Here is a 56,695-nt window from a genome sequence, read left to right as displayed (position 1 = left end):
AATCCCTTCGACCCGTGGGGACGAAGGGGACGCTCTCCCCTTTTCGGGCCCGATTACTCCTATCTTTCGAGGTATCAGTGGGTGCCGTAGTGCATCGGATCCCGATGGGGTGGGCTCGCATCACCTCCACTCCAAAGGCCTACGATGTGATGGAGACTGTCGGAGGCGTCTCCCGGGTCATCACCTCTGTGGTGCCCATCGTCTGGCAGGGCCTAGAGATTGATCTTCGCCGCCGAGGTTTCCATTTCCCCGAGCCTGCCGGGCGGCGCTGCTGGGATGAACTGCTGCGCATCAGCGGATTCCCGGTGGCAAAGAATGTGGCGGACAAACCGATTCCCGCAGCCACCGTGTGGGACGCAGTCGCAGGCGGACGCCTTGCGGCTGTACAGAAGCTCGGCGATCTACTGGGCGGACGGGTGGTAGTAACTCCCGCGGGGGAGCTCACAGTGGCTCCCAGTGCGATAAGTGAGCCAGTCGCCGCCCTCCACACTGGCCCGAATGGCACGATCACGGACCTCGAAGATGATATCGATACCGAGAGCGTGTACACCTCGGTGGTGGGACTCTACGAGACCGAGGACCGCCAGCCGATCATCTCGATCGCGCAGCACACCGTCGGAGATCTCGCAGTGGGCGGGCTTTTCCCCGAATACGTGAAATATCACACCTCGGACATGGTGAAGGATCAGGGGTCCGCGGACAAGGCCACTCAGGCGGTGCTTGAGCAAACGATCGGCGCGCTTACCTATAAGGTGTCGGTGCAGTGCATCGTCAACCCGCTTGTAGAGATCAATGATTTCGTGAGGGTCACCGGCCCCGATCGCGCAATCGTGGGGCGGATCACCGATATTTCGCTCTCCGATTCGCCCCTCATGAACCTTGTGCTCGAGGTGGGGAGGGGTGTCTCGTGAGGCTCGACCGCAAGCTCGCGCAGATCACAGCGGCGATCCCTGAGGTTGATAGCTTCGTAGCCGAGTATGTGCGGATGCAGGGCAGCTATGCGCTTGTGAACATCGGCGCATCCACCGTGCCGGTACGAAGCGTGGGTTTCTACCCGCCGGTCGTAGGGATGATCGTGCAGATCCAGCGGGTGAAGGGCAAGCTGATCCTTGCCGGGCCGGCCGTGCAACTCAACCCCATCGGCAAAATCAAATCTGTAGGATCCCCTAAAGCGTGGGTCACGGTAGACGGGAAGGACTATTTTCTCGGTCTCCGATCGGGGTACACCGCGGTGACCGGGCATGTAGTGGAGATCAATTGGACCTCCGGGATAATCCAGGGCCAGATCACAGCAGAGCAGGTGGTGGACCCTCCCCCAGTAGCTCCGCCGCCGGTTACCGGGTTTAGCGGGCTCCTGGTCCAATCCGAAGCCTCGGGAAACTGGTGGCTCTCCGGGGCCGCATGGAATTCCAATGATCCGTGGGCATCCACCAGCAACATCGGGGCGTGGTTTTATGGCGACCGGCTCATAAACGCATTGGCCGGCGCCCGGCTCACTTCCGCCGAGGTGTATCTCCCGAACAACAGCCCACAAGGGGCCATCTCTCTCGGGCTGCATCCTCACCCGAGCCGACCAGGTGGCGCACCAGCCGTCTCGGCGCTCACCGCCCTCCCTGCTCTTACCGGGTGGGTGCCGTTGCCGCCAGGCTTTGCCGAGGCACTGCAATCGGGCGCCAGCCGCGGCATCGTCGTGCGATCCAGCACTGGCTTCAACAAATTTCGTGGAGTGCCGTCCGACGCACTCTCCGGGGCCATGCGTTTTTCTGGCTCCCGCTAACCTCGCTAACGCGAGAGATTGGACAACAACTATGGCCGTAGATCGCTATAATCCCGTCACCGGGGCTCCGGAATTCCTGGCAGGGGGCCCGCCCGACATGGGCGCCGATGAAACACTTGTGGCCGCTTTCGCGGCGGAGGTCGGTACGCGCCGTATCGGTACTACTGCGGAGCGGCAAGCAGTGAAATTCCGCCGGCCGGGGATGCTGTTTTTTGATACCTCTGAGTGGCAGGAATACATTTTTCGGGATGGTGCGTGGAAGGCTGTGAGACCGAGCGAGACCAAGCGGTATTCAAGCGCGACAAATGCTCAGGGCGTCGTGGTGACCACGCACAGTCTGGGCAAGCTTCCCTCGGGCGCTCAGGTCACCATCGCTCATGGGTCGAGCGAGACCGTCACACTGCTTGCCAGCGCAGTCATTTGGGAGCTCACTGACTCTGCCGCTCAGGTACGATTTCGCCGAGCAGACCAGCCCAATACCTGGTTTGCGGGCCAGCCGGTGAGCTTTTACATCACTTTTTTTGCATAGCCCAGGAGCCGCCCACCGCCCCGTTTATGGGGCGTTTTCTATTTAAGGAGGAGCCGTGATCCTTTCCGGCAAAACCGCGGCCGAGCGCCTACTCGGATATAAACGCTGGCAGACTGCAATGTGCCTCAACGCGGTCTGGAACGCTTTTGGGGCACCAAAATCGGACGGGCGATCGCCGTACACTCTCGCGCGCCACGGGTGGGAAAACACCCCGATCGAGCGCCGGCACAGCGACCGTCGCCCTCCGCTGGGTGCGGTGGTCTATTTCATCAACATCAAAAACCCGCAGGCGCCGGGGCATATCGCAATCGCGCTCGGCGATGGAGAGCTCATAGCCTCCACCGATAAGCCCGGGCTTGGCCAAACCGGGCGCTCAAGCATCGGCGAGATCGAGCGCTCCTGGGGCGGCCGCCGATACCTCGGCTGGTCGGACTACTTCCTCGGCCACGACATTCTCACCGGCACCGGCGATCCCGCGCCCGCGCCTATCCCTCTCACCCCCGAAAATATTGGAGACACAGACATGATCCGCATTCAGTCGCCCGGTCGTGGCATCGCCCTCATCGGCCCTGGCTATTACCGCCACCTCACCACGGACGAAGAAGTGGTGCAGTCCGAGCCGATCATCACCAAGCATCTGAGTGGCAATGATCGCCAATTTGACCTCTGGGTGTCGATGGCTCTTGCCGGGCGTGGCGCCGCGACCGGGGAAAAAGCCCCGGTTGACACCGGCGCGATCGTGGAGCAGGTCCTCACAGGCATTCGCGCGACCGGCGTAACCGTGGAGGTCGATGTTGATGCCGTGGCGCGCGCGGTGAATGATGACCTCGCGGCGCGGATCGCGGGCTAGTGCCCGGCGATAGCGTCCTCGTGGAAGCAATAAGCACCGTCGGACTCCTGGCCTCGATCACCCTCACCGCCCTCGTTAACCGGCGGGTGGGGCGCGTGGCGAAAGACGCGCGATCCTCGCGGGCGCAGCTCGAAAATGATCACCAGGCGGATCCGTCGCTCACCTCGAATCTGCGCGAGGACATGGACGAAAAGCACGCCGAGTCGATGGGGCTTATGAAAACCATCACGAAGGATATCGGCGGGCTCCGCGGAGATATCCGCATCCTCCACCAGGCCGACCAGGCCACAGACGAGCGCGCGCAGACACTGACTCAGCGGCTCGATGACCACCTCCGAAAGGGGCACTAATGGCAAAGCATCAGGCACCGGTGACCAACGAGATTTGGTTTAAGGGCCAGCGGGCATGGCGAACCGGCCTCGCGTCCGGCATCGTCGCGGCGATCGGACTAATCGGGCTCCTGCCAGAGGTGATCCGGATAGTCCTGGAAGAAGCGGGGGAAAGCATGCCCCCGGGCTTGAGGTTGTGGCTGGCGGCCGCCGCGGTCCTGATCACCGCGGGTTCTTCGGCGGTCTCGCGGGTGATGGCTATCCCCGCGGTGGATGCCTGGCTTCGGCGCTGGACACCGTTTGGGTCAGCGCCGCGAGGCGTGGAGTAACAGGAATGGGGCGGTTCCTTCGGGAACCGCCCCATTTTTTGCGTTAACCGGAGACAGCCGCGTCCGATGGAGACCAACCGCACCCAACAATGGGGCACGAGAATCGCTTACTTTGGCCAACCCGTGGGTCATGCGTTAGGGGCACGTCGTGGAGATAGCACTTGGTCTCTGCCATTTTTCCTCTTTCAGCTAGGTTCTCCCCAGGCTACCGCGCGTCCAGTGACAGCAGCTAGATTCCAGCGATTGCCCCGCGTCCAGCAGCAAGTATCCACTCGGTGAGCGCGTGGGTGGCATTACGGTCCAGATTGCCACGTAGCCGATCGTAGTGAGCCGTCTGGGCGCTGTTCGAGTGCCCTGCCGAGATCATGACGTCGCGCTCTGGGATACCAGCATCAAGCGCTAACGTGATGAACCCAACGCGCAGCCCGTAAGGCGTGATTCGGGGTACGCCGGCGGATGCGACAGCCTCAGCGAACCTGGCGCGCAAGATGGTCTTTGTGAGCCGGTATCCGTTGGTTTCCGTGACTAGCAGGGGGCCTCGGCTCCGGCCGTCTGCGGCGCGGCGCACGGCTCTGGCGGTAGGTGCAGAGAGCGATATTTTGTCGGATGCGCCGGCTTTACGATGCCGCAGGCGGAGGGTGGTTAGGTCTCCATATCGGCCTATGTCTGAGATGTCCAGGGCCATAGTTTCCCCGGGGCGTGTGCCGCTGAGCGCGAATAGGTGAATAGCGGCGCTGATCCCGATGCCGCTGTGGACGGTGACGTGACGGAGGAGTTTTGCGAGGTCGGGGGCACTCAGCCAGTCACGGTTGCTCGACCTGGGCGCCGGCGGGCGTCGGACAAATCTTGCCGGGTCGCGGGTCACAAGTTCCTGCTCACTGGCCCAGCGGTAGAAGCCTGTCACCGGCGTTAGCGCCGAGCGAACCGCATTATTGCTGAGGCCTCGGTTTCGGAGGTGGCTAACCCAGGCCTCGATATCGGCTCTTTGTGCGGTGAGAATATCGCAGCTGCGCGAGGCGCACCAGGATTCCCACCGCGCCAGGTAGCCGAAATAGTTTTCCTGTGTGCGAGGGGCATAGGGCGTGAGGTAGTCGAGTATTTCGGGCGCGGGCATAGGGTTCCTTCGGTCAGGAACCCGCTTCGCAGGTAAGGAAAGGTCCTACTTAGCGTATGTGATTTCGAGGCCAGGGATTTCTTTTGCGACGAGTGCGACGACTGCGCGATGCCAACTCGCGGGATAGGGGAAGGACTCGGGCACATCGGCGTCTACCCGGTAGGTGCTCAACGCGGGATCGCGGGCGTCTTGGCAGGCGCGCACGTATTGCTCCACCTGTGAGGCCTGCTCGGATTCGAGATTTTCGAGGAAGTCGGCGGCGTCTGCCGGTGGGGTGATGTGATCTTCCCAGTTTTTGACGGTGCGTTCTGAATTGCCGATCTGCTGGGCCACCCATTTGTGGGTGAGTCCGAGGGATTCGCGGACGACTTTAAATTCTGCGGGGGTCATGATGCTCCTAATAGGAGTGGCCCCGATTTCTCGGGGCCACGAGGGTGTTAGAGAGCGTGGTTTTCGACCGACTGCCAGAAGGCGTCCTCGTCCACGGTGAAGCCCTGGGCGTTGAGGTTGATGGTGTCGCCCTCGGCTCCATCGTGGAAGGTGATGAGGTCTTCGGCGATTGCGTCGAGGTTGTATTCGGCGGCGGTTGCTTCGCCGGTGGCCTCGATGGCGGTGATGATGGACTGTACGGCTTCGTCGCGAGTGCTGAACATGGTGTCTCCCCTGTGGGCGAAGGTGTGGCCTGGTGCCTGCCTTGCTGATATTTAAAGACTATCACACGTTTCACTAATAGTGCAACATTAATTAATCTCGCTGCGCGATCATGCTCTGCGCTTCCCACCCCTCGGGGACCGCGGCCAACGCGATATCCCGGCCGGTCGCATAATCCTCCACCTCAACCTCGATGGTTTTCGTCTCGGTCGAACGCATAGCAACGACGATCTTCATAGAATCAGCCCTGTGCCCGATCCAACTCGATCGCAATATCGCGAAGCGATGAATTGACGACACTGATTTCCGCATCATCGCCGTCTTTAAGTGGCACCACTTCCGTCTTTACTTGCAGCAGTCGAACTCGGTAGCGCTCCAATTCCGCGGAGGTGAGCTTCGCGCCGAGCTCAGCACGAGCCGTCCGAGACAGCGCCGATGCGGTATTAAGGATGCGATTGGAAGCACCCTCCGAGGCCGGATCAATAGAGGTTGCCAGCGAAATTGCTTCCTCTAAAGTTTCGACATCGGCAGGGTCAATAACCGCGGCCGCCGAGGCAGATGCGCTGGCCGGCTCGGTCCCGACGGGAGCCGTGGAGCAGGCGGAGAGGCCGAGTATCAATACTGGGATAAGAAACGCGAGGCGTGAAGTCTTGAGCATAAATCGAGCCTACCGAACCGATCAGACAAACGACAGGCAACATAGATCCTAAGCAAATAGCAACGACCGCCGCGATCGCGATGTATTCCAGCAGGAGATCCCAGCCGATAAACCAGCCCACGATCTCCCCGAGCGCCACATAGCCGTAGGTATAGGCCGAGCCGGAGCGCGGGATCATGCCGGCAAACTCGGCGTAGGACAGCGCCGCGGCCGCCGAGGCCAGGCCCGCGATCAGGAACGAAAAAAATACCGCCGGGCCGGCCGCGGGATGCCCCGCGCTGCCGTGCGCGACCAGGCCGGCAAGCGAGAAGATACCCACGCCGATAATGCCGCCCACGCCCAGGGCCGTGAGCTGCCACATCCCGAGGTGTCGGGCCAGCCCGCTGCCCCGGGCGTCGGCCTCGGTATCCTCGAGGGGCTTGCGCCGAAGAATGGACTGAAAAAAGGGAGAGCGAGCCACAAAAACCTCCGCTGCGTTGGGGAGCTCGGCGGCGGGAGGCGGGCACTGTGCCACGCGTTCCACACCGGTTCCCCCATGCTGGGGCATCACCTCGGGAAGAAAACGAGTGTTCGGAATCGTCAACCAGGGATGCTCCCGGAACGCCCCGCCGCGGCCGGGCTGCGCCGTGCGGCGCGCCACGCAAAACGGGCCGCTCCCCCGCCGAGGCGAGGGAGCGGCCCGTGGGGCATCGCGATTACTGCGCGGCGCGCTCCAGCAGGAGCTCGCGCACGCGGGCGGCATCGGCCTGACCCTTCATGGCCTTCATCACGGCACCGATCACGGCACCGGCGGCCTGCACCTTACCCTCGCGCAGCTTCTCCAGCACGTCGGGCTGGGCGGCCAGCGCCTCGTCGATCGCGGCGATCAGGGGGCCGTCATCGCTGACCACGGCCAGGCCGCGCGCGTCCACCACCTCCTGCGGGGTTCCCTCGCCGTTAATGACGCCCTCCAGAACCTGGCGGGCCAGCTTATCGTTGAGCGTTCCGGCCTCGACCAGCGCGGCCAGCTGGGCCACAAGATCGGGGGTGATCAGCGAGGAGGCATCCACCTCACGCTGATTGGCCAGGCGCGAAATCTCGCCGGTCCACCACTTGCGGGCGGCCTGCGGGCTCGCCCCGGCGCTCACCGTGGCGCTGATCTCCACCAGGAGACCACCATTGGCGACATCCTGGAACTCCAGATCGGTGAAGCCCCACTCGGACTTCAGGCGGCGCTTACGCGTCAGCGGGTCCTCGGGGAGGGCCGCGCGCAGCTCCTCGATCAGGGCCGCACCCGGAACCACGGGAAGCAGATCGGGCTCGGGGAAATAGCGGTAGTCATCGGCATCGGACTTGGGGCGACCGGCGCTTGTGGTGCCGGTGTCCTCGTGCCAGTGCCGGGTCTCCTGCGTGATCGTTCCGCCCTCGGCGAGGATCGCCGCCTGACGCTGGATCTCATAGCGCACAGCGCGCTCAACGCTGCGCAGCGAGTTGACGTTTTTGGTCTCGGTGCGGGTGCCCAGCTTCTCCTGGCCGCGGGGACGCAGCGATACATTGGCGTCGCAGCGCAGGTTTCCGCGCTCCATCCGCGCCTCGGAGATGCCCAGGCCGATCGCGATCTCGCGAATCAGCCCCACATAGGCCTTGGCCAGCTCGGGAGCGCGGTGCTCGGCACCCTTAATCGGGTGGGTCACGATCTCAACCAGGGGAACACCCGCGCGGTTATAGTCCACCAGCGAATAGCTCGCGCCCTGGATGCGACCCGAACCACCCATATGGGTGAGCTTGCCGGCGTCCTCCTCCATGTGCGCGCGCTCGATCGGCACCACAAACTCGGTGCCGTCCTCCAGCTCAACCGTGACCGAACCCTCATAGGCGATGGGCTCATCCGACTGCGAGATCTGATAGTTCTTCGGCATATCCGGGTAGAAATAGTTCTTCCGGGCGAAGCGGCTGGTCTCGGCAATCGAGCAGCCCAGGGCCAGGCCCAGGGAGATCGCATAGCGCACGGCCTGCTCGTTGACCACGGGCAGCGAGCCGGGCAGGCCCAGGCACAGCGGGGTCACCGCGGTATTGGGCTCGGCGCCAAAGACGTTGGGGGCATCCGAGAACATTTTGGTCTTGGTGCCGAGCTCGATGTGCACCTCAAAACCGAGTACCGGTTCGTAGAGCTCAAGGGCCTTTTCGAAGGTAAGGAGCTTGTCCTTGGCCATGATTATTTTCCTCCCAGTGCGGGGGCCTGCGAGATGAGGCTGTGGCCCCAGCTCGACTCGAGTACTGCCTCGACGGCGGCTCCCACGCGATACAGCACGTCATCGGCGCGGGCCGGTGCCATGAACTGGATTCCGGTGGGCAGACCGTCTTCGGGTGCCAGACCCATCGGAACCGAAATACCGGGGACGCCGGCCAGGTTCGCGGGGATCGTGGTGATGTCGTTGAGGTACATCGCGAGCGGGTCGTTTACCCGCTCACCGAGCTTAAACGCAGTGGTCGGTGCCGAGGGGCTCGCGATCACGTCTACCTTTTCAAACGCGGCGTTAAAATCGCGCTGAATCAGGGTGCGTACCTTCTGGGCGCTGCCGTAATAGGCATCGTAATAGCCGGAGCTCAGCGCATAGGTTCCGAGGATGATGCGGCGCTTCACCTCGGGGCCAAAACCGGCCTCGCGGCTCGCGGACATGACGTCCTCAACCGTGCCGCCACCCTCGGGCGTGACCCGCAGGCCGAAGCGCACGGAATCGTATTTTGCCAGGTTGCTGGAGGCCTCGGCGGGCAGGATGAGGTAGTACGCCGCCACGGCATACTCGAAGTGCGGGGCGTCGATCTCCACGATCTCGGCACCCGCGGCCACCATCTGGGCCAGGGTCTCGCCGAAGCGCTGCTCCACGCCGGCCTGGAAACCCTCGCCGCTGAACTGCTTCACAACACCCACGCGCAGGCCCTTAAGGACCTGACCGCTGGCACCCTCGCGGGCGGCCGCGGCCATCGAGACCCAGGACTCGGGGATCGAGGTGGAATCGCGGCGGTCGTGACCGCCGATGACATCCTGCAGGAGCCCGGCGTCGAGGACGGTCCGGGTGACCGGGCCAACCTGGTCCAGGGAGGAGGCCAGCGCGATCGAACCATAGCGGCTCACGGCACCATAGGTGGGCTTAACGCCCACGGTTCCGGTGACGTGTGCGGGCTGACGGATGGATCCACCGGTATCCGAACCGAGGGCCAGGGGCGCCTCAAACGCGGCCACGGCGGCGGCGGAGCCTCCGCCGGAACCTCCGGGGATGCGGCTCAGGTCCCACGGGTTATGCGTGGGGCCATAGGCCGAGTGCTCGGTGGAGGAGCCCATTGCGAACTCGTCCATATTGGTCTTACCGATCGCGATGAGGCCGGCGGCGCGGGCGCGCTCCACCACGGTGGCATCAAACGGCGACATATAGCCCTCGAGGATCTTGGATCCCGAGGTGGAGGGCATATCGGTGGTCACCAGCACGTCCTTCACGGCCAGCGGGACACCCGCGAGCTCGTGCAGGGACTCGCCCGCGGCGCGGCGGCGGTCGATCTCGGCGGCGGCATCCAGTGCGCTATCCGAGACGTGCAGGAACGCCCGCACGTCGCCATCCACGGCGGCGATGCGGTCGAGGTGGGCCTGGGTGGCCTCCACGGAGGACACCTCGCCGGAGGTCAGCTTCGCGGCCAGATCGGCGGCGGACAGACGAATCAGATCGGACATTACTGTTCCTCCCCCAGAATCGCGGTGACCACAAATTTGCCTTCGGCCTGTTCGGGCGCATTCTGCAGGGCCTGGGCCTGCGTGAGCGTCGGGCCCACCACGTCGGCACGGGTCCCATTGGTCAGCGGGATCGGGTGGCTGGTTGCGGGAACATCCGCGGTGGCCACCTCCGATACCTTGGCGATGCTCTCGACGATCTGGCCGAGCTCGGTGGTGAGACTCGCGATTTCGTCCGAGCTGAGGTCGATCCGGGAGAGGGACGCGAGGTGCGTCACCAGCTCCGGCGTGATTTCCGACATGAAGCTCCATCTAAGAAAGGGGGATGAATATCCTCAATTCTACGGTGAACCCGCGCGAAGAATGTAGTTCCCCGCCGCCACGGTCGCAAATGTACTGGCTTTTTGGGTAAACCGGGGGTAGCGTGTGGTCCATCTGCGAGCACGAGGAGGCCCCATGAGCACCGCCCTCGATGTGGCACGCTATCTCCTCGCCGAGCATCCTGTCTCCGGCCGCACGCAGGTACAGGGTCTGCTCTATTATGCGCAGGGCCTCGCGCTGGCCCGCACGGGAGAGCCGCTATTTTCCGAGCCCATCGAGGCCCGCGCCCAGGGTCCGGTGGTGGCCTCCGTCTGGTCCGCCGGCTTTATCGACCTGCTGCCCGATGGCGGCGAGGGGCTCACACCCGCGCAGCGCGCGCTCGTGGACGAGGCCGTGTCCCGCTATGGCGGGCTGGACGAGGCGAGCCTCGCGGCCGCGATCCGCGCCGAGAATCCCTGGCGCGGCGCGCATGTGGATCCGAGCCGCGCGGGCATCATCACCCTGGCCAGCCTCGCGGCGCAGTTCACCAATGTGACCGACACCCGCCAATAATCTCGCCGGGATTGCGCCAATTCCCTCCGGGAATCTCCAAACTTTCGGCCCCCCGCACGTGCCCCCGTAATATGGGGGCGTGAATAATCCGCTCTATGCCTCAGAAACCCGGCCCTGGCTCAATAGCTACGCCGAGAACGTCCCCGAGGATATCCCCGTACCCACGGGCAACCTCGGAAGCCTCGTTCGCGATTCCGCCGCCAATTTTCCGGACAGAGTAGCCCTGGAATTTTTTGGCGCCACCACCACCTATGCCGATCTGGTGGAGCAGATCGATCGCGCCGCCGAGGGCCTGCGCCGCCTCGGGGTGCAGCGCGGGGATACCGTGGCCCTGGTGCTGCCCAATTGCCCGCAGCATATCGTCGCGTTTTATGCGGTGCTGCGCCTGGGCGCCATCGTGGTGGAACATAATCCGCTCTATACGCCGCGCGAGCTGCGGCACCAGTTTGAGGACCACCGTGCCCAGACCGCAATCGTGTGGGATAAGGTCGTCTCCACCGTGCAGGACTTCCCGGTGGATCTGGCCGTGCGCTCGCTGGTCTCGGTCAACGTCACCCGCGCGATGCCGCGCACGATGCGTGCCGCCCTGCACCTGCCCATCGCGAGTGCCCGCGCCTCCCGCAAGCAGCTCACGACCCAGGTGGAAAATACCATCGAGTGGGAAAAGCTGCTGAAAAACCCGCGCATCGCCGATGCGGTGCCGCGCCCGGAGACCGCCGATACCGCCGTCATCCAATACACCTCGGGCACCACCGGGCATCCCAAGGGTGCGGTGCTGAGCCACTCCAATCTGCTGGCCAATGCCGCGCAGGCGCGCGCCTGGACGCCCACCATCAGCCAGGGTGACTGCGTGGTATATGCGGTACTGCCGATGTTCCACGCCTATGGCCTCACGCTGTGTCTCACGTTTGCGATGAGCATGGGTGCCCGGCTGGTGCTATTTCCCAAATTTGATCCCGATCTGGTGCTGAAGGCCGCGCGCAAGCATCCGCCCACGTTCCTGCCCGCGGTCCCGCCGATTGCGGAGCGCCTCCTCGCCCGGGCCCAGGAGAAGGGAATCTCCCTGGCCGGAATCGAGATCGCGATCTCCGGGGCGATGCCGCTGACCACCGCCCTGGTGGAGCCGTTTGAAAAATCCAGCGGCGGCTATCTGGTGGAGGGCTTTGGGCTGAGCGAGTGCTCCCCCGTGTTGATGGCCAATCCGGTGGCGGAAAACCGTCGCGCCGGGACGGTGGGCCTGCCGATGCCCGGCACCCTGCTGAAGGTGGTAAACCCGGAGAATCCCGCCGAGGAGATGCCGCTCGGCGAGGCGGGTGAGCTGCTGGTCAAGGGCCCGCAGGTCTTTTCCGGCTATTACGGCAAGCCCGAGGAGACCGCCGAGGTCTTTTATGACGGCTGGTTCCGCACGGGCGACGTCGTGCGGATCGATACCGAGGGTTTCACCACCATCGTGGATCGGATTAAGGAACTCATCATCACGGGCGGCTTTAACGTCTCGCCCACCGAGGTGGAGGCCACTCTGGTGACCCACCCGGATATCGCGGATGTCGCGGTGATCGGCATGCCCTCCCCACACTCGGGTGAGGACGTCGTGGCGGCCGTAGTGCCCACCCCGGGAACCACCGTGGATGTGGAGGCGCTGCGGGCCTGGGCGCGCGATCGCCTCACCCCGTATAAGGTGCCCTCGCGCGTGGTGATCGTGGAGGAGCTGCCGCGCTCCATGATTGGTAAGGTCCTGCGCAAGCAGGTGCGGGCGCTCGTGGAGGAGATGGACGCCGCCTCATAACAGTGCCCGGGGCCGCCCCGGGGAAACCCGGGGCGGCCCCGGGCATTAGGACCCAAACTGGGCGGCACCAAACCAGCGCGGGAGCGGATCGGGCAGTTTGGTCCAGAGCCCCACCCCCGCGGCAAACTCGGCATCGGAGAGCGCGCAGTCATCGAGGGCGCGACGCAGCCCCTCGGTATCCAGCTCCTCGCCGATAAAGGCGATCTCCTGGCCAAAAACCCCGAGCGGTTCGGATTCCTCGGGCTCTAGGGGTTCAAAGGAGATCATGTGCCCCACATGGTTCCAGCGCGCCAGCACGCCGGGCCGGGTGGCGAAGCGGCAAAAACCCGCCGAGCGCAGCAGCACACCAAACTCCCGCCGTTCCACCCGGGTATTTAAGAGCCGCAGCAGGCGGCCCGGATGCAGGGGACGCAGCTGCTCATAACGCAGATAGCCGATGCGGGGGCTGCGCGGGAGCGGATCAAATTCGCGGTTGAGGATGCGCACCCAGCCCGGGGTATCGCGCGCCGGGGAATCCACGCGGTCGCTCCGCCCGGACGGGACGGCCCCCGCCCCGGCCACGCCGATCCGGGCGCTGGGGCTCAGGTGCGCAAGGAGGGACAGGAACGGGGTGAGCTCGCCGGGGCCAAGCGCCCGCGTATTGGTCACGATGATGTGCCGGGCAAATTCGACCTGTTCCGCCGCCACCACGGCGTGGGCCAGGAAGCGCCGCCCCTCGGCCGGTTCGGCCGCCGCGGGATCAAGAGGGCCGAGCCGGGCCTCGAGGTTATCCAGCGCCTCAACATATCCGTCGTCCAGGAGATCGGACATAAAATGCGGGGCGTCCACCACCGCGATGGGGCCCGCGATGGCCAGGTCGAGGCCCGGCAGGTTTTCCTCGGCGAGGAGCAGGCCCAGCATCTCGGTGGGCTGGGCGTCGCCTCGGCAATCGAGGACCACTCGCGCGCCGTCCTCCAGCAGCGCGAGGTATTGCAGGCACTCCTCGAGCGCCTCGGATGCGGGCCCCGCGGGGCTCACGGCGATCAGGAGTGCGGCGTCGCGCCGGGCCAGCTCCCCGGCGATCCGGGAGCGTTCGGGTCCGCAGACTCCAAAAATAAGACTCACATCGATGCGGGGCTTCATGCCTCCCCTGCCCTTCGTGCCGGTGCGCAGCGGGACGGTTTCCCGTGCGTCGTTTCCTAGGCTACATTAATGAGAACCGTTATCGTTAACAACCGAAGGGAATTGTCCATGAAGGTCCGCAACTCGCTCAAGAGCCTCAAGAACCAGCCCGGATCGCAGGTGGTGCGCCGCCGCGGCCGGGTTTTTGTGATTAACAAAAAGAATCCCCGGCTCAAGGCGCGCCAGGGATAATACGGGGCCGGGGTGGCCGGGGTGCGGGTGCCGGCACCCACGGAGGCCATACCGGGCACGCGCCCCGCGCCGGGTCACCCCTCGGGCGACCCGGCGCGGGAAAACGCTATTCGGCCGCGGAGGGTTCGGCCTCGGCCTCGGCCAAAAACCCGGGACCCTCCGCAACGAGCCGCGCAAACTGGGCGGCATCCAATACCCGCAGGCCCAGCGCCTCGGCCTTGGCCAGCTTGGAACCCGCCCCCGGCCCGGCCGCCACAAAATCGGTTTTTTTGGACACGCTCGACGCCGATTTTCCGCCCGCGGAAATGATCGCCTCCTGCGCGCCCTCGCGCGTAAAGCCCTCGAGGCTGCCCGTGGCCACAATCGTGAGCCCGCTGAGCACTCCCCCGGCGGCGGCCGCGGCACCCGGGCCCGGGTGGCCGGGGGTACTCCAGAGCACCCCGGCCTCGCTCCAGGCCCGGATGATGTCCTCGTGCCAGTCCACCGGGAACCACTCAATTAGGGAATCGGCAATGGTGGGGCCCACCCCCTCCACCTCGGCCAGTTCCTCGCGGGTGGCCGCGCGCACGTTATCGAGCGAACCAAAATAATCGGCCAGGGCACGCGCTGCCACGGGGCCCACGTGTCGAATATTCAGCGAGACCAGGAGCCGCCACAGCGGCTTGGTCTTGGCGATCTCGAGGTTGCGCAGCAGTTCGGTGGCGGGCTTGGAGGGCACAAAATCCTCGTCACCAAAAAACTCGCCGGCCGGATCAAACTCGGGATCGCGGCGCGCGCCCGTGCGAATCCGTTTGCGCTTAAACGGGCTCAGGCGCTTGGGGAGGCCCGTTTTTTCGTCGATCCGGGGCTCGCCGGTCTCGCCATCGCGCACCTCCACGACCACGGGGAAAAGATCCTCCAGCGTGAGCGAAAACAGCCCCGCCTCGGTTTCGAGGGGCGGCCGGGCCGGCTCGATCGGCTGGGTCAGGGCGGCCGCGGCCACCTCGCCGAGGGCCTCCACATCGAGGGCCCCGCGCGAACCAATATGCTCCACCCGACCGCGCACCTGCGCGGGGCAGGAGCGGGCATTGGGGCAGCGCAGATCGATATCGCCCTCCTTCATGGCCCGCAGGGGCGTGCCACATTCGGGGCAGTTTGTGGGCATGATGAACTCGCGTTCGGAGCCATCCCGCAGCTCCACCACCGGGCCCAGCACCTCGGGGATGACGTCTCCGGCCTTACGCAGCACCACCATATCGCCGATCAGCACCCCCTTGGCCTTCACAACATCCTGGTTGTGCAGGGTGGCCTGGGAGACCTCGCTGCCGGCCACCCGCACCTTTTCCATAACCGCATAGGGCGTGGCCCGGCCGGTGCGCCCCACGCTGACCACGATGTCCAGCAGCCGGGTATTCACCTGCTCGGGCGGATATTTAAAGGCCGTGGCCCAGCGCGGGGCGCGGCTCGTGGCCCCCAGCTCGGCGTGCAGCTCCAGGTCGTCAACCTTAATGACGATGCCGTCGATCTCATGGGAGACCGAGCCGCGGTGCTCGCCGTAATAGCGGATAAACGCCACCACGTCGTCGATCGAGCTAAAAACTTTAAAATACGGGGAGGTGGGCAGGCCCCAGCCGCTCAGCACGTCATAAACCTCGGACTGGGTTTCCACGGGCGGATTGGGCCAGGCCCCGATGCCGTGCACCAGCATCTCCAGCTTGCCCAGCCTGGCCGTCATGGCGGCCAACTGCGCGGGCGTTTTATTATCGGGCTTTTGCCGCAGCGAACCGCTCGCGGCATTACGCGCATTTGCGAAGACCTTCTCGCCCACGGCCTGCTGCGTGGCGTTGATCTGATCGAAGCTCGCCACGGGGAAGAAGATCTCGCCGCGAACCTCCACCAGCGCGGGCAGATCGGTGCCGCGAAGGCGCTGCGGGATCGCGGGGATCAGGTGCACATTGGAGGTGACGTCCTCGCCCACCACGCCATCGCCGCGGGTGGCGGCGGTGATAAGCCGGCCGTGCTCATAGCGCAGGTTAATCGCGAGGCCGTCGATCTTCAGCTCGGTGAGGAAGCGTACAGGGCGGCCGGCGAGCCGGGTGGTCTTCTCGGCCCATTCGCGCAGCTCCTCCTCGCTAAATACGTTATCGAGGCTGAGCATGCGCTCGGCATGGGTGACGGGGTCAAAGAGGGTGGAGCGGGCGGCGGCCCCCACGGTGAGCGTGGGGCTGTCCTGGCTTTGCAGCTCGGGGAAGCGGTGCTCGATGAGTTCCAGGCGGCGCTGCAGCGCATCGTATTCGGCATCGGAGGCGAGCGCGGCCTGGCCGCCATAATAGGCCTCGCGCAGGTCGAGAATGGCGATGGTCAGCGCCTCCACCTCGGCGGAGGCCTGGGCCTGCGTGAGCTCCTCCTCCGGCAGCTGGGCGGTGGGTCGCGAGGCATCGATATTCTTAGTCACACCGACAGTCTATAAAGGGACCCCCGACATCCGCCGCGGCACGCCCCTCGCCTAATTCCCGCCGCGCGCGCCGCCATCCGCAAGTGGCGTGATCACGGCGGCAAACGCGGCGCGCAGCTCGGCCCGCCGGTCCGCCCCGGGGCCCGCGGGAGTCTTGGCCAGGGCCGAGGCGAAATTAAGCCCGGCCCCAAAAAAGGAAATGGCCGCATTGGCGGGATCATCGGCGTGCAGCGCGGCAATACCATCGCGGATAAACCCCATGGCCTCATCGCGATGGCACTCCCCGATCGGGACCTCCCCCGCCGCAAACGCCTTCAGGTTGGCCAGCACCTGGCCGGTCATCTCGGGGGTCACCGCGGCACCCAGCGCGTCCAGGTCCTCGTTAACCGGCGCCACCAGCCGGGCATAATCGCTCGGGAACTCGGCGCAGGCATCCGCGATAATCCGGCGTTCGGGTGAGGTGAAGGTCATGCTGGGCTCCTTGCTTCGGGGATCGCTGCTCCCCCGAGCGTATCCCCACACGGTGCCCACGGAAATGATCCCGGCGGCAATCGCCCTCAGCCTCCGCTCGCGAGCCGCGGAGAATGTGATACCGCTTCACCCCGCGGGCTACTAGGCTTAGTTGAGGAAATTGAACACTGCAGCATCGCGCGTGGCACAGCCACCGCGGAAACGACCGCTCTCTCGGCCGGAACATCGTGCGCACCCTCCACACGGTGTACAACATCCATTCTTAGAGAAGAGATCCCGTGTCAGAACATGTGACCGCCGCCGATCGTGCGGCCCAGAAAAAACTCCAGCGCCGCGTGATCGGCGTGGCCGCCTCCGCCGCCGTGGGAGGCTTCCTCTTTGGCTTTGACTCCTCCGTGGTCAACGGCGCCGTGGACGCAATGCAGCAGCATTTTGCGCTCTCGGATGGCCTGATCGGCTTTGCGGTGGCCTCGGCCCTGCTGGGTTGCGCCGCGGGCGCGTATATCGCCGGCGGCCTCGCCGATCGCCGCGGGCGCATTTTCACGATGCTGCTGGGCGCCGCGCTCTTCCTGGCCTCCTCCTTTGGCGCCGCGTTTGCGTTTGCCCCGTGGGATCTCATCCTCTGGCGCGTGATCGGCGGACTCGGCATCGGTATCGCCTCGGTCGTGGCCCCGGCCTATATTGCCGAGATCGCGCCCAAATACGAGCGGGGCCGGCTCGCCTCGCTGCAACAGCTCGCGATCACCCTCGGTATTTTTGCCGCTCTGCTCTCGGACGCCTCGCTGGCCACGGGTGCGGGAGGGGCCTCCGAACCGTTCTGGTTTGGCCTCGACGCCTGGCGCTGGATGTTCCTGGTCTGCGCGATTCCCGCCCTGATCTACGGGGTCCTCGCCCTGCGCCTGCCGGAGTCCCCGCGCTATCTGCTGATGCACGGCCGCGAGCCCGAGGCCCGCGCGATCTTCGAGACGCTCTGGCCCGCGAAGGATATCGAGAGCGCGGTGACCGAGGCCAATGAGGCCATCGAGCTGGACCGCACCTCTAAAAAGGCCTCGCTCTTCCGGGGCCGGCGGCTGCTGCCGATCGTCTGGATCGGCATCATTCTGTCGATGTTCCAGCAGTTTGTGGGCATTAACGTGATCTTCTACTATTCCACCACGCTCTGGAAGGCCGTGGGCTTCGGCGAGGATAACTCGCTCCTGATCGGCGTGATCACCTCGGTCATCAACGTGGTGGCGACGCTCGTGGCGATCTCCCTCGTGGACAGGATTGGCCGCCGCCCGATCCTGCTGACAGGTTCGATCGGCATGACGCTCGCGCTGGGCACGATGGCCCTGGCCTTTGCCAACGCCACCACCATCAACGGCGAGGTGCACCTCGAGGGCCCGTGGGGCATGATCGCGCTGATCGCCGCGAACCTCTTTGTGGTCTGTTTTGCCGCGAGCTGGGGGCCGCTGGTCTGGGTGCTGCTGGGCGAGATCTTCCCGGGCCGGATCCGCGGCAAGGCGCTGGGTGTGGCCGCGATGGCGCAGTGGATCGCCAACTTCCTGATCACTGTGAGCTTCCCCGCGATGGCCGCGGCCTCGCTCCCGCTCACCTATGGCATGTATGCGCTCTTTGCGTTTGGCTCGCTGCTGTTTGTCTGGTTTAAGATTCCGGAAACTAACGGACTGAGCCTGGAGCAGGCGGAGACGCTCTTCACCCGCAAGGGCGCGGCCCGCACCGCGGGCGGAGCCGGGGCCTAGCCCGGAATCATGCGGGCGGCATCCGGTTCTCCCGGGTGCCGCCCGCCGCAAGAGCACCCCCGCTTCATAACCACCGTTGACACTTAAAATACCTGATCACGTGCGTAATCTATTGGCGGTGGGGAAATTCTCCCCTATGCTAAACCCCGTCGCACAGCGCTGTGCGACCGACCCCGCGGGGTCGCACAGTGAGGGGACCACATCATGGAACCAACCGTGTCATCCGTACCATCCGTCGACTATCTCCGGGCGGCATCCTCGCCCGAGTTTCGGCTACTGCGCCGCCGCCAGAGGCGCTTTATTTTCCCGCTGGCCGCGGCCTTTTTGGTCTGGTATCTTGCGTATGTCATCTGCGCGGTATCGGCCCCCGCGTTCATGGCCATATCCGTCTGGGGCCATCTTAATATCGGTTTGCTCTGGGGTCTCGCCCAGTTTGTCTCCACCTTTGGCATCACCGCGGGCTATGTGGTCTATGCCAATCGCCGCCTGGATCCACTCGCGCGGAACCTGCGTGCGGACCTCGACGCGGAGGCCCGCGCATGAGCGCCACCCTCGCCGCCGCCGCGTCCGGCACCCCGGAAAATAATCCCGTCCTAAATATCGCGATCTTCGCCGCGTTCATCGCCGTCACCCTGTTTATCGTGATCCGGGCGAGCCGCAATAATCGCTCGGCCACCGATTTTTATGCGGGTGGCCGCTCCTTCACCGGATACCAAAACGGCATCGCCATCTCGGGAGACTACCTCTCCGCGGCCTCGTTCCTTGGCATCGTGGGGGCCATCGCCATCTACGGCTACGACGGCTTCCTCTATTCCATCGGCTTCCTCGTGGCCTGGCTGGTGGCGCTGCTGCTGGTGGCCGAGCTCATGCGCAATACCGGGCGCTTCACGATGGCCGATGTGCTCTCGTTCCGGCTCCGGCAGCGGCCCGTGCGCGTGATCGCCGCACTCACCACACTCGCGGTGTGTTTTTTCTATCTGCTCGCCCAGATGGCCGGGGCGGGCGGGCTGGTCTCGCTCCTGCTCGGCATCTCCGATCCCGGCCAGCAATCCCTCGTGATCGTGATCGTGGGGGTCCTGATGATCCTCTACGTGCTGCTCGGCGGCATGAAGGGCACCACCTGGGTGCAGATCGTGAAGGCAATCCTGCTGGTGGGTGGTGCGGCCGTGATGACCGTCTGGGTCCTCGCGACCCACGGTTTCAGCCTGAATGCAGTGCTTGATGCCGCGGTCCAGAACTCCCCCCATGCCGAAAAGATCCTCTCCCCCGGCCTGCAATACGGGCAGAAGCCGCTTGATTTCCTCTCGCTCGCCCTCGCTCTAGTGCTGGGCACCGCGGGCCTGCCCCACGTGCTGATGCGCTTTTATACCGTGCCCACCGCGCGCGAGGCGCGACGCTCGGTGGTCTGGGCCATCGTGATCATCGGGGTGTTTTATCTCTTCACCCTCGTGCTGGGTTATGGCGCCGGGGCCCTCGTGGGTGGAGAGAAGATCCTCGCCGCCCCCGGCGGCGTCAACGCCGCGGCCCCGCTGCTCGCGCTTGCCCTCGGCGGCCCGGTCCTGCTCGCGTTTATCTCCGCGGTGGCCTTCGCCACGATCCTCGCGGTGGTCGCCGGCCTGACCCTCACCGCCGCCGCGTCCTTCGCCCACGATATCTACGCCAATGTGGTGAAGCGCGGGCGCGCCGATCCCGCCCGCGAGGTGCGGGTGGCCCGCTATACCGTGGTGGTGATCGGCGTGCTCGCCGTGATCGGGGGCGTGGGCGTACAGAATCAAAACGTGGCGTTTTTGGTCTCGCTGGCGTTTGCCGTGGCGGCCAGCGCCAATCTCCCCACGATCCTCTACTCGCTGTTCTGGAAGCGGTTTAATACCCGCGGTGCGCTGTGGAGCATGTATGGCGGCCTGATCTGCGCGGTGGGCCTGATCGTGGTCTCGCCCCTGGTCTCGGGCAGCGAGACGGCCATCTTCCCGGGTGCCGATTTTGCGGTCTTCCCGCTCACCAATCCGGGCCTGGTATCGATCCCGGTCGGGTTTGCGCTGGGCTGGCTGGCCACGCTCCTGGGAGGCGGCCGCCCCGAGGACCCGCGGATCGCCGCCGAGATGGAGGTGCGCTCACTCACCGGCTTTGGCGCCGAGGAGGCCAGCACCGTGCCCGCCGATCCCGCGCCGCGGGGCTAATCGCGCACGGAAAACGGCGCGGGCCACACTCCTCGGAGTGTGGCCCGCGTCGCACGGGCGCCGGGGCGCCTAGCCCAGGGCGCCCACGGGTACCGCGCTGACCGTGCGATCGATGGTGCACTGGCCCAGCACCCGCGTACCCACGTACACCACGGCGGTCTGGCCCGGGGCCACACCGTCCAGCGATACCGAGGGAATGATATGCAGCTCGGTGCCGCCATCGGCGGTATCGGCCACGCGGGCCACCGCGGGAACCGGATCGGCATGGGCGCGGATCTGCACCTCGCAGTCGAAGCTCTCGCCCGGGTTCTCGGGGGCCAGCCCGGCCCAGGTATAGCGGGTACCGGCGATCTCGGCGGTGGCCAGGGCCTCCTTGGGCCCCACGATCACCTCGTTGGTCTTGGGGCGCACCTCAAGCACAAAGCGCGGGCGGCCATCCGGGGCGGGGGTGCCCAGGTGCAGGCCGCGGCGCTGCCCCACCGTATAGGCGTGGGCGCCCTCATGCGAGCCCACCACGGCGCCCTCACGATCGCGGATCTCACCGGTCTGGGTGCCCACGCGCTCGGCCAGCCAGCCCTTGGTATCACCATCGGGGATAAAACAAATATCGTGGCTATCGGGCTTATTGGCCACGCTCAGCCCGCGCTCCTCGGCCTCGGCCCGCACCAGCGCCTTGGACGGGGTATCGGCGAGGGGGAAATAGCAGTGTTCAAGCTGCTCGGGGGTGAGGACACCCAGCACATAGGACTGGTCCTTGGCCCAGGCGCTTGCGCGGTGCAGCTCGCGGTTTCCCAGCTCATCAAAGCGGATCGCCGCATAATGCCCGGTGCACACGGCATCAAAGCCGAGGTCCAGGGCCTTTTCCAGCAGCGCCGCAAATTTGATCTTCTCATTGCAGCGCATGCACGGGTTGGGGGTGCGGCCCGCGGAATATTCGGCGATGAAATCGTCCACCACATCGAGCTTAAAACGCTCGGAGAAGTCCCAGACGTAATAGGGGATGCCGATGATATCGGAGGCGCGCTGGGCGTCCATCGAGTCTTCAATGGTGCAACAGCCGCGGCTACCGGTGCGCAGGGTCCCGGGCATGCGACTCAGCGCCAGGTGTACACCCACGACCTCGTGTCCGGCCTCTACGGCGCGCGCCGCCGCCACCGCGGAATCGACGCCACCACTCATTGCTGCTAATACCTTCACCCGGACAGTCTACGCGGGTTGCGCCGCGACACGAACCGCGCGCGGGGCTAACCCTCGATCACGTCCCGGTTGGACAGCCCGGCCCGCGAGGCCGAGGCATAGGCCGCGGGAAGCGCGGAGAGGAGCGCGTCGATCTCGGCGCGGGTGGTCCCGCGCCCGAGGCTTACCCGCAGCGCGCTGCGGGCCTCCTCCTCGCTGCGCCCCATCGCGCGCAGCACATGCGAGGGCTCCGGGATTCCGGCCTGGCAGGCCGAGCCGGTGGACACGGCCACGCCGGCCATATCCAGCAGAAACAGCAGGGAGTCCCCCTGCGCGCCGGGGAAACAAAAATGGGCGTTTGCGTCGATGCGCTCGTCCCCGAGCGCCCCGTTCAGGACGGCCTCGGGGATCAGCCGCCGCACCTCGGCCACCAGATAATCGCGCAGCTGAGCGATCCGGGAGGCATCCGCGTCAAGATCGCGCGCGGTGGCGAGGGCGGCGGCGGCAAACGCGGCCGCGCCAGCCACATCCTGCGTGCCCGAACGCACCTGGCGCTGCTGCCCGCCGCCGTGCAGCAGCGGCTCCACGCCCGCGCGGCGCGAGAGGACCAGCGCACCGGCCCCGACGGTTCCGCCGATTTTATGGGCCGAGACACTGAGGGCCACCAGGCCGGTATCGCCCGTGGCACCGGAAGCGGCGCGGAGCGCGGCAAAATCCACCGGCACATGCCCATAGGCGGCCACCGCGTCCACATGCAGGGGAACACCCGCGGCCACACAGACCCGGGAGAGCTCGGCAATGGGCTGAATTGTGCCCACCTCGTTATTGGCCCAGATGCAGGTGACGGCGGCGACAGAGCCCTCGTGTTTGGCCAGCGCGGCGGAGAGCTGCGCGGGATCCACCCGGCCGTCGCGATCCAGGTCGAGCCAGTGCACGCGCGCACCCTCGTGTGCCTCGAGCCATTCCAGGGTGTCCAGCGTCGCGTGGTGTTCGCCGCCGGGGGCGATGATCACGGGACGCGAGCGCTCGGCATTCCGCCGCCAGTACAGCCCCTTGAGGGCGAGGTTAATCGCCTCGGTGCCGCCCGAGGTGAGCACCACCTCGATCGGATCGCAGCCGAGGGTACCGGCGATCAGCTCGCGGGATTCCTCCAGCAGCCGACGCGCGGCCTGCCCCGGACCGTGAATCGAGGCCGGATTGCCCACGCGCCCGAGCGCGGCGGTCAGTGCCGCCACGGCCTCGGGGCGCATCGGGGTGGTGGCCGCATGGTCGAGGTAGACCGTCATCGTGTGTATCGCGTCCTAAAACAGCAGGTTGGTGAGGCGGGCGCGGGCGCGCACCACGCGGGGGTCGTCGATACCCACCACGTCAAAATACTCCACCAGGCGCTCGCGCAGGGCGGTGCGGCCCTCGGCATCGGCCCCGGGGAACAGGTCCAGCAGACGCCCAAAGGCATCGTCCACATGGCCGCCCGAAATATCCAGATCGGCCACGGCAAGCTGCGCGGGAATATCGGTGGGCCCCGCGGCGGCGGCCGCCCGGATCTCCTCCAGCGTGCCGTGCGAGAGGCGGTCGAGCAGGCGCACCTGGGCGAGCCCGGCGCGGGCCACGGTATCGTGCGGGTTCTGCAGGATTGCCTTTTCATAGGCGGCGATCGCCACCGGGAAATCCCCGGATTCAATTGCGTCAAAGGCCTCCTGGTGCAGCGGAGGAAGCGGCTCGGGCTCGGCCTCGGCGGCCTCCTCGGCATCGGCCACCTCGGCCACACCGTTCACTCCCGACTGGCCCGCGATCTCCACGAGCTGGGAGAAGATATCGCGAATCTGCTCATCGGGCTGATCGCCCTCAAACATCGGCAGCGGGCGGCCACCCACCAGCCCGGCCACGGTGGGCACGGACTGGGCCTGGAAGGCCTGGACCAGCTGCGGGTTGGCATCGCCGTCCACTGTGGCCAGCACCAGCCGGCCGGCCTGCTCGGCGATCAACGTGGCGAGCCGCAGCCGCATGTCATCGCTGAGAGCACTGCGCGGCGACCAGATCAGCACCACCACGGGCAGCTTGGTGGAGATCTCCACCACGTCGTTAAACGCGGCATCCGTGGCCTGGAACGCGAGGCCGGGAACGGCCACCGGCGCACCGGGTGCGCCCTGCGCGGCGGCGGGGGCACCCGCGGGACGGCCCGCGGCGGCGGCCGCAGCCTGCTCATGCCCGCGAACGAGCGAGGACAGATCCACCGCTCCCCTCAGGCTGGACGGGTTTGCATCAAATCCGGTCACTGTACTTCTTCCGCTCCGATCAGGGCCTGGCTAAAGCCAAGGAGGACGATCTGCTCGTCGCTGTCCTTGGCGGGTACATAAAACAACAGCTGATCCTCATAGGTGGTCAGCAGCGGCTTGGCGGTCTCGGTGGCGCCGAGCAGCGCGGCCACGGTCTCGCCGCTGGGCTTCACCTTGGCATCGGCGTTCGAGGGCGTGACCTTCACCAGGTCCTTCAGGCTCACCGAGACCACGGCGCCCGAGTCATTGCTGGCGAGGGCGATGGGCCGGCCGCTGCCGGGGGCCGAGGTGAACTCGGCGGTGGCGGCCTTATCGGCGAGCGAGGCGTTCACGTCCTCACGGAACTTCGCGATCTGGGCGCGCAGGGTATCGCCCTCGGCCTTAAACATCGAGAAGAACTCGCTGTTTTCGCCGTTGGTGAGGATATCGCCATAGGCATTGCCCAGGGCGTCGGGCGCCATCTTCAGGAACTGCGAATCGGGGGCCACGAGTGCCGCACCGATCGTGGCCGGGGCCAGATCGGGGATGGTCACGCTGGGCTCCAGCCGCGTGGCATAGTGCACCAGATAATTGGCGCGCGGGCTCTCCTGCACGAGGGTCAGGGCGGTGGGGGCCAGCGAGGGATCGTCCTTATCGTGAACGATCGTGAGGACCGTGCGCGGCCAGGCATCGGTGGCCTGCGGCAGCGTGAGCTTCACGGGGGAACCGGGAACCGGGGTGGCGGCGGCCAGCTCGGGCTTGGTGGCCCGAATCTTATAGCTCACCTCGCGCTCGGTCAGCGCGGGACCGGCAAAGCGCGTGCGCAGCTTGTCCAGGTCCAGATCGCTATCGGCGCTATGGGTGGTCACGGAGACCTTGGCCACGATGCGCTCGGCCTGCGGCACGGTGACCACGGGCGAGGGCAGCTCGTTCAGGGGTACCTCGGAGCCGGAGGGAATCGGCGTGGGCGTGGCCGAGGGCGATGCGGTGCTGCCGGCGGCCTGGGCCACGGCGGAATCCCCCGCCGCAACATCGCTCAGCGGTGCGCAGCCGCCGAGGGCCAAGACGCCCACCAGGGCCACGGGAAGGGCCACGCGGGAGCGTTTGCCAAAGCGGCGCTTGGGGGCCGCCCCACCCTCGGGACGATATTTCGGGGCACGCGGAAGCTTCACGCTGCTCTCCTCCTCGGGAAGCGGGGCGAGGGACTTGCGGCGCGGGCCGCGGGCCTTACGCATATGGCGGATACCCAGCAGGTACAGGATGATGCCCAGGAGCAGCAGGATCAGTCCGCCGATGATCAGGGGATCGGCCCAGGGCGTGGAGTTATCCAGCGGCCAGGACACGCTGACGGTGGCGGGCGCGGGGTCCACGCCGTTGCTCGCGATCAGCACACTCATATCCTCCGGCACCGAAACCGTCATAAACGTGGCGCCGGTCTCGGTCATCTCGCCGAGCCAGAGATCGGAGCCCGCGGGATTGGCCCAGGCCGCGGCGTCCACGCCCTCGGGGCGCACCGACGCGGGAATCTCGGGGCTAGCCTCGAGTGTTTTGCTCTGCGAGGAGAGGCTATCGCCCTCCTTATTTAGCGTGAGCTGATTAAAAGGAGACGTGCCCAGCCAGGCGTCCACATCGGCCGTGCGGCCGTACATGATCGAGACGTTCTGGCCGTCCTCGCCGGCCACGGTGATGGTTTGATTGCCGGGCTGGGAGGTGAGGGCGGAGCCACCGATCACGGTATAGGGCTCGCCGGCCGATTGCGAGGACTCCAGGGTCCTGACATCGGGGCCCAGCAAAACGGTTCGCTGAGCGATACCCAGCACAATCATCGCGGCGGCCAGCACCAGCGAGGCAATGGCAAGTACAAAGCGCACGGATTCTCCTCCTGTGTTGCCGTAATAGGGAACAGGTTTCGCAGTTTCGGCCAAACGGGCCGAACGGCAACACACACAGACTCTTCAGGATAACCGACTTCCGGTAAAAGTTCCTAGGAGGCCGCCCCGCTGGGCACGGATTGGGGGCGCATGCGGTACCTCCCAGACCCGGCCCGCTATGCTCGGATCTAGACCCATCGGCAGGCCGGAATCCCCGGCAATGGGGCGAAATATCTGGGAGTAGCGGTGCAGATCAAGAATGCGTTCCGGCTGGGGCTGATCGGAACCCTGGGCGTTGGCCTAGGACTTTTGATTCTCTTCTCGATCGTGCAGCTGCAAACGATTCTGGTCTATATCGGCGCCGCCCTCTTCCTCGCCCTGGGCCTGGATCCCGTGGTGTCCTGGCTCGAAAAAAAGAGCTTCCCGCGCTGGGCCGCCGTCCTCACCGTGGTCTTTGGCGCCCTCGCCGTGATCGGCGGGCTCGTGGCCATGGTGGTGCCGATCGTGGTGGACCAGATCTCCCTGCTGATCGCGCGGATCCCCGATATCCAACGCCAGCTGAGCAATACCGACCTGGTGGGTTATCTGAACGACCAATTCCCGGCGATTAAATTCGACGAGATGCTGGATCAGATCGCGAAGTTCCTGCTGGGCAATATCTCCAATATCGGCAGCCAGGCCATCCTCGTCGCGGTGGGCATCGGCTCCTTTGTGGTGGGCTCACTGGTGATCACCATCCTCACCATCTACTTCACGGCCTCGATGCCGATGATGAAGCGCAGCAGCTATCTGCTGGTTCCCGCGAGCAAGCGGGTGCGTTTTGCCGAGCTGAGCGAACAGATCACCGACTCGGTGGGCCGCTATGTGATCGGGCAGATCGCCACCGCGAGCTTTAACGGTGTGCTGAGCTTCATCGTGCTCTCGATCATCGGCGCCCCGTTCCCGCCCGTGCTGGCCTCGATCGCGTTTTTCCTGTCGATGATCCCGCTCGTGGGCACGCTCTCGGGCTCCATCATCATCACGCTGATCTGCCTGATTCCCACGCTCGGCTCCCCGCTGACAGCCCTCGCCGCGGGCATCTACTACCTCATCTATATGCAGGTGGAGGCGTATCTGATCAGCCCGCGCATCATGAGCCGCGCGGTCTCCGTGCCGGGTGCCGTGGTGGTCATCGCTGCGCTCTCGGGCGGGGCGCTGCTGGGCCTGCTCGGGGCGCTCATCGCGATCCCCACGGCCGCCGCGATTCAGATGATCATCAAACAGGTGCTCATCCCGCGGCAAAACCTGAAATAACGCCTAGGCGGGATCCTCCGCGGCCTCCCACTGCTCGGGCAGCGGAAGGGCATCGGGGTTCACCGCCGCCACGATCTCGTTCAGGACGCGGCGCACCTGGCGCTCCCCCACCCAGAGGTGCTTGCCGTCCTCGACGGGGATGAGTTTCAGGTCCGGCAGCGAGGAGAAGCGCTCGGCCGCCTCGGCGGGGCGCAGATAATCATCGTGCTCGGGGATCAGCGCGATCAGGCGGCGCGGGTTATCCCTCCAGGCGGCGACCTCCTCCGCGCTCGCCCGGTGCAGCGGCGGGCTCAGCAGGATGGCACCGCGAATATCCAGTTCGCGCCCGTATTTCAGGGCCAGTTCGGTGCCAAAGGACCAGCCGAGCAGCCAGGGATTGGGGAGGCCACGCTCGGCCACAAAGGCCATCGCCGCCTCGACGTCTAAGCGCTCGTCGATTCCCTCGGAGAACGCTCCCTCGCTGGTGCCGCGCGGGGAGGACGTGCCGCGGGTATTAAACCGCAGCACCGCAATATCGGCCAGCGCGGGCAACCGCCAGGCGGCCTTACGCAGCACGTGCGAGTCCATAAAACCGCGCGCGGTGGGCAGCGGATGCAGCGTGACCAGGGTGGCCACGGGCGGGTGGTCCAGCGGCGTGGCCAATTCCCCGACCAGGGTCAGGCCATCCGCCGTGCGGAGCGTAATATCCTCGCGGTGGGCCGGGAGCTGCGCGCCGGAACGAACGTCGATGAGGGTCATCGGGAATACGGCCTTTCTAAGAAATCTGCCAGCAGTGGGTATGCCAGTGACGGCGAGCCTCAAGCCCCGCCTGCTCGCCCATCACGCTATCCACGCGCCAGACGACCACGTGGGCCACGCCCTCGGGGACACGCTGATTGCAGCCCGGGCAGGTATAGGGTTTGGTGGCGGCGCGGACGGAGATGGGTTGCACCGCATATTCGATGCCGCGGCGATTCTCGGTGCGCCGGAAACCGGCCATCAGGAAATGAAGATCCCGAGGCTCGTTATCGGGCGACTTGCGCCCACGGGGGCGATTACTCCGAGGCATGCTCTCCATTCTAGGAGACGCGCGGCGGCGCTCCCTCCAGCCGCGCGGGGCACGCAAAAACCCCCGCCCAGCGGGCGGGGGTTGGGCGGCTAATACCAGCCGGAACTCTGCGATTTGGCCCAGGCGCCACACGGGCTGCCATAGCGGCCGGTGATATAGCCCAGGCCCCAGGTGATCTGGGTGGCGGGGTTGGTCTGCCAGTCGGCACCCGCGGATGCCATCTTGCGACCGGGAAGTGCCTGCGGGATGCCATAGGCTCCGCTCGGGTTGGCGGCGTTATAGCGCCAGCCCGATTCCTTATTCCACAGCGCAACGAGGCAGGAGTACTGGCTCTGGTCCCAGCCACGAGCGGCAACCAGGTCAAAGGCGATCGCCTGCGCGGAACCGGGGTTCGGCGGGCCGGCGTTCGGCGCTGCGGGAGACTTGGCCGGGGTCTTCGCGGCGGTGGCCTTATCGGTATCGGCTTCCTTCTTTTCCTCCACCGGGGGCTCCACCACCTTGGGGGTGACCTCCACGGCGTAGCCCTCGCGGGTGAAGTTATTTTCGTAATCGCCCGTGGCGTCAAGCTCCTGGGCGACCGAGGTGAGGACATCCTCGGAGACCGGCGCATAGGGCGAGGAGTGGAACGGGTTGGCCAGGGCCCCGGCGGAGGGGTCTACCACGCTACACATGACCATGGCCGAGGTGGCGGCAAACGCGAAGACGCCGAGGAACAGGCGACCGCGTGCGAAGGGTCGAACAGCCACCCCCCTCCGAGATGCAGAGGGGGAACGGTGAACTGCGATTGCCTGATGTTTAGCCACGATTTTGTCTACCTTACGCGCCTTCCGGCCCCGGGGCCAGTATTGAACGCCTATTTGAGGACATTCCCAGATACCTGCTAATACCAGTTCACGGCCTGGGAGTGGCCCCACGCGCCGCACGGAGTTCCGTAACGGCCGGAGATATAACCGAGCCCCCAGGTGATCTGGGTGGCCGGATTGGTCTGCCAGTCGGCACCCGCGGATGCCATCTTGCGACCGGGAAGTGCCTGCGGGATACCGTAGGCACCGCTGCTGCGGTTTTCGGCGTTAACACGCCAATTTGATTCCTTCTGCCACAGCTTGTCGAGACAGCGATACTGCTCCTCGCCCCAGCCGCGCGCCAGCACAATCTGCCGGGCGATCTCGCGGGGACTTCCCGATTCCAGGACCGGGGCGTCGCCGCCTGCCTCGTCCTTCGGGGGCTTGGGGGCCAGCGCCACGTCATAGCCATCGCGGCCGAGTTCATTGCTGTACTCGCCGCCGAAGCTAATGGTCTGGGCCATACCAGCATCCGTTACCGGATAGACGGGTACGTTTTCGTAATACGGGGAGGCGGTGGCGCCGGAATACGGATCCACCACGTTAACCGCGAGGAACGTGGCGGCAGCGGTGAACGCAAATAGCCCCAAAACTACGCGGTGTCGCGAGAGGTGGGGAACGAAGCCCGCCCGGCTACGCGAGGTGCGGGGCTGACGATGAGATGCCGAATGCTTTGCCACGATCCCCACAGATTACCGCGGCCCGGCGCAAAAATCCAATACGCGGACGCCAAACGGGTGTTCCCCGGGGCCCGCGGCGCGGCCATCCGTTAAGACGCGGAGGGGGTCAGGAGGGGATCTGTTTAGCGCACCGCGAGCATGATCTCGATGACCTCATCCAGAACCACGTCCACCTGCTGCTCGGAATATCCGCGGCGCTGGGCGGGGAAAACCACCGTGCGCACGCGATCGATGGCGAGCGGCTTACCGTCCTGGAAATAGGCACGCAATTCATCGGCAAAGGCGTCCACCGAGTCCATGTCATAGCCGGTCGTGAAGCGACCCACGCGGTTAAACCGCTCCCCCTCGGGGCGAGCCAGGCGGTTCAGGATCACCTGGGCGCTCTCGCGGGCGCGGGCCAGCCAGGCGCTCTCTCCCCCATCGGCCAGCGAAATCTCCCGCTCGCGGTGGGCAAACGCATCCTCGAGGCGCTCAAGCGCCGCGTCCACATGCGAGGTGGAGTAGCCGTGCCGGACAAGCTTAAACGACGTGTGCCGGATCTCCTCGCTGGTGAGCGGGGCCGGACGATCCGGGGACTGCTCAAAGGCCACGCGGGCCCGCTCGAGGAACGCATCTACCTGGCGGCGCTGATAGCCGCGGGTACCGCGCTTATTATCGGGGAACGTTGCAGACACTGGGGATCCCTCCCGGGTGGATGATGAAACAGGAGTCGCGGCGACCCGGGTCATGAAGCGACGAGGGTGCTGAGCGGGCTAAACACCACAAAGATAGCAAATGCGAGTGGGGCGGAGGGCAGCATCGAGTCGAGTCGATCCAGGAAACCGCCGTGGCCCGGCAGCCAGGAACTCATGTCCTTAATGCCGATATCGCGCTTAATCATGGACTCCGCGAGGTCACCCACGGTGGCGGAAATCACGAGCAGCGCCCCCAGAATGGTGCCCACCCACCACGGCACCTCCAGCATAAACAGCGCGAGGAGGATACCGGCGATCTGGGCGGCAATCACCGCTCCGGCGAAGCCCTCCCAGGTCTTTTTGGGGCTGATCTTCGGGGCCATCGGATGCTTACCAAAGCTCAGGCCGCTGGCATAGGCTCCCACATCCACCGAGACAACCACGATCAGGAAGGCAAGCGCCCACCACTCGCCGTTCTCGCGCCGGGTCAGGGCCACCGCAAAGGAGGCCATGAAGGGAACATAAACCTGCACGAGGGTGATCGCGATCACATCGCGGAAAATCTCCGGCGCCGTGCGGCCATCCGCCTCGATCATCTGCGCGATGAGGCGCCACACCACGGCAAATGCGATGCCTCCTAGCAGCGAGGACCACATGACCACGGGGTCATTAAAATAGGCCGCCGTGACGATGCCCAGCGCGGCAATGACATTGGGGACCGGGTCGAGCTTACGCGGCGTGATTTTCAGCGCCGTGACCAGCTCAAACGTGGAAAAGCCCACAAAGATCAGCGCCACCAGGGCAAATAGGTCCTTGATGACGATCAGGCTCACCAGGAGAATCGCCCCGAGGCCCACACCGATCAGGATCGCGAGGATCAGATTGCGGCCGGTACGGGCCTCGATCCGCTCGTTTACCTGATCGATCTGGGCGCGGGTGGCGTGCACCTGGCGCTCAATATCGGCACGGGTTGCCTCAATTTTGGCGTGCAAAACCTCACGCGGATGACCGTGTGTATTATGCTCGCCGCCGTCGGCGGGATCCTCCTCGGGGTTAACCATGGAGGACCCGCCGCGTGGTGTTGATCGATATGGTCACGGGGATCAGATTTCGAGAAGCTCGGCTTCTTTGCGCTTCAGAGCCTCATCAATCGCGTCGATGCGCGACTTCGTGACGGTCTCCAGCTCCTTCTCCCCGCGGGCGACGTCGTCCTCGCCCACCTCGGTCTTCAGGGACTCGAGGTCTTCCTTGGCCTTGCGACGAATATTACGCACGGCGACCTTGGCGTCCTCGGCCTTGGTGCGCACCAGCTTGACATACTCCTTGCGGCGCTCCTCGGTGAGCTCGGGCAGCGATACCCGCACGACGTTGCCGTCGTTGGTGGGGTTCGCGCCGAGGTTCGGCACATCGCGGATCGCCTGTTCGATATCGCGCAGCGCACCCTTATCGTAGGGCGTGATGACGATGGTACGAGCCTCAATGTTATTCATTCCGGCGAGCTGACCCAGCGGGGTGGGGGTGCCGTAATAGTCAACATTGATCTTCTGGAACATCTGGGGGTTGGCCCGACCGGTGCGCACACCGGCGAAATCTTCCTTGGCAACCTCCACGGCCTTGTCCATACGGACGCCGGTGTCGGACAGTACTTCCGCGATCACGGGGACTCCTTAATATTTCACAAATCTGGGTTCATTCTATCGGGCGAGACACCTACGCGTGTCATCCCCCGGATTAGTTGCGAACGAGTGTTCCGATTTCCTCGCCGAGGATCGCGCGGGTGACGTTGCCCGAGGGCTCCATTCCGAAGACACGCATCGGCATGCCGTTGTCCATGCACAGGCTAAAGGAGGTGGAGTCCACAACCTTAAGGCCGCGCTGCAGGGCCTCCTGATACGTGATCTCATCGATGCGCGTGGCGGTGGCATCCAGGCGCGGGTCGGCGGTATAAACGCCGTCCACGCCGTTCTTGGCGACCAAAACCACATCGGCCTCGATCTCCAGGGCGCGCTGGGCGGCCACGGTATCGGTGGAGAAATAGGGCAGACCGGCACCGGCACCAAAGATGATGACGCGGCCCTTTTCCATGTGGCGCTCGGCGCGACGGGGAATATACTGCTCGGCCACCTGGGTCATGGCGATGGCCGACTGCACGCGGGTGGATGCGCCGGCCTGCTCCAGGAAGTCCTGCAGGGCGAGGGCGTTCATCACGGTGCCCAGCATGCCCATATAGTCGGCACGGCCGCGGTCCATGCCGCGCTGGGAGAGCTCGGCGCCGCGGAAGAAGTTTCCCCCTCCGACAACGATTGCGATCTCCACGGTCTTGGCCGCCTCGGCAATTTCCTTGGCGATGGCGCTGACCACATCGGGGTTCACCCCGAGGGAACCCCCACCAAATGCCTCGCCCGACAGTTTCAGAAGGACGCGTCGTTTTTCGCTCGGAGCCATGGTGTGTTCCCTTTCGTTCTCAAGTTCTGTGTCCAGGGTAGTCGGTCGCACCCCGGGTGGCGACATGGAAAAGGGAGCCCGGATCGCAAATGCAATCCGGACTCCCTTTATAAGAGCCTAGGCTCCGACCTTGAACCGCAGGAAGCCGGTGATGGTCAGGCCGGCGTCGGACGCGACCTTTCCAACCTGCTGCTTATTGTCCTTGGCGTAGTCCTGCTCCAGGAGAGCAACCTGCTTGAAGAACGAGGTCAGACGACCCTCGATGATCTTCGGCAGTGCGGCCTCGGGCTTACCCTCGCCGCGGCTGATCTCCTCAACGATGTTGCGCTCCTTCTCCACGAGCTCCGCGGGAACATCCTCGCGAGCGAGGAACTCCGGGTTCGCGAAGGAGATGTGCTGCGCGATCGAGCGAGCGGTCTCGGCGTCGTCTCCGGAATAACCGACGACTACACCAACCTGCGGGGGCAGGTCCTTGCTGGTGCGGTGAAGATAAACCTCGAACGCGTCGGCCTGGAGGGCTCCCACGTTGCGCAGCTCGATCTTCTCACCGATGATGGCGGCCTCATCGCTGATGAGGTCGGCAACACTCTTCTCGCCGGCCGAGGCGGCCAGGGCGGAGTCCACCGAGTCGGCGCCGGCAGCGGCAACCGCGTCCAGAACCTGCTCGGCGAGCTTGCCGAAGCGCTCGTTCTTGGCAACAAAGTCGGTCTCGCAGGCGAGCTCGATCAGGGTGGTGACGTTGCCCACGGTCTTGGCGGCAACGAGGCCCTCGCTGGTGGAGCGGTCGGCACGCTTAGCGTTACCCTTTGCTCCCTTAAGACGCAGGATCTCGGTGGCCTTCTCGACGTCTCCGCCGGCCTCCTCGAGTGCCTTCTTGGTATCGACCATGCCGGTACCCAGGGCCTCACGGAGGGCCTTCAGGTCAGCAATGCTGAAATTAGCCATTTTTTACAACCCCTCGATGGTAGGTGTTACTTGGTTTCTTCGGCGGCAGCTTCGGGAGCGGCGGCTTCCTCGGCTGCGGGAGCCTCAACAACGACGGTCTCCTCAACAACAACCTCGGCCTTATCGCCGGCGAGCAGTTCCTGCTCCCAGGCGGCGAGGGGCTCGGCTGCTGCCTGGCCCTCGGCGGGCTTCTGGTGACGCTGGATGAGGCCCTCGGCTGCGGCGTCGGCGATCACGCGGGTCAGCAGGCTGACCGAGCGGATGGCGTCGTCGTTACCCGGGATGGGGTAGGCGACCTCGTCGGGGTCACAGTTGGTGTCGAGGATACCGATAACGGGGATACCAAGCTTGCGAGCCTCGTCAATGGCGAGGTGCTCCTTCTTGGTGTCAACAACCCACAGAGCCGAAGGGGTCTTGGTGAGGTTGCGGATACCACCGAGCGACTTGTGGAGCTTGTCCAGCTCGCGCTTCTTGATGAGCATTTCCTTCTTGGTGAAGCCCGACTTAGCGGTGTCTTCGAAGTCCAGCTCCTCGAGCTCCTTCATGCGTGCAAGACGCTTGGAGACGGTGTTGAAGTTGGTCAGAAGACCACCCAGCCAGCGCTGGTTCACGTAGGGCTGGCCCACGCGGGTAGCCTGCTCGGCGATGGACTCCTGGGCCTGCTTCTTGGTTCCCACAAAGAGGATGGTTCCACCGTGAGCGACGGTCTCCTTGACGAAGTCATAGGCCTTATCGATGTAACCCAGCGACTGCTGCAGGTCAATGATGTAGATGCCGGAGCGCTCGGTGAAGATGAAACGCTTCATCTTCGGGTTCCAGCGGCGGGTCTGGTGCCCGAAGTGTACGCCGCTGTCGAGCAGCTGGCGAATAGTTACGACGGCCATGGCCGTACTCCTTTTCTCGGTTTTCCCCGGCATCGGATGACGCCAGGGCCTGGTGCCCGACACAGCCCCACAGACCCTCCGAGGAGGGTGACCGATGGGGGATGTGCATGTTCCGGACACGCGTAGTCGCCCCGATACACGGGACGCTCCAGCAATCCTAGCAGGATCGCGCTACCGCGCACCGTCCACAGGCCTGCCCGTCCGGGCGGTTTTCCACAATAACGGGGACGGATCCGCCAGTTTTCGGGGGAAAACGCAGGATGGAATCATGAAGAACACAATGCAGGTTTTCCCGGGGCCGTGGCGGCGATCCGCGTGGCGGCGGTGGCGCGCGCGTTGGGGGCTCCGCCGCGGCGTACAGGCTCGCGGCGAGCGGCCCGGCATCCTCGCCGTCGGCCCACGGTGCCCGAGGCCCCCATCGCTCCCCCGCGGCTACCCCGAGCACACGGCGAGCGCGCACCGCCGGGGATCCCTCGGTTGGCGCTCACTACCCGAAACCCCGCGGGTGTGGGGCGTGCCCCGCGGGCGGGGCGGGAGCCATCGGCACGGAGACGGGCGCGAAGTCGGACACAGAGGCGGGTGCGAAGGCGTACACGGGGGTGGGTGCGGAGGCGTACACAGAGGCGGGCGCAGGCTCGTTGACGTGGCCTCGGTCCAGAGTCAGCGCCCGGGCGGCGATGACGGCCTCCCACAGGGCCTGCCCAGCGGCCTCGGCTCACGGCCCACCCCGGCATTGCACGCCCGCTCCGGGACGCATCGCCTCTCACCCGGGCACCGCCGACGCGCACTCACGGCCCTAATCCTCCTCGCCGTGCTCCCGTGGGTGGTGACCATCGGCGGCCCCCAGGTCTCGCCCGTCCTCGCACCCCAGGAGGGTTCCGAGGGCACCACTCCCCCATCCCGCAGCAACATCAGCAACATCAGCAACAGCAGCAACAGCAACAGCAGCAACAGCAACAGCAACAGCAACAGCACGGATACCAAACGGCTTTCACTTGCGCCACGCCTCGGTCCGGTTCCACACCTCGGAGAGGCCTCACGCTTTGGCCCAGTTCCACACCTCGGTTCGGTTCCATACGTCGGAACAGCCTCACCCTTTGGCCCAGCGCCACGACTCAGTCCGGCTCCACACTTAGGTTCGGTTCCATACTTCAGCGCGGCTCCACACCGCGGATCGGCTCCACGACTCGGTCCGGCTCCATACCTCGGAACGGCCCCACAACTCGGCGCACCCCCACGGCACGTCGCGGCACCATGCCTCGTGAATGTCCTCCCCGCCAGACCCTTCCCGCGCGCCTCCGGGCTCCCCCGCGCCCTGTCGTCTTCCCGGGTCATATTCCGTTCGGCCACATCAGATGCGACACCACCACCCCCGCAGGCAATCGCCTCCCCCGTTTTGTGCCCGACCCTCGGATCCTCCTGGTTCACCGATTTCTCCCTCCCTTATACACAAGGCTCCACGTCCCTCACCAAATCACCGGGCACGCCGGGCACAACACGCATACCAGGCACAACCGGCACACCAGGCACAACCGGCATAGCGGGGACTCCGGGCACGTCAGGTAGAACGGGCATACCAGGAACACCGGGCAAAGCACATAAGCCGGGCATAACAGGCATACACACGGGCGCAGGCCACGCGGGCACGCGCTGGCCCTGGCCACTCGATCCACCCCCGCGTGTACTCCGCGAGTTTTCCGCGCCCCTCACCCCGTGGGGCCCGGGCCATCGGGGGCTCAACCTGGAGGCCACCCCGGGAACCCCGGTTTTTGCCCCCGCCGATGGCACGGTGGCATTCTCCGGATTTGTGGTCGACCGCCCCGTTCTCACCATCAGCCATCCGGGCGACCTGCGCAGCAGCTACGAACCACTCGACTCTCCCCTCACCGAGGGCGAACCGGTACGCCGCGGACAGCTCCTCGGCGTCGTATCCACCGGCGGCCAATGCTCGGAACGGTGCCTCTATATCGGCCTACGCAGCGGCGAGGAGTATATAAACCCCCGGCTCTATTTTGGAACCCCCGCCCGCATCGTGCTCCTCCCACCCCCATAAAACCCGAGGCTCGCGAACCCCACCGGCCGACCATTTCCTTCACGAAACCAAAAAATTTGCATTAAGGGTTGCCTAACCTAATTCTGTTCGCTAAATTGTGAAACGTGAAATAAATCCAGGTTCAGCTATCGCCCGGTAGTGGATTTATCACCGTTTCACTCGAACGGTTTATTCGCGCTTCATGTGCACGGCCTCCTGCACCACCGCAACAGACTGCCCGCCACCCTACCTCGGCGGGCAGTCGGCGTTTAACCCGGCGATACCGCACCCCGGCAGATACACAGGCACACAGCCTGCCGCCACCAGCCTTGCAGGGCCGCAGGGCCGCAGGGCCGCAGGGCCGCAGGGCCGCAGGGCCGCAGGGCCGCAGGGCCGCAGGGCCGCAGGGCCGCAGGGCCGCAGGGCCGCAGGGCCGCAGGGCCGCAGGGCCGCAGGGCCGCAGGGCCGCAGGGCGACCGTACCGATTACGTGCCGAAGATAATTCCGCTGCGCTGTTGATGCCGGTGGGGATGCCGCGGGGCGCGCGTCAGGCGCGCGGGTGGGCGGTGCGGTAGCTCTCCTTCAGACGCTCCGCGGAAACATGGGTATAGATCTGAGTGGTGCCCAGGGATGCATGTCCCAGAAGTTCCTGCACCGAACGAAGATCGGCTCCACCATCCAGCAGATGGGTGGCCGCGCTATGCCGCAGGGTATGGGGGCCGCCCCCGGTGAAGCCGGGAATATTTCCCAGCACACGATCCACAATCGAATAGGCGCTGCGCGAGCCGAGCCTGCCGCCGCGAGCACCAAGGAACACGGCATCGCCCGCGGAGGCCCCCTCGCCACGAAGCGCCGGGCGCCCGCGGGTGAGATAGGCGGTCAGCGCATCCCGGGCGGGCACCCCAAACGGAACCACCCGCTCCTTCGCGCCCTTACCCAGCACCCGCAGGGTTAAACGATCGAGATCAATATCGCCCCGGTCGAGTCCACACAGCTCCGCAACACGAATACCCGTGGCATATAGAACCTCCACCAGGGCACTATCGCGCAGCATGCGCGGATCCCCCGAGTCGGCGGCACCCCAACGCAGGGCCTCGAGCGCTGCATCCAGCGCCTCCGCCTGCGCAACATGCGGAAGGGTGCGACCCACCCGCGGGGATTTCAGCCGGGCAGCGGTATCGGACAGAATAAGGCCCTCACGCTCCATCCACGCCCCCCAGCCGCGCGCGGCCGCGGCGCGCCGGGCGAGGCTCGCCGCGGAGAGCCCCTGACCCGAAAGCTCCCAGAGCCAGTCGCGCAGGTTCTCCAGGGTCACCCCCTCCACGGCATCCACCCCCCGGCCCGCAAGAAACCGGGCCAGGTTGGTCAGATCGGAGTCATAGGCGGTGACGGTGGCCGGGGAATAATTGCGATCACGCGCGAGATAGTCCAGGTATTCCTCGACGGCTCGAACGATTTTCATCCGTTAACTCTGACATATAGTGCGCCCGCTAGCCGGCGGCGCGCCCACGCAGGAGCCGCCACCCCTCGCCGTTATCGGCCGCCTCGCCATAAAGCGCCAGAAGCCCCAGGGCCGCGCGCGCCGTATGCAGGGAGAGGCCGGCTTCGGCGGCCAACATCGTCACGCTCTTGGCCTGGCGATAACTCAGGGCATCCCGCATCCGACGCAGTTCCTCGGTATCCCGCAACGGCTCGCCGTCCGCACCGAATGGGGGCGCACCGCGGCGGCCCTCGCGGGTGGGCCGGCCCCGCCGCCCGGCTCCGGGACCCCGCAGTGGGGCATCCCGCGTCTCCTCCGGGGCGCCGCGGGATGTGGCCCGCGCTCCCCCTGCAGCGGGGGTAACGTCTCCGGGAGCGCCTCGGATATTGCCACGCCTGGCGGTGTCCCGAGCACCACTCGCGTCCGGACCCTCGCCGGAGAGGTTAAAGCCTGAATAGTCGGTGGGGATGGGCTCCGGAGGCAGCTCAAATAGCGGCTCGGCGGCGAGGGAATCGGGGGCGTCTTGGGGCGCGGGGGCGGAGGTGAGTGCCATGTCCTCGGCCTCGGCGGGCAGGGAGTTCCCCCTCGACGGAGCACCCGCCCCTGGCAGAGAACTCCCCCTCGACGGAGCACCCACGCCCGGCAGAGAACTCCCCCTTGGCGGGGCACCCGCGCCGGGCCGCGGAGGCGCGGTGAACCCGCGCTCGCTCGCGAGCCCGCCACGCACACCCGGGCCCGGGGCGCACCGCTCCCGCGCGGGTGAGGACACGCCCCTCCCGGGGGAGCGTTCGGGGACGATGCGACGCCCAGGCGGATGTCGGCTATCCGGATAGCGTGGGCGGGAGGTTATGCGCTCCGGGGCGGGCTCGCCCCGCTGCCTCTCCGTGCGCTCCGCGGCGGGCTCGCCCCGCTGTCTCTCCGTGGGCGCGGGGTGCGCCCGGCGCGGTTGGGTGGGGGCCGCCGGGGGCGCAGGGCGCTCGCCTGCCGCGGAGGACCCCGGCGGGGTTGCGGCCGCGCCGGCGGCCCCGCCCGGGAGATGGTTGAGGGGCGCGATGAGCTCGGCGGCGGTATCGGCATCGATGACCACCTGTGCCGCGTATTCCCTCAGGAGCCGATGACAGCCCGCGGAGGTGGCGGAGGTGACCGGGCCGGGGACGGCGCCCAGCGGACGACCAAGCGTGGCCGCATGAGCCGCGGTATTGAGGGAACCCGAACGCCACCCGGCCTCCAGCACGATGGTGGCCTGGCCCAGCGCCGCGATCAGCCGGTTGCGTTGCAAAAAACGCCATTTGGTGGGCGCGCCCCCGCAGGGAATCTCGGAGATAATGAGCCCCTCCCGGGCGATGCGCGAGATGAGGTGAGCATGCCCGCTGGGATAGGGGCGGTCTACGCCCCCGGCGAGCACCGCGATGGTGTGCCCGTGATTGGCCAGGCAGGCGCGATGGGCGATGCCGTCGATGCCATATGCCGCCCCCGAGACGATGGAAAAACCGCGTTCAACCAGGCCCGCGGTGATCTCCATCGTGACCTCCTCGCCATAGCGGGTGGAGGCGCGGGCCCCGACCAGCGAGACCGAGTGTTCAGCGGCGGCCAGGGCCCCGGCACCGCCGCGGGCCCAGAGCGCCACGGGGGCGTGATGCCCTAGATCGTCCACGCCGACCGGCCACTCCGGGTCTTGGGGCAGGAGCAGGCGGACGCCGCTGCGGCGCGCGGCCTCGAGGGCGCGGAATACCGGTTGCGCGGCAATTCGGGGGCGCCACCGGGCCTCGGCCTGTTCCAGGACGCGGATCAGCCCCTCGGGGTCGATGCCCTCCACCCCCTGCTCGCGGATGAGGGAGGCTGTGCGGGCCGCCGGCCATTCGTTTAGCACCGCACGCAGAGCGGTGGGGGCGCCCAGGCTCAGCAAGAGCATCCCCGCGACGCCGTCTCCGGGCTCGACAAAGGTGGACCAGGCGGCGTGGGCAAATGCCTGCTCCAGGAACGCGCGAAAGGCCGGGGAGGCGGGGTCAGGCTCGGCACCGGGGCCAGCGCGCCGCCCCCGCCCCCGCCCGGGCGCCGGGGGCGCTTCGGGAGCGGGATGGGCCCGGGACTCGGACACCCGCGCCGCCCCGCCGACCCCGCCTTCCCCCGCGCCGGGGGCCGGTTCGGACGCGGATTCCACCCCAGCCTCGCCCCCGGAAGCGGGCCGGGCCCCGGGAACGGGCGAAGCCGGGGCCGATTCGGGAAGGCACGGAGCGGCGGGGGCCCGCGCGGGAGGCTGCTCGGCCGCCTGCTCGGCCGGATCGGACCCGTCTGCGGACGCGGCACCGGGGGACGCGCCTCCCGGCAGAGAGGGCGCGGACCCGATATGGCCCCGCGCACAGACTTCCGGGAGGGAGCCGCCCGGCGCGGCGTTGGCAGGCTTGGAGAGCGCGCGTTCCCGGTCGAGGCCATCGGGGCGCACCCCGAGGATCGCCGCCCGGATGACGTCGAGGGGCAGGCCAAAAAGCGCGTTTGGGGTCATAATGTGGTTCCTTCCCGGAGATAAAGGGCGCGGGCGATATGCGCGGCCGTGGGGCGCGGGGCACCCGCAAGATCGGCGAGGGTCCAGGACATGCGGAGGACGCGATCATAACCACGCATGCTGAGCCTGCCGCGACCCAGCGCCTCGTCTAGCACCTGCACCGAGGGAAGCGGAAGCGCCTGCCCGGGCGAACGCAGCCACGCGCCGGGCACCTGGGCGTTTGTATGCCAGCGGGTATCGCGCAGGCGATGCCGGCAGCGCGCGCGGGCCTCCCCCACCCGCTCCCGGGCCTCAAGCGTATGCTCACGCGGGTGCGGCTCCCGGGCGAGGCGAAGGGCGGTGAGGGAGAGCGGGCGCACCCGGATGCGAATATCTACCCGGTCGAGTAGCGGCCCGGAGATGCGGGCCTGATATTTTCGGATGGCCTGCGCCGGGCACGTGCAGCTGTGGTCGGGCTCACCAAAGCGGCCGCACGGGCAGGGATTGGACGCCAGCACCAGCTGGAAGGAGCCCGGGAAGGTGGCCACACCCACCGCGCGGTGAATGACGATGCGGCCGTCCTCGATCGGCTGCCTCAGGGCATCAAGCACATGCGCGGTGAACTCCGCGGCCTCGTCGAGGAAGAGCACACCGTGCACGGCGCGGGCCGCGGCACCCGGGCGGATCAGCCCACTCCCGCCCCCGATAATGGCGGCGGCCGTGGCGCTGTGATGCGGGGCCTCCCACGGCGGGCGCCGCGAGACCACCCGCCCGAGGGTGATGCCCGCCAGAGAGTGCACCGCGGCCACCTCCAGGGCGTCACCCACCGAAAGATCGGGGAGCAGCCCGGGCAGGCGCGCCGCGAGCATCGACTTACCGGCACCGGGCGGGCCCACCAGCGCCAGATGATGCCCACCCGCGGCCGCCACGATCAGCGATTCGAGGGCGTCGTCTTGGCCCAGCACATCGGCGATATCCGGCGGCGGCGCCTCGGGTGCGGACCGCTCCGGACCCGCCGCCCCCGGGACCGCCTCCGCCTCGCGCTCCCGCGCCGCGGCGCCTGCGGCCGGCTCCTCCTCCTCGGGCGGGCGCAGCTCGGCACCGTGCCACAGCGCGGCCTCCCGCAGGGAGCCCACGGCAATCACCCGCGCCTCCGGCACTAGCTCGGCCTCGGCACGATTGGCCTCCGGGACCATGATGGTGGTGCGGCCCGCGCGACAGGCCGACATAACCGCGGGCAGCACCCCCACCGTGGGGCGCAACCGGCCGTCGAGCCCCAGCTCACCGATATGCACCACGCCATCTACCGAGGACGCGGATACCCGCGCATCGGCCGCAAGACAGGCGAGGGCAATGGCCAGGTCAAACCCCGAACCGGCCTTGGGCCGGCTCGCGGGAGAGAGATTCACCGTGATGCGCCCGGTGGGCAGCCGGCACCCGGAATTGGAGGCGGCCAGGCGCACCCGCCCCTCGGCCTCGCCCAGGGAACGATCGACCAGCCCTATAATGACCAGGCGCGGCAGGCTCTGGCTGATATCGGCCTCGACCTCCACGAGCTCACCCTCGATCCCCACCAGTGCCACCGCCCAGGTGCGCCCCACGCTCACGGCTGCACCCCGCGAAAATGCTCGATCTGCGGCGGATCGCGCGGGCTTAACAGCACGGAAACGACATCGATACGCAGCGGCGGTTGCGCGGCGCGCTGCACCCGACGCCACTCCCCCGCCAGCACCTCCAGGCGCGCGAGCTTCCGCGCGGTCACGGCCTCCGCGGGATGCCCCGCGACCAGGGAACGCCGCGTCTTCACCTCGACCACGGCAATGACACCCCGCGGATCCCGCGCAATGATGTCTACCTCGCCAAAGCGGCAGCGCCAATTGCGCGCAAGAATCCGGAAATGACGCCGCCGCAAAAAACTCACGGCAATGGCCTCGCCCAGCTCACCCCACTCGGAATTATGCATCCTGGCCTCCTCACCTGCTTCTATCCTGATCCCCATCCCCTCTCCGCGCACCGCCCGTCTCATATCTGGGGATAACTTTTCCCCCGGCCCATTCCCTGGGGATGATCACCCCACCGGCAATGACCCCGCCGTCGATCACCCCACCGATCATCCCCACACCGCCGCAATGCGCGGCCTCCCGCCCGGGGACGGATAACGTAGGTTGAGGCCAAAATCCGAGGCCCCCGCATCGTTCACCACCCAACCGACGGAACCCCTCGTGCATAAACTGCTTCCCGGAATCCTCGCGGCCGCGATCGCCGCCGCCCTCGCGCACCTGCTCCACCTCGCGATTCCCGCCGTTCCCACCCTCACCGCGGCGGTGGCTCTGGGCATCATCGCCGCCAATATTCCGGCCGGCGCGCGCTTCCTCGACGGCATCCTCGCCCCGGGAATCGGGTTCTCCAGCAAAAAATTCATGCGCCTCGGAATCGTCCTGCTCGGCCTCAAGCTCAGCATCGTGGATGTGGCCAACCTCGGCTGGCCCACGCTCCTCGTGGTGATCGGCATCGTCATCCTCACCTTCATCGGCACGCTCTATGCGGGCCGCGCCCTCGGGCTCCCGGGCGATCAGCCGCTGCTCATGGCCGCCGGATTCTCCATCTGCGGGGCCTCCGCAATCGGGGCAATGAGCGCCGCCGCGGGCTCCAAATCGCGCGATTCCGCGACCCCCATCGCGATGGTCACGCTGTGTGGCACCCTCGCCATCGCCGTGCTGCCGCTCCTGGCCCGCCCGCTCGGGCTCAGCCCCGCCGATTTTGGCTTCTGGGTGGGTGCCAGCGTGCACGATGTGGGCCAGGTGGTCGCCACCGCGCAAACAGCCGGGGCCACCGCCCTGGCCGTGGCCGTGGTGGTCAAGCTCACGCGCGTCCTCATGCTCGCGCCGATGGTCACCGCCACAACCCTCGTGATGCGCTCGCGCAGCCGCGCCGCGGGCGAGGAGATCACCACCAAGCTGCCGCCGATCGTGCCGCTCTTTGTGGCCGGCTTCCTGCTGGCCGTGGCCCTGCGCAGCTTTGGCCTGGTTCCCGACCTCGCCCTGGATATCGCGGCCGAGGCCCAGGAGTGGCTGCTGGCCGCCGCGCTCTTTGCGCTCGGCGCCGGGGTGCGGGTGCGGGAGCTGCTGCGCGGAGGGGGCCGCGCCTTTGCCCTCGCGATGCTGTCCTGGACCCTCGTGGCCGCACTCTCCCTCGGCGCCCTGCTGATCCTGCCCTAGCCCGGCGCGGAGGAGTCCCCGCAAAAAAGACGGTGCCCGCCGCGGGTCTCCGGGGAGACTCGTGGCGGGCACCAGCGGGTGGGCCTCGCGCTATTTATCCAGCGAGAGGTCCTTGGGAAGTTCAAAATCGCGGGCGTTCAGCTCCTCGACGTTCACATCCTTAAACGTGAGCACACGAACCGACTTCACAAAGCGGTCGGAACGGTATACGTCCCAGACCCAGACATCGTTCATCGTGATCTCAAAATAAAAGTCGTGCTCGGTGTCCTGACGCACGAGGTTTACCTCGTTTGCCAGATAAAAGCGACGCTCTGTTTCAATTACATATTTAAACTGGGACACAACATCGCGGTACTCCCGGTACAGCGCGAGTTCGACCTCACGGTCGTAGTCCTCGATCTCGTCATCTTCCATGGTGTCTCCATCTTAGACGTAGGCGGTGAGCCACGTTTTGCGGTGTTCCGGGCTGAGCCCCAGTTCGGTGACCGCCGCGAGGTGCGTCGGTGCGCCATAGCCCTTATTTTTTGCCCAGCCATAGCCGGGAAACTCCAGATCGCGCGCGCACATGAGGGTATCGCGTTCCACCTTCGCCACGATCGACGCGGCCGCCACCGAGACACAGTCGCGGTCGGCCTTTACGCGCGTGCGCACATCCAGCGGGTGGGTGAGCGCCGGGCTGAGCCAGTCATGCGAGCCGTCCAGCAGGATGATGCTGCCGGCGATATCCGCCCCCGCCTCATGCAGCCTCGCGAGCGCGCGTTTCCCCGCGAGCGCAAGCGCCGGAACGATGCCCAGCTCATCCACCTCCGCGGCCGAGGCCATGCCCACCGCGGTATAGGGGGCCCATTCGCGCACAAGCGGGTCGAGCAGGGCGCGCTTCTTCTCGCTTACCAGTTTGGAATCGCGCAGGCCCGCGGGATGCTCGCCGAGCCCGGCATAATAACCGGCCATGCCCACGGCCACGGGGCCGGCCACGGCACCACGGCCCACCTCATCGCAGCCGATCACCAGCCGCGCTCCCCCGGACAGCAGGGACAGCTCCACCTCGGCGGTGGGATCACTCACGGCCACGGTTACTCGGAATCCCGTTCCACACCGCGGAATACCTCGGGATAATTGCCGAGGCCGCTCCAGCGGTCCATCGGCCAGCTGATCACAAACGCGCGACCCACCACGTTTTTGATCGGCACAAAGCCCTTGGTGGGACCCTCGAGGTTATAGCGGGAGTCCTTGGAGTCATAGCGGTTATCGCCCATGACCCAGAGCATGCCCTCGGGCACGGTCTGCTTAAAGTTCACCGCGGATACGCTCTGCGTGCCCGGGGGCAGCTTCACATAGGGTTCATCCAGCGGCACGCCGTTTACGGTGAGCTGGCCCAGCGCGTTACAGCACTCCACCACGTCTCCGGGCAGGCCGATCACCCGCTTAATGAGGTGGTCATTATTATCCGGCGAGCTCAGCCCCACGAGGGACAGCAGCCAGTCGCCCGCCTCCGCGAGCGGGGCCTTGGAAACCTTGGGACTCACGGGCAGCCAGCCGCCCGGATCCCGGAATACCACCACATCGCCGTGCTTTATGCTCACCAGATTGGGAACCAGCTCGTTCACCAGGATGCGGTCGTTGACCTGAAGCGTGTTTTCCATCGAACCCGAGGGGATATAAAACGAACGCACCAGGAAGGTCTTCACGAGGAAGGAGGCCAGAATGGCGATAAAGAGGATGACCACAATATCGCGCAGGAAATACCATCCACCGCGTTTTTTTGCCGGACGATTCCGGCTCCGAAGGGGGAGGGATTCCCCCGTAACTGCATTATCCGTCATTTAACCGCCCGAGCTCCCCACCAGCATACTGTGGTGGGGAGCTCGTTTCCCGGCGGCTTGCCGAAAATGCGGAAGCGGGACTTAGAAGTCGCGCTTCTCCTTGATCTTCGCCTTCTTACCGCGCAGTTCGCGCAGGTAGTAGAGCTTCGCACGACGAACGTCACCGCGGGTGACGATCTCGATCTGCTCGATGACCGGGGAGTGAACCGGGAAGGTACGCTCGACACCGATCTGGAAGCTCACCTTACGAACGGTGAAGGTCTCGCGGACGCTGTCTCCCTGGCGACGGATAACGACGCCCTGGAAGACCTGTACACGGGAGCGGGTGCCCTCGATGATGTTTACGTGAACCTTAACGGTGTCACCGGGGCGGAAGTCGGGAAGACCCGACTTGAGTGATGCTGCATCGACTGCGTCGAGGTTATGCATGTTGTTTCGCTCTCTGTACCCGCCACAGGTCGACTACGAAATAGGATTTTGAACTAAAGTTTGTGTGCCCGCGTAGTCGCCGGCTCCCCTGTGGCAGAGATTGGCCGCGGCACAAGGGATTATTATGTCACGAAAACACGGCGCGGACCAAAAGGAATGGGCACACCCTAGGAGGGGCGACGCTCCTCGATGATGATGACGTCGCCGTCGTCATCAAAGCGCGGCGGAGGATTGCCGCGCGAGGCATTGGCCAGGCGCTCAAACTCGGCGAGGGTTTCGCGGTTGCGCACGGCGGCCTCGCGCACGATGCGCCACAGTCCGTACCACAGCGCACCCAGCCCCGCGATGACCCCGAGCCCCGCAAAGAGGGCCATGGTGGGGCCAAAAAAGCCAAACCCGATGATGGCTGCATGCCAGACCGCGAGCACGCCCACATCGGCCCATTCCAGCGCGCGATTGCGCCGCACATTTGCCCGCCCATAAAACAGCAGGGCCACGATCAGCAGCACAAAAAAGAGGACGGGCATCGCGACCATGAGGCCCAGGAAATCCCAACCGCCACCGCCGCCGTCAAAAATTGCCCAGCCCAGCAGGGGCCAGAGTGGGAGTACCACCACGGCAATAAACATCCAGCGTAGGAAGATCCGGCGTATCGGCATGACTCCAGCCTAGGCGTTGAGGGGCTCCGGCGCATCGGGCGAACGTCCATCTTCGGGATGATTTCGCCCACGGCGCACCGTGGCCCGGGCCTCGCCGATCTCGGCATCCGAGGTCACCACGCGCCCACCGACCAGGCGTACCCGGCATACGCGCAGCGCCCACTGGATCATCGGGCCGATACCCAGCGCAAAGATCACGGTGCCAATTCCGAGGCCGCCGCCCATAAACCAGCCGCCCAGGGCGGCAATGATCTCGATGGTGCCGCGCACCACCCAGACCGGCGCACCGGTCAGGCCCGTGAAGCCTGTCATCAGGCCATCGCGCGGCCCCGGGCCCATCCCCGCCCCGATATAGAGGGCCGTGGAAAAGGCCAGGATGAGCATGGCGGTTATAAAATAGCCGATCTGCACGGCAAGATGCGTGGGTGCCGGCAGCACGGTCAGGATCAGATCGGCCACCGGGCCCACCGAGATCGCGTTAATTACGGTGCCCACCCCGGGGCGCTGGCGCAACGGAATCCAGATCAACATGATCACGAGGCTGATCGCCAGCACACTCAACCCGAAACTGAGCCCGGTATGCCGCGCCACGCCCTGCGCGAGGACGTCCCACGGGGATACCCCCAGGCCCGCGCGCACAAAAAGCGCGAGGGCCACGCCATAAAAGAACAGTCCGATCGCGAGGCGGGCGGAGCGAATACCAAGCCGGGGGCTGGTGAGGAAATACATCGGGGTGGTCCATTTCTCTGCGGCGGGAATCTCCGGACACTCCGGCACACCGCACCCGTATCATTAGGCCCGAGATTGGCCCCCTTTTATAGAGCCACTTTTGATAAAGTGGCCCAATGATGATGGCTCCAACCTCCACGGTGACCCCCGCGCGCCTGCTCCGCGAGCTCGGCGAATGGCGCCGCGACGATCTTCCCGCCTATCGCGCGCTGGCCGAACGCCTGCGCCTCCTGGTCTTGGACGGCCGCCTGCCCGTGGGCACCCGCCTGCCCGCTGAACGCGAGTTATGCGGCCGCCTGGAGCTGAGCCGCAATACCGTGGCGGCGGCCTATGGCCTGCTGCGTGAGCGCGAATACCTGGAGAGCGTGCGCGGATCCGGGAGTCGGCTGCGGCTGCCCGAGGGCTCGCGCGGCCGCGCCGACCTCGTCTCCCCCGCCCTGATCGATTTCCGCAAGGCCAGCTTCGAGGCCCATCCCGGCGTCATGGATTATTACCGGCGGGCCCTCGAAATCCTGCCCGGGGAGATCACCGATTCCGGCTATGACACCCGCGGCCTGCCCATGCTGCGCGAGGCCATCGCCGACCACTATACGGGCCGCGGCCTGGCCACCGATCCCGAACAGATCATCGTGACCAGCGGCGCCCAGCACGCCCTGCACCTCGTGACGCGCGCCCTGTTGCGCCCGGGCGATCGCGCGCTGATCGAACACCCCAGCTATCCCCACGCCTTTGATACCCTCTCCGGGGCCGGTGCCCGCATCGTCTCCTCCCCGATCGACCCGCACGGCTGGGATATCGAGGCGGCCGAGGAGATCATGCGCCGACATACCCCCGCACTCGCCTATGTGATGCCCGATTTTCATAACCCCACCGGGCGCAGCCTGAGCGAGACCGATCGGGCCCGGCTCGCCCAGGCCACCGCGCGCCGCGGCACCACGCTCATCGCCGATGAGACCACCGCCTGGCTGGATATCGACCGCGGCGATCGCTCGCCCCTCGCGGGCCACGGCCCGGGCATCGTGACGCTCGGCTCGCTGGGTAAGGTCGCCTGGGGTGGGCTGCGGATCGGCTGGATCCGCGCGCCGCGCACAGTGGTCGAGCGGGTACTCGCCGTGCGCTCGGGCGTGGACCTGGGCACCGCGATCATGGAACAGATCGTGGGTACGCTGGCGCTGCGCGATACCGAGGTCATGGTGGGCTTCCGCCGCGCCCAGCTGCGCCAGAACCGCGATCACCTGCTTGGGCTGCTCGCCGAGCACTTCCCCGAGTGGAGCCCCCACGTGGTGAACGGCGGAATGTCGCTATGGCAGCATACCGGGGGCGTCTCGACCCTCGCGCTGGCCGTGGCCGCGCGCGCCGAGGGCCTCGCGATTGTGCCCGGAACCCGCTTCGGCACCGACGGCGGCTTTGACCACCACCTGCGCCTCCCCTTTGGCTATTCCCCGGATACCCTCACGGCCGGGATCCGGGCGCTGCGCCGCGCCGCCGATGCCGTGGAGACCCACGTCCCGGCGGGCCGCGCGAGTAGCGCAATGATCTAACCGCGGCCCGGGGTTTTCCGATCCCGGCCCGCACTGCGAGAATGGAACACATGATTGAACTGAGAACACCCGCCGAGATCGACGAGATGCGTCCGGCCGGAGTCTTTGTGGCCGAGGTCCTGAGCGCGCTGCGCGAGAAGGCCGCCGTGGGGGTGAACCTCCTGGAGCTGGACGAGCTCGCGCATAAGATGATCCGCGACCGCGGTGCCGAGTCCTGCTATATCGACTATCACCCCTCGTTTGGCGCGAGCCCGTTTGGCAAGGTGCTGTGCACCTCCGTGAACGACGCCGTGCTGCACGGGCTGCCGCACGACTATACGCTCGCCGATGGCGACCTACTCACCGTGGACTTCGCCGCGAGCGTTAATGGTTGGGTCTCGGATTCGGCCCTCAGCGTGATCGTGGGCACCGAGCGTCCCGAGGACCGCCGCCTGATCGATGTCACCACCGAGGCCCTGGCCGCGGGTATCGCCCAGGCCGTGGTGGGCAATAAGACCGGCGATATCTCCAATGCGATCGGCGCGGTTGCCACCCTCGCGGGCTATAAGATCAACACCGATTTTGGCGGCCACGGCGTGGGTCGCACGATGCACGGCGATCCGCACATCACCAATAAGGGCCGCCCGAACCGCGGCTTTCCGCTGCGCGAGGGCCTCGTGATCGCGATCGAGCCCTGGTTCCTGCAGAGCACCGATCTGCTCGTGACCGATCCCGATGGCTGGACCCTGCGCTCGGCCGATGGTTCGCGCGGCGCCCACCAGGAGCACACCGTGGCCATCACCGCCGACGGCCCGATCATCCTCACCGATCGCCACGACGGGCACTAGGCACCCGCCTCGGCCGCAAGCCCGCGGGCGATTCCACTTTTCCTTGTGGGATTGCCCGCGGGCTTTTGTGTGTCCCGGGGGTTCCGCGAGTGGCCGCGGCGGGGCCCGCTTCCCGGGGCGCTGCCCCCACCGGCGATCCGCGTGAACACCGCGATATCGCCGCCCGCAGCTCCGTGGGGCATTGGAATTCTCCCGTGCGGTCGCGAGATCCGGCACCCTGATTTATCCCCGAGGGCAGGCCCATTCCCACGGAACCCACCGTACGCTGGCACAAAATCGGCGGTTACGGGTCCGCTCTCCCCTATCGGGTGCCGCGGGGCCCACCCGGCACCGGGCCCCAACGCCATCTACGCGGAAGGACCTAACCCATGGATGCGCTGGTCGCCACCGGCCTGAAAAAATCATTTCCCTTCGGCTCGCGCGGCCGGCAGGTTCCGGTATTGCGCGGAATCGATATGCGGATTAGGCCCGGGGAACGGGTGGCCCTGATCGGGCCCTCGGGATCGGGGAAATCCACGCTGCTCGCATGCCTCTCGGGTGTGCTGAGCCCAGATGAGGGCACGCTGCGCTGCCAAGATCGCCTCCTGGATCGCGCCGGATCGCGCGGGCAGGAAAGATTTCTGCGCGATACCCTCGGCCTCATCACCCAGGACTACCGGCTTGTCTCCTCGCTCACCGCCCGGGAAAATATCGAGTTTGCGCAGCGCATCCGGCACCATCCCGATGCCGCGCTGGTCATCGGCCTCCTACACGCGCTGGGCCTCGCGCCGCTCGCCGAGGCACTCCCGGATCGCCTCTCCGGCGGCGAGCAACAGCGTGTCGCAATTGCGCGGGCCATCGCGTGTCACCCCCAGATCATCCTGGCCGATGAACCCACCAGCGCGCTCGATACCCATAATGGCTCCGCCGTCATGAATCTCCTGACCGACCTCGGCGATTCCGGCACCGCCACCGTGCTGGTCACACACGATCTGGGTGCGGCGGCCCGCTGCGACCGGGTTTATCTGCTCCGCGACGGGCAGATCCTGGGTGAACTCCACGCTCCGAGCCACGCCGCCGTGCTGGCCGCCTTCGGGGAACTCAGCTAGGCGCATGTTCCGGCTCTGGCATCGCGAGTTTTTGCGGACCCTGGGCGTCTGGGCGGGCCTGATTATCCTGACGACCCTCATCGCGGTCGGCCTCATCGCGTTTTTGACCATGCTGGGTGATGCCCTCCAGGCGCGCGCCAATAATCTGCTCGACGAGCGGGCGGTTCGCGGCATCGGGGGCTTTACCATGCTTCCGCTGGTGATCCTGGTGGGCGTGGCCCTGCATGCCGTGCGCTCCACCATTCGCGCCATCGTGGTACTCCTGGCCGAGAGTATCCTCCGCTGGCGGCAGGCGGGCCTACTCTCCGGGCAGATCGCGCTCATCATCCGGGGCAGCATTGCCCTGTCCATCGCGCTGGGCACCGCCGCGGGCTGGGCGCTGTCCGTCCCCGGAACCCCGCTGCTCAGCGCGCCCCTGCGCACGCTCACCCCCGAGGTCGCCGCGCTTGCGCTTGCCCCCCGGCCCGCGGCCGTGGCCGCCACGCTGCTCCTGCTGGAACTGTGTGTGCTGATGGGAACCGCGGGCCTGGGCACCCGGCTCCGGAGCGGCCGCGGCACCCCCGAATCCGCCGCGACTCGGTCGCCCGCGCGCTCCCGGACCCGGTGGCTAAAAACCCTGCTCGCCCTGCTGCTGCTGATCGGCATCGGCGCAACCATGTCCACCGCATCCGAGAGCAACCTGAGCATGAACGCGCTCCTTAGCGGGCTGGTGCTGGTTTTTCTGCTGGACTGCCTCGGCCCGTGGCTCTATCCCGCGCTGCTGCGGATCACCGCGGGTCCGATCCCCCAGGGCCATTCCACGGTGAGCTATATCGCGGTGCGCGCGGCCCGCGCCCGGGTGCGCGCAACCCCGGGGGTTCTGGCCACCGGAATGGTCGCGGGAACCATCGCGGGGAGCGTGACCGGTGTCACCGGAATCATTCGATCACTCTCTCACGGCACGCCCACCCAGCCCGCGGAGGGTCCCCTCATGCTGGTGATGTTTGGGGTGCCCATCGCGCTGGGCCTGGCCGCCGCCGCGCTCGGCGTATATCTGCGCGGTGGCCGCGCGGCGCGCGACGCCCAGACCCTACGCCGCCTCGGCTGGGGCCGCGGCCAGATCATGGCGGCACGGCTCCAGGAATCCCTGGGGTATGTCCTCGCCGCGACGGCACTCGCACTCATCTGCTCGATCGCGGCCACCCTCGTGCTCTGGGGTGGCCTGGCGGCGCGGGGACCCATCGGGGCGTGGGTATTTGATCCCCGGCCGGTGCTCCTCGTGGCGCTTATCCATCTTGTGCTGTGCTCGGCCGTGGTATTTCTCCCGGAGCCCGATGCCCGCGAATCCACGCGGGCGGCGCGCGGCGGCTAGGCCCCGCGGGTGCGCGCCCGGGCCCCACCGTCACGAATATGATGCCGCAACGCAAAGATCAGATCGGCGCGGACATGGGCATCGTCCAGGTCGCGATCCAGGAGCGCACCGGCGCGCGGCACCAGGCGGCGCACGGTATTACGATGCACACCCAGAGCGCGCGCCGTGGCATCCCAAGAGCCGTTATGCAACAGCCAGGTATACAGCGTATCCACGAGTTCCGTGGCCGCCGGATCGGCCAGCAGCGCCTCCAGGACCGTGCGCGCAAAGAGATCCGAAAGCGGCGCGGGAATCAGCGCCCCCAGCGTTTCCAGCTCGCTGCCGGCCACCAGCGGCCGTCCGGCCTCGCGGGCGCGGGGCAAAAGCAGCTCTGCCTCGCGGATCGCGGTGGCCAGCTCATCCACCGGATATGCGGTACTCACGCAGGCCAGCCAGCCGCGGGCGTGCAGATCGGCAAGCACGTGCTCGCCGGGGACCGCCGCGACCAGCGCCCGCAGCGCGCCCGCGCGGTGATCCACAAACGGGGTATCCAGTGCCCGCCGCCACCAGATCAGATCGGTGGCCTGGGCGGGCTCCCCCGCGGCCGAGACCGCAACCACCGTATGCACAGCGCGGGTCCCCGCCCGCCCGAGCGAGGTCGCCACGAGCCGACCCCAGCGTTCGATGCCCGCGCGATCCGCCGGAGGACCATCCACCAGCAGCAGCATCATCAGCTGATCCAGCGCGATGGTCTGCGAGCGCGGCAGCCCCAGCGCTGCCTGCAAGAGATCCGCGGCCAGGGCAAAACCCGTGCGGTCATCGCTGCCAATATGTTCTTTAATCAGCAGCAGCACGGTGCCGCGCGAGGCGCGCCCGCCGTCGCGATCGATGCGCCGTGCCACTGCCTCCAGCGCTCCCCCGGCCGGGGCCGTAAACAGGTCCTCGCCGCGCTCGCTGCGCGCCAGCTCGGCCACCGCCCCGGAGAGCAGCGCCTCCTCCTCCGCGGGCGGCAGCGCCCGCGCCAGCACCCCCGCGGTGGAGGTATCGCTGCCCGAGCGCAGCAGCACGCGCGCGCCGCTCTGCTCGGCGAGGGCCTCGATCAGCGCGCGGTCGGGATGCGGTTGCAGGACCGCGCGGGTGAGCCGCCGGGCGAGCGTGGAAACAAACTGCAGCCCGCGCACCCGCACGCTCTCCAGCTCGCGGGCGAACTGCGCCGTGATCTGCACAAACGGCACCTCGCGCGGCACCCGCAGGAGCACCAGCCCGGCCCGCTCACATGCCGCGATCAGGGCCTCGGGCACCTCGGGATAAACGGGCTCGACCCCAAATCCGAGGGCGGAGATTCCGGCCGCGCATAGTGCATCCACATAGGCGTCCAGGCGCCCGGGCTCGGCGGACAGCCCCAGCCCCGTGATCAGGAGCAGCTCGTGCCCGGTGAGATAGGTTTCGGGATGCTCCAGCTCGATCACGGCGCAGTGCGTCAGGATGATCGCGCCCGGATCGGCGGGCCCCGCAAGCACCCCGAGCCCCAGCTCATCCGCCGCCAGCAGGCGCCCGAGGGCCACCCCCGTGGGCCGCGCCGTCTCTCCCACATACCCCGCACTCTTATGCGACATGCGCCCATCCCCCCGCGTCCAGTCGGGATGATTTATCCCAAAAATTATCCTACCGGGACATAATATCGAAGCGGAGGGGCCGCGGGCGTGGATAGCCTGGCACAACCAAACTCAGCTCACTACCTATTACCCTGGGGGACATCGTGGTCCTGGACTATATCGTTATTGCCGTTTATATGATCGCCATACTCGGCGTCGGATACTGGGGCCTGCGGCGCTCCAAAACCAAGAGCGACTATCTGGTGGCCGGCCGCCGCCTCGGCACCTTTATGTACTCGGGTGCCCTCTCGGCCATCGTCCTGGGCGGGGCCTCCACCGTGGGCGGCATCGGCCTGGGCTATAGCTATGGCCTCTCCGGCGCCTGGCTGGTGGTGGCCATCGGCCTGGGCATCCTGGTCCTCAGCGCCTTTTTTGCCAAGCGGATCGTGAAGCTTAAGGTCTATACCGTGACCGAGATGCTGGACCTGCGCTATGGCGGCAACTCCGGCCTGATCTCGGGCATCGTGATGTTCCTCTATACGCTCATGCTCACGGTGACCTCCACGCTGGCCTATGCCACGATCTTCCACGTGCTTTTTGGCATCCCCAATATCGCCGGAATCGCGATCGGCGGCACCGTGGTGGTGGCCTATTCGGTCATGGGCGGAATGTGGTCCATCACCCTGACCGATGTGGTGCAGTTTGTGATCAAGACCATCGGCATCCTGTTCCTGCTGCTGCCGATCTCGCTGGTACATGCGGGAGGCTTCTCGGGAATGCGCGAGCGCCTGGGCGAGTCCTTCTTCTCCCCGTGGTCGATCGGCGGGGCCACGATCATCACCTATATCGTGGTGTATACCCTGGGCCTGCTGATCGGGCAGGATATCTGGCAGCGCGTATTCACCGCCCGCACCCCGAAGGTAGCGCGCATCGGCGGCCTCGCCTCCGGCGCCTACTGCCTGATCTATGCCGTGGCCGGTGCGCTGATCGGGATGGCCACCCGCGTGATCTACCCCGATCTGAAGGTGCCCGATGAGGCCTTCGCCACGATTGTGCAGGACTCGCTGCCGCCGGGTGTGCGCGGGCTGGTGCTCGCCGCGGCCCTCGCCGCGATGATGTCCACCGCGAGCGGCGCGCTGATCGCATCCGCCACGGTACTCACCAGCGATATCTTCCCGCGGTTGCGCGCGATCTTCCGCCCCGGAACCCCGAGCTTCGCGCAGGGCGGCTCGCTCACTGTCTATCGCGTGGCGATCCTCGGGCTGGGCATCGTCACGATCCTGATCGCCTCCTCGGTCAGCAGCGTGGTCGCGGCACTCACGATCGCCTATAACATCCTCGTCGGCGGGCTCTTTGTCTCGATCCTGGGCGGCCTGGTCTGGAAGCGCGGCACGCGCGCCGGCGCCTGGGCGAGCATCCTCGTGGGCACCGTGGCCGTGATCATCACGATGTTTGCCACCGATATTCTGGCCAATCAGCCGATCTATGTGGGCCTCGGAACCGGCCTGGTCACCTATGTGGTGGTGAGCCTGTGCACGCGCCCCACCGAGGAGGCGATCATGTCCGAGTGGACCCACCGCCTCTCCGCGAGCGATACCGAGGATATTAACGTTTCGCGGCCCGAGACGGCCACGATCGCCTTCGATCCGCATAACCACTAATTTTCCCCCACGTCGAAAGGACATCCATCATGTCTGCCTTCCCACACCTTCCCTCCGCCCTGAGCGCCAACGCCGAGCGCGTCGTTGAGAACGGCAATAGTGGCCCCGTAAACTCCGCGCTGGTGCCGCGCTATAGCGGCCCCGCCACGTTTGCCCTGCTGCCCCGCATCGACGAGGTGGAGCACGCCGATATCGCCGTGATCGGCGCCCCCTGGGACGCCGGGGTCTCGTTCCGCTCGGGTGCCCGTTTTGGGCCCGAACATATTCGTTCCGCGAGCCGGCTGCTGCGCCCCTATAACCCCGCACTGGATATCTCCCCCTTTGCCCGGCTGCAGGTGGTGGACGGCGGCGATATCGCCCTGAACCCGTTTAATATTCCGGAGGCGCTGGAGGTTTTGCAAGATACCGCCACCGCGCTACAGCGCGGAGGCACCTCCCTCGTGACCCTCGGCGGTGATCACACCCTCGCGCTGCCGCTGCTGCGCTCGGTGGCCGCGGTGCACGGCCCGGTAGCGCTCCTGCACTTCGACGCCCACCTGGACACCTGGGATACCTATTTTGGCGCGGAATATACCCACGGCACCCCGTTCCGGCGGGCCGTGGAGGAGGGCATCGTGGATACCGAGGCGCTGTGTCACGTGGGTACCCGCGGCCCGCTCTACGGGCACCGCGATCTAGAGGATGATCGCCGCTTTGGCTTTGGCATCCTCACCTCCTCGGATGTCTTCCGGCTCGGGGTGGACGAGATCATCGCCCGGCTGCGCGAGCGCGTGGGCGCCCGCCCCCTCTATATTTCCCTGGATATCGACGTGCTTGACCCCGCGCATGCGCCGGGCACCGGCACCCCCGAGGCGGGTGGGCTGACCAGCCGCGAGGTGCTGGAAATCCTACGCGGGCTCGCGGGCCTGAATA

General features: G+C 66.4%; 56 protein-coding genes and 1 pseudogene (2 of these 57 only partly in view). 21 read left to right on the top strand and 36 right to left on the bottom strand.

Annotated elements, in window-relative coordinates; genetic code table 11:
• The 6 genes from KXZ72_RS00570 to KXZ72_RS00545 form a co-directional block, all read left to right on the top strand.
• Positions 1–911 carry the 3' portion of a hypothetical protein gene (locus tag KXZ72_RS00570; protein WP_226081771.1) on the top strand. Its footprint begins 196 nt before the window's first position, so 911 of the gene's 1,107 nt are visible here — the last part of the coding sequence; its start codon lies off the left edge, out of view; its stop codon occupies positions 909–911.
• The gene (locus tag KXZ72_RS00565) at positions 908–1,777 is read left to right on the top strand and encodes a hypothetical protein (protein ID WP_226081770.1); all 870 of its coding nucleotides are present in this window, start codon (positions 908–910) and stop codon (positions 1,775–1,777) included. Before KXZ72_RS00570 ends, KXZ72_RS00565 begins: the two co-directional genes overlap by 4 nt.
• Before the next feature lie 31 nt (positions 1,778–1,808).
• Positions 1,809–2,306, top strand: coding sequence for a hypothetical protein (locus tag KXZ72_RS00560; protein WP_226081769.1), 498 nt, complete (start codon positions 1,809–1,811; stop codon positions 2,304–2,306).
• 256 nt (positions 2,307–2,562) lie between these two features.
• Complete coding sequence (locus tag KXZ72_RS00555; protein WP_226081768.1) at positions 2,563–3,156, top strand: hypothetical protein; 594 nt, start codon at positions 2,563–2,565, stop codon at positions 3,154–3,156.
• Complete coding sequence (locus KXZ72_RS00550; protein WP_226081767.1) at positions 3,156–3,506, top strand: hypothetical protein; 351 nt, start codon at positions 3,156–3,158, stop codon at positions 3,504–3,506. Before KXZ72_RS00555 ends, KXZ72_RS00550 begins: the two co-directional genes overlap by 1 nt.
• Positions 3,506–3,814: a hypothetical protein gene (locus KXZ72_RS00545; RefSeq protein ID WP_226081766.1), complete on the top strand. Its 309-nt coding sequence runs from the start codon at positions 3,506–3,508 to the stop codon at positions 3,812–3,814. The genes KXZ72_RS00550 and KXZ72_RS00545 overlap by 1 nt, the downstream gene beginning before the upstream one ends.
• A gap of 229 nt (positions 3,815–4,043) precedes the next feature.
• On the opposite strand, the gene KXZ72_RS14770 is transcribed toward KXZ72_RS00545, so the two are convergent.
• The 8 genes and pseudogenes from KXZ72_RS14770 to gatC all read right to left on the bottom strand — a co-directional run bounded on the left by KXZ72_RS14770 (position 4,044) and on the right by gatC (position 10,242).
• Positions 4,044–4,928: a tyrosine-type recombinase/integrase gene (locus KXZ72_RS14770; RefSeq protein WP_226081765.1), complete on the bottom strand. Its 885-nt coding sequence runs from the start codon at positions 4,926–4,928 to the stop codon at positions 4,044–4,046.
• Positions 4,929–4,973: 45 nt separating this feature from the next.
• Positions 4,974–5,318: a helix-turn-helix domain-containing protein gene (locus KXZ72_RS00535; RefSeq protein WP_226081764.1), complete on the bottom strand. Its 345-nt coding sequence runs from the start codon at positions 5,316–5,318 to the stop codon at positions 4,974–4,976.
• A 47-nt stretch (positions 5,319–5,365) separates the two neighbouring features.
• Complete coding sequence (locus KXZ72_RS00530; protein ID WP_226081763.1) at positions 5,366–5,581, bottom strand: hypothetical protein; 216 nt, start codon at positions 5,579–5,581, stop codon at positions 5,366–5,368.
• A 91-nt stretch (positions 5,582–5,672) separates the two neighbouring features.
• Positions 5,673–5,816 carry a hypothetical protein gene (locus KXZ72_RS00525; protein ID WP_226081762.1) on the bottom strand — a complete coding sequence of 48 codons (144 nt, stop codon included), beginning with the start codon at positions 5,814–5,816 and terminating at the stop codon, positions 5,673–5,675.
• Between the two features lie 476 nt (positions 5,817–6,292).
• Positions 6,293–6,697 (bottom strand): annotated as a pseudogene (locus KXZ72_RS00520) (amino acid permease); the annotation flags it as partial.
• A 235-nt stretch (positions 6,698–6,932) separates the two neighbouring features.
• Entirely contained in the window at positions 6,933–8,429 is a 1,497-nt protein-coding gene (gene gatB, locus KXZ72_RS00515; RefSeq protein WP_226081761.1) for an Asp-tRNA(Asn)/Glu-tRNA(Gln) amidotransferase subunit GatB, read from the bottom strand.
• Between the two features lie 2 nt (positions 8,430–8,431).
• Entirely contained in the window at positions 8,432–9,943 is a 1,512-nt protein-coding gene (gene gatA / locus KXZ72_RS00510) for an Asp-tRNA(Asn)/Glu-tRNA(Gln) amidotransferase subunit GatA (protein WP_226081760.1), read from the bottom strand.
• Entirely contained in the window at positions 9,943–10,242 is a 300-nt protein-coding gene (gatC, locus tag KXZ72_RS00505) for an Asp-tRNA(Asn)/Glu-tRNA(Gln) amidotransferase subunit GatC (protein ID WP_226081759.1), read from the bottom strand. Before gatC ends, gatA begins: the two co-directional genes overlap by 1 nt.
• A gap of 154 nt (positions 10,243–10,396) precedes the next feature.
• Between gatC and KXZ72_RS00500 the strand changes: the two genes are divergently transcribed.
• Positions 10,397–10,813 (top strand): Panacea domain-containing protein, encoded by a 417-nt coding sequence (locus KXZ72_RS00500; protein ID WP_226081758.1) that lies wholly within the window; start codon positions 10,397–10,399, stop codon positions 10,811–10,813.
• Between the two features lie 79 nt (positions 10,814–10,892).
• Positions 10,893–12,599, top strand: coding sequence for a long-chain-fatty-acid--CoA ligase (locus KXZ72_RS00495; protein ID WP_226081757.1), 1,707 nt, complete (start codon positions 10,893–10,895; stop codon positions 12,597–12,599).
• Positions 12,600–12,644: 45 nt separating this feature from the next.
• Here KXZ72_RS00495 and KXZ72_RS00490 read toward each other — a convergent pair whose 3' ends face one another.
• Positions 12,645–13,721, bottom strand: a complete 1,077-nt coding sequence (locus KXZ72_RS00490; protein ID WP_226081756.1) for a GTP-binding protein — start codon at positions 13,719–13,721, stop codon at positions 12,645–12,647.
• A 108-nt stretch (positions 13,722–13,829) separates the two neighbouring features.
• Here KXZ72_RS00490 and ykgO point away from each other — a divergent pair, with 108 nt between their 5' ends.
• Positions 13,830–13,952 (top strand): type B 50S ribosomal protein L36, encoded by a 123-nt coding sequence (gene ykgO, locus KXZ72_RS00485; protein WP_029067950.1) that lies wholly within the window; start codon positions 13,830–13,832, stop codon positions 13,950–13,952.
• Between the two features lie 106 nt (positions 13,953–14,058).
• Here the strand turns inward: ykgO and ligA are convergent, their stop codons facing one another.
• Complete coding sequence (gene ligA / locus KXZ72_RS00480) at positions 14,059–16,374, bottom strand: NAD-dependent DNA ligase LigA (RefSeq protein ID WP_404823686.1); 2,316 nt, start codon at positions 16,372–16,374, stop codon at positions 14,059–14,061.
• A 63-nt stretch (positions 16,375–16,437) separates the two neighbouring features.
• Complete coding sequence (locus KXZ72_RS00475) at positions 16,438–16,857, bottom strand: hypothetical protein (protein ID WP_226081755.1); 420 nt, start codon at positions 16,855–16,857, stop codon at positions 16,438–16,440.
• Between the two features lie 278 nt (positions 16,858–17,135).
• On the opposite strand from KXZ72_RS00475, the gene KXZ72_RS00470 reads away from it, so the two are divergent.
• The 3 genes from KXZ72_RS00470 to KXZ72_RS00460 all read left to right on the top strand — a co-directional run bounded on the left by KXZ72_RS00470 (position 17,136) and on the right by KXZ72_RS00460 (position 20,776).
• The gene (locus tag KXZ72_RS00470; protein ID WP_226081754.1) at positions 17,136–18,599 is read left to right on the top strand and encodes a sugar porter family MFS transporter; all 1,464 of its coding nucleotides are present in this window, start codon (positions 17,136–17,138) and stop codon (positions 18,597–18,599) included.
• A gap of 204 nt (positions 18,600–18,803) precedes the next feature.
• Positions 18,804–19,142, top strand: a complete 339-nt coding sequence (locus KXZ72_RS00465) for a DUF485 domain-containing protein (RefSeq protein WP_404823655.1) — start codon at positions 18,804–18,806, stop codon at positions 19,140–19,142.
• Positions 19,139–20,776, top strand: coding sequence for a solute symporter family protein (locus KXZ72_RS00460; RefSeq protein WP_226081752.1), 1,638 nt, complete (start codon positions 19,139–19,141; stop codon positions 20,774–20,776). The genes KXZ72_RS00465 and KXZ72_RS00460 overlap by 4 nt, the downstream gene beginning before the upstream one ends.
• A gap of 69 nt (positions 20,777–20,845) precedes the next feature.
• Here KXZ72_RS00460 and mnmA read toward each other — a convergent pair whose 3' ends face one another.
• The 4 genes from mnmA to KXZ72_RS00440 all read right to left on the bottom strand — a co-directional run bounded on the left by mnmA (position 20,846) and on the right by KXZ72_RS00440 (position 26,078).
• A complete protein-coding gene (mnmA, locus tag KXZ72_RS00455) occupies positions 20,846–21,955 on the bottom strand; it encodes a tRNA 2-thiouridine(34) synthase MnmA (RefSeq protein WP_264159417.1) in 1,110 nt (369 codons plus the stop codon).
• A gap of 65 nt (positions 21,956–22,020) precedes the next feature.
• Complete coding sequence (locus KXZ72_RS00450) at positions 22,021–23,238, bottom strand: cysteine desulfurase family protein (RefSeq protein WP_226081750.1); 1,218 nt, start codon at positions 23,236–23,238, stop codon at positions 22,021–22,023.
• Between the two features lie 15 nt (positions 23,239–23,253).
• A complete protein-coding gene (locus KXZ72_RS00445; RefSeq protein WP_226081749.1) occupies positions 23,254–24,228 on the bottom strand; it encodes a tetratricopeptide repeat protein in 975 nt (324 codons plus the stop codon).
• Complete coding sequence (locus KXZ72_RS00440) at positions 24,225–26,078, bottom strand: hypothetical protein (protein ID WP_226081748.1); 1,854 nt, start codon at positions 26,076–26,078, stop codon at positions 24,225–24,227. Before KXZ72_RS00440 ends, KXZ72_RS00445 begins: the two co-directional genes overlap by 4 nt.
• A gap of 246 nt (positions 26,079–26,324) precedes the next feature.
• Here KXZ72_RS00440 and KXZ72_RS00435 point away from each other — a divergent pair, with 246 nt between their 5' ends.
• On the top strand, positions 26,325–27,371 hold the full coding sequence (locus KXZ72_RS00435) for an AI-2E family transporter (RefSeq protein WP_226081747.1): 1,047 nt from the start codon (positions 26,325–26,327) through the stop codon (positions 27,369–27,371).
• A 3-nt stretch (positions 27,372–27,374) separates the two neighbouring features.
• Here the strand turns inward: KXZ72_RS00435 and KXZ72_RS00430 are convergent, their stop codons facing one another.
• The 10 genes from KXZ72_RS00430 to rpsB all read right to left on the bottom strand — a co-directional run bounded on the left by KXZ72_RS00430 (position 27,375) and on the right by rpsB (position 34,889).
• Positions 27,375–28,109 (bottom strand): alpha/beta hydrolase, encoded by a 735-nt coding sequence (locus KXZ72_RS00430; protein WP_226081746.1) that lies wholly within the window; start codon positions 28,107–28,109, stop codon positions 27,375–27,377.
• A 16-nt stretch (positions 28,110–28,125) separates the two neighbouring features.
• Entirely contained in the window at positions 28,126–28,419 is a 294-nt protein-coding gene (locus tag KXZ72_RS00425) for a hypothetical protein (protein WP_226081745.1), read from the bottom strand.
• A gap of 89 nt (positions 28,420–28,508) precedes the next feature.
• On the bottom strand, positions 28,509–29,165 hold the full coding sequence (locus tag KXZ72_RS00420) for an aggregation-promoting factor C-terminal-like domain-containing protein (protein WP_226081744.1): 657 nt from the start codon (positions 29,163–29,165) through the stop codon (positions 28,509–28,511).
• Positions 29,166–29,299: 134 nt separating this feature from the next.
• Positions 29,300–29,941: an aggregation-promoting factor C-terminal-like domain-containing protein gene (locus tag KXZ72_RS00415; RefSeq protein ID WP_226081743.1), complete on the bottom strand. Its 642-nt coding sequence runs from the start codon at positions 29,939–29,941 to the stop codon at positions 29,300–29,302.
• A 122-nt stretch (positions 29,942–30,063) separates the two neighbouring features.
• Positions 30,064–30,615 carry a DivIVA domain-containing protein gene (locus KXZ72_RS00410; RefSeq protein WP_226081742.1) on the bottom strand — a complete coding sequence of 184 codons (552 nt, stop codon included), beginning with the start codon at positions 30,613–30,615 and terminating at the stop codon, positions 30,064–30,066.
• A 50-nt stretch (positions 30,616–30,665) separates the two neighbouring features.
• Positions 30,666–31,676, bottom strand: a complete 1,011-nt coding sequence (locus KXZ72_RS00405) for a phosphatidate cytidylyltransferase (RefSeq protein ID WP_226081741.1) — start codon at positions 31,674–31,676, stop codon at positions 30,666–30,668.
• A gap of 42 nt (positions 31,677–31,718) precedes the next feature.
• Positions 31,719–32,273, bottom strand: a complete 555-nt coding sequence (gene frr, locus KXZ72_RS00400; protein ID WP_226081740.1) for a ribosome recycling factor — start codon at positions 32,271–32,273, stop codon at positions 31,719–31,721.
• 73 nt (positions 32,274–32,346) lie between these two features.
• The gene (gene pyrH, locus KXZ72_RS00395; protein ID WP_226081739.1) at positions 32,347–33,060 is read right to left on the bottom strand and encodes a UMP kinase; all 714 of its coding nucleotides are present in this window, start codon (positions 33,058–33,060) and stop codon (positions 32,347–32,349) included.
• Positions 33,061–33,177: 117 nt separating this feature from the next.
• Positions 33,178–34,005, bottom strand: coding sequence for a translation elongation factor Ts (gene tsf / locus KXZ72_RS00390; protein ID WP_226081738.1), 828 nt, complete (start codon positions 34,003–34,005; stop codon positions 33,178–33,180).
• Between the two features lie 26 nt (positions 34,006–34,031).
• The gene (gene rpsB, locus KXZ72_RS00385) at positions 34,032–34,889 is read right to left on the bottom strand and encodes a 30S ribosomal protein S2 (RefSeq protein ID WP_226081737.1); all 858 of its coding nucleotides are present in this window, start codon (positions 34,887–34,889) and stop codon (positions 34,032–34,034) included.
• Positions 34,890–34,983: 94 nt separating this feature from the next.
• Here rpsB and KXZ72_RS00380 point away from each other — a divergent pair, with 94 nt between their 5' ends.
• Complete coding sequence (locus tag KXZ72_RS00380; protein ID WP_318999895.1) at positions 34,984–36,942, top strand: murein hydrolase activator EnvC family protein; 1,959 nt, start codon at positions 34,984–34,986, stop codon at positions 36,940–36,942.
• A 526-nt stretch (positions 36,943–37,468) separates the two neighbouring features.
• On the opposite strand, the gene KXZ72_RS00375 is transcribed toward KXZ72_RS00380, so the two are convergent.
• The 4 genes from KXZ72_RS00375 to KXZ72_RS00360 are packed head-to-tail and all read right to left on the bottom strand — an operon-like array spanning position 37,469 to position 42,846.
• A complete protein-coding gene (locus KXZ72_RS00375) occupies positions 37,469–38,383 on the bottom strand; it encodes a tyrosine-type recombinase/integrase (protein WP_226081736.1) in 915 nt (304 codons plus the stop codon).
• Positions 38,384–38,411: 28 nt separating this feature from the next.
• A complete protein-coding gene (gene dprA, locus KXZ72_RS00370) occupies positions 38,412–40,904 on the bottom strand; it encodes a DNA-processing protein DprA (protein WP_226081735.1) in 2,493 nt (830 codons plus the stop codon).
• On the bottom strand, positions 40,901–42,490 hold the full coding sequence (locus tag KXZ72_RS00365) for a YifB family Mg chelatase-like AAA ATPase (protein WP_226081734.1): 1,590 nt from the start codon (positions 42,488–42,490) through the stop codon (positions 40,901–40,903). Before KXZ72_RS00365 ends, dprA begins: the two co-directional genes overlap by 4 nt.
• Positions 42,487–42,846 carry a YraN family protein gene (locus KXZ72_RS00360; RefSeq protein WP_226081733.1) on the bottom strand — a complete coding sequence of 120 codons (360 nt, stop codon included), beginning with the start codon at positions 42,844–42,846 and terminating at the stop codon, positions 42,487–42,489. Before KXZ72_RS00360 ends, KXZ72_RS00365 begins: the two co-directional genes overlap by 4 nt.
• Positions 42,847–43,105: 259 nt before the next feature.
• Here KXZ72_RS00360 and KXZ72_RS00355 point away from each other — a divergent pair, with 259 nt between their 5' ends.
• Positions 43,106–44,101, top strand: coding sequence for a YeiH family protein (locus KXZ72_RS00355; protein WP_226081732.1), 996 nt, complete (start codon positions 43,106–43,108; stop codon positions 44,099–44,101).
• 90 nt (positions 44,102–44,191) lie between these two features.
• Here the strand turns inward: KXZ72_RS00355 and KXZ72_RS00350 are convergent, their stop codons facing one another.
• The 6 genes from KXZ72_RS00350 to yczE form a co-directional block, all read right to left on the bottom strand.
• Positions 44,192–44,515 carry a DUF2469 family protein gene (locus tag KXZ72_RS00350; protein ID WP_226081731.1) on the bottom strand — a complete coding sequence of 108 codons (324 nt, stop codon included), beginning with the start codon at positions 44,513–44,515 and terminating at the stop codon, positions 44,192–44,194.
• Positions 44,516–44,527: 12 nt separating this feature from the next.
• A complete protein-coding gene (locus tag KXZ72_RS00345; protein WP_226081730.1) occupies positions 44,528–45,172 on the bottom strand; it encodes a ribonuclease HII in 645 nt (214 codons plus the stop codon).
• 2 nt (positions 45,173–45,174) lie between these two features.
• The gene (lepB, locus tag KXZ72_RS00340; protein ID WP_226081729.1) at positions 45,175–45,924 is read right to left on the bottom strand and encodes a signal peptidase I; all 750 of its coding nucleotides are present in this window, start codon (positions 45,922–45,924) and stop codon (positions 45,175–45,177) included.
• Between the two features lie 81 nt (positions 45,925–46,005).
• A complete protein-coding gene (rplS, locus tag KXZ72_RS00335; protein ID WP_226081728.1) occupies positions 46,006–46,353 on the bottom strand; it encodes a 50S ribosomal protein L19 in 348 nt (115 codons plus the stop codon).
• A 167-nt stretch (positions 46,354–46,520) separates the two neighbouring features.
• Positions 46,521–47,012, bottom strand: coding sequence for a hypothetical protein (locus KXZ72_RS00330; protein WP_226081727.1), 492 nt, complete (start codon positions 47,010–47,012; stop codon positions 46,521–46,523).
• A gap of 9 nt (positions 47,013–47,021) precedes the next feature.
• Complete coding sequence (gene yczE, locus KXZ72_RS00325) at positions 47,022–47,741, bottom strand: membrane protein YczE (protein WP_226081726.1); 720 nt, start codon at positions 47,739–47,741, stop codon at positions 47,022–47,024.
• Positions 47,742–47,857: 116 nt separating this feature from the next.
• Between yczE and yczR the strand changes: the two genes are divergently transcribed.
• The 4 genes from yczR (at position 47,858) to KXZ72_RS00305 (ending at position 52,548) form a co-directional block, all read left to right on the top strand.
• The gene (gene yczR / locus KXZ72_RS00320) at positions 47,858–49,282 is read left to right on the top strand and encodes a MocR-like transcription factor YczR (protein ID WP_226081725.1); all 1,425 of its coding nucleotides are present in this window, start codon (positions 47,858–47,860) and stop codon (positions 49,280–49,282) included.
• Between the two features lie 50 nt (positions 49,283–49,332).
• Complete coding sequence (map, locus tag KXZ72_RS00315; RefSeq protein ID WP_226081724.1) at positions 49,333–50,109, top strand: type I methionyl aminopeptidase; 777 nt, start codon at positions 49,333–49,335, stop codon at positions 50,107–50,109.
• Positions 50,110–50,477: 368 nt separating this feature from the next.
• Positions 50,478–51,197: an ABC transporter ATP-binding protein gene (locus tag KXZ72_RS00310; RefSeq protein ID WP_226081723.1), complete on the top strand. Its 720-nt coding sequence runs from the start codon at positions 50,478–50,480 to the stop codon at positions 51,195–51,197.
• Between the two features lie 4 nt (positions 51,198–51,201).
• The gene (locus KXZ72_RS00305; protein ID WP_226081722.1) at positions 51,202–52,548 is read left to right on the top strand and encodes a hypothetical protein; all 1,347 of its coding nucleotides are present in this window, start codon (positions 51,202–51,204) and stop codon (positions 52,546–52,548) included.
• Here the strand turns inward: KXZ72_RS00305 and KXZ72_RS00300 are convergent.
• On the bottom strand, positions 52,545–54,143 hold the full coding sequence (locus tag KXZ72_RS00300) for a PucR family transcriptional regulator (protein WP_226081721.1): 1,599 nt from the start codon (positions 54,141–54,143) through the stop codon (positions 52,545–52,547). The genes KXZ72_RS00305 and KXZ72_RS00300 overlap by 4 nt on opposite strands.
• Before the next feature lie 143 nt (positions 54,144–54,286).
• Here KXZ72_RS00300 and KXZ72_RS00295 point away from each other — a divergent pair, with 143 nt between their 5' ends.
• Both KXZ72_RS00295 and speB read left to right on the top strand, forming a co-directional pair.
• Positions 54,287–55,783: a sodium:solute symporter gene (locus KXZ72_RS00295; RefSeq protein WP_318999877.1), complete on the top strand. Its 1,497-nt coding sequence runs from the start codon at positions 54,287–54,289 to the stop codon at positions 55,781–55,783.
• 29 nt (positions 55,784–55,812) lie between these two features.
• Positions 55,813–56,695 carry the 5' portion of an agmatinase gene (speB, locus tag KXZ72_RS00290; RefSeq protein ID WP_226081720.1) on the top strand. It continues 119 nt past the right edge of the window, so only the first 883 of its 1,002 coding nucleotides appear in the window; it begins with the start codon at positions 55,813–55,815; its stop codon lies beyond the right edge, outside the window.

Source organism: Mycetocola spongiae, from assembly GCF_020424085.1.
Lineage (GTDB): Bacteria > Actinomycetota > Actinomycetes > Actinomycetales > Microbacteriaceae > Mycetocola > Mycetocola spongiae.
This window is presented reverse-complemented; position numbering and strand designations above follow the sequence as displayed.

What these genes read in the sequence shown, in the direction of transcription:
- KXZ72_RS00560 (WP_226081769.1), top strand. Translation starts at nt 1,809, where the DNA reads ATGGCCGTAGATCGCTATAATCCCGTCACCGGGGCTCCGGAATTCCTG.
- KXZ72_RS00430 (WP_226081746.1), bottom strand. Translation starts at nt 28,109, where the DNA reads ATGACCCTCATCGACGTTCGTTCCGGCGCGCAGCTCCCGGCCCACCGC.
- KXZ72_RS00330 (WP_226081727.1), bottom strand. Translation starts at nt 47,012, where the DNA reads ATGCCGATACGCCGGATCTTCCTACGCTGGATGTTTATTGCCGTGGTG.
- KXZ72_RS00460 (WP_226081752.1), top strand. Translation starts at nt 19,139, where the DNA reads ATGAGCGCCACCCTCGCCGCCGCCGCGTCCGGCACCCCGGAAAATAAT.
- KXZ72_RS00545 (WP_226081766.1), top strand. Translation starts at nt 3,506, where the DNA reads ATGGCAAAGCATCAGGCACCGGTGACCAACGAGATTTGGTTTAAGGGC.
- KXZ72_RS00490 (WP_226081756.1), bottom strand. Translation starts at nt 13,721, where the DNA reads ATGAAGCCCCGCATCGATGTGAGTCTTATTTTTGGAGTCTGCGGACCC.
- KXZ72_RS14770 (WP_226081765.1), bottom strand. Translation starts at nt 4,928, where the DNA reads ATGCCCGCGCCCGAAATACTCGACTACCTCACGCCCTATGCCCCTCGC.
- KXZ72_RS00310 (WP_226081723.1), top strand. Translation starts at nt 50,478, where the DNA reads ATGGATGCGCTGGTCGCCACCGGCCTGAAAAAATCATTTCCCTTCGGC.
- KXZ72_RS00425 (WP_226081745.1), bottom strand. Translation starts at nt 28,419, where the DNA reads ATGCCTCGGAGTAATCGCCCCCGTGGGCGCAAGTCGCCCGATAACGAG.
- KXZ72_RS00450 (WP_226081750.1), bottom strand. Translation starts at nt 23,238, where the DNA reads ATGACGGTCTACCTCGACCATGCGGCCACCACCCCGATGCGCCCCGAG.
- gatB (WP_226081761.1), bottom strand. Translation starts at nt 8,429, where the DNA reads ATGGCCAAGGACAAGCTCCTTACCTTCGAAAAGGCCCTTGAGCTCTAC.
- KXZ72_RS00380 (WP_318999895.1), top strand. Translation starts at nt 34,984, where the DNA reads ATGGGGGATGTGCATGTTCCGGACACGCGTAGTCGCCCCGATACACGG.
- yczR (WP_226081725.1), top strand. Translation starts at nt 47,858, where the DNA reads ATGATGATGGCTCCAACCTCCACGGTGACCCCCGCGCGCCTGCTCCGC.
- KXZ72_RS00465 (WP_404823655.1), top strand. Translation starts at nt 18,804, where the DNA reads ATGGAACCAACCGTGTCATCCGTACCATCCGTCGACTATCTCCGGGCG.
- yczE (WP_226081726.1), bottom strand. Translation starts at nt 47,741, where the DNA reads ATGTATTTCCTCACCAGCCCCCGGCTTGGTATTCGCTCCGCCCGCCTC.
- KXZ72_RS00360 (WP_226081733.1), bottom strand. Translation starts at nt 42,846, where the DNA reads ATGCATAATTCCGAGTGGGGTGAGCTGGGCGAGGCCATTGCCGTGAGT.
- KXZ72_RS00300 (WP_226081721.1), bottom strand. Translation starts at nt 54,143, where the DNA reads ATGTCGCATAAGAGTGCGGGGTATGTGGGAGAGACGGCGCGGCCCACG.
- rpsB (WP_226081737.1), bottom strand. Translation starts at nt 34,889, where the DNA reads ATGGCCGTCGTAACTATTCGCCAGCTGCTCGACAGCGGCGTACACTTC.
- map (WP_226081724.1), top strand. Translation starts at nt 49,333, where the DNA reads ATGATTGAACTGAGAACACCCGCCGAGATCGACGAGATGCGTCCGGCC.
- KXZ72_RS00375 (WP_226081736.1), bottom strand. Translation starts at nt 38,383, where the DNA reads ATGAAAATCGTTCGAGCCGTCGAGGAATACCTGGACTATCTCGCGCGT.
- KXZ72_RS00475 (WP_226081755.1), bottom strand. Translation starts at nt 16,857, where the DNA reads ATGACCTTCACCTCACCCGAACGCCGGATTATCGCGGATGCCTGCGCC.
- dprA (WP_226081735.1), bottom strand. Translation starts at nt 40,904, where the DNA reads ATGACCCCAAACGCGCTTTTTGGCCTGCCCCTCGACGTCATCCGGGCG.
- KXZ72_RS00405 (WP_226081741.1), bottom strand. Translation starts at nt 31,676, where the DNA reads ATGGTTAACCCCGAGGAGGATCCCGCCGACGGCGGCGAGCATAATACA.
- lepB (WP_226081729.1), bottom strand. Translation starts at nt 45,924, where the DNA reads ATGACGGATAATGCAGTTACGGGGGAATCCCTCCCCCTTCGGAGCCGG.
- KXZ72_RS00535 (WP_226081764.1), bottom strand. Translation starts at nt 5,318, where the DNA reads ATGACCCCCGCAGAATTTAAAGTCGTCCGCGAATCCCTCGGACTCACC.
- mnmA (WP_264159417.1), bottom strand. Translation starts at nt 21,955, where the DNA reads ATGAGTGGTGGCGTCGATTCCGCGGTGGCGGCGGCGCGCGCCGTAGAG.
- KXZ72_RS00305 (WP_226081722.1), top strand. Translation starts at nt 51,202, where the DNA reads ATGTTCCGGCTCTGGCATCGCGAGTTTTTGCGGACCCTGGGCGTCTGG.
- KXZ72_RS00350 (WP_226081731.1), bottom strand. Translation starts at nt 44,515, where the DNA reads ATGGAAGATGACGAGATCGAGGACTACGACCGTGAGGTCGAACTCGCG.
- rplS (WP_226081728.1), bottom strand. Translation starts at nt 46,353, where the DNA reads ATGCATAACCTCGACGCAGTCGATGCAGCATCACTCAAGTCGGGTCTT.
- gatC (WP_226081759.1), bottom strand. Translation starts at nt 10,242, where the DNA reads ATGTCGGAAATCACGCCGGAGCTGGTGACGCACCTCGCGTCCCTCTCC.
- gatA (WP_226081760.1), bottom strand. Translation starts at nt 9,943, where the DNA reads ATGTCCGATCTGATTCGTCTGTCCGCCGCCGATCTGGCCGCGAAGCTG.
- KXZ72_RS00525 (WP_226081762.1), bottom strand. Translation starts at nt 5,816, where the DNA reads ATGAAGATCGTCGTTGCTATGCGTTCGACCGAGACGAAAACCATCGAG.
- pyrH (WP_226081739.1), bottom strand. Translation starts at nt 33,060, where the DNA reads ATGGCTCCGAGCGAAAAACGACGCGTCCTTCTGAAACTGTCGGGCGAG.
- KXZ72_RS00530 (WP_226081763.1), bottom strand. Translation starts at nt 5,581, where the DNA reads ATGTTCAGCACTCGCGACGAAGCCGTACAGTCCATCATCACCGCCATC.
- KXZ72_RS00500 (WP_226081758.1), top strand. Translation starts at nt 10,397, where the DNA reads ATGAGCACCGCCCTCGATGTGGCACGCTATCTCCTCGCCGAGCATCCT.
- ykgO (WP_029067950.1), top strand. Translation starts at nt 13,830, where the DNA reads ATGAAGGTCCGCAACTCGCTCAAGAGCCTCAAGAACCAGCCCGGATCG.
- tsf (WP_226081738.1), bottom strand. Translation starts at nt 34,005, where the DNA reads ATGGCTAATTTCAGCATTGCTGACCTGAAGGCCCTCCGTGAGGCCCTG.